At 67.8% G+C, this 56,757-nt stretch carries 54 protein-coding genes (1 of these 54 cut by a window edge); 41 read left to right on the forward strand and 13 right to left on the reverse strand.

The window, feature by feature from the left end:
- The 5 genes in view from F9288_RS18865 to F9288_RS18885 are tightly spaced (at most 5 nt apart) and all read left to right on the forward strand, a layout consistent with a single transcriptional unit that may run on beyond the window.
- On the forward strand, positions 1-832 hold the 3' portion of the coding sequence (locus tag F9288_RS18865) for an acyl-CoA dehydrogenase family protein (RefSeq protein WP_174838199.1). It extends 227 nt beyond the left edge of the window; only the last 832 of its 1,059 coding nucleotides appear in the window; the start codon falls outside the window, past its left edge; its stop codon occupies positions 830-832.
- Complete coding sequence (locus F9288_RS18870) at positions 829-2,013, forward strand: acyl-CoA dehydrogenase family protein (RefSeq protein WP_174838200.1); 1,185 nt, start codon at positions 829-831, stop codon at positions 2,011-2,013. The genes F9288_RS18865 and F9288_RS18870 overlap by 4 nt, the downstream gene beginning before the upstream one ends.
- Complete coding sequence (locus F9288_RS18875; RefSeq protein ID WP_174838201.1) at positions 2,010-2,789, forward strand: SDR family oxidoreductase; 780 nt, start codon at positions 2,010-2,012, stop codon at positions 2,787-2,789. Before F9288_RS18870 ends, F9288_RS18875 begins: the two co-directional genes overlap by 4 nt.
- A complete protein-coding gene (locus tag F9288_RS18880) occupies positions 2,786-3,247 on the forward strand; it encodes a MaoC family dehydratase (protein WP_174838202.1) in 462 nt (153 codons plus the stop codon). Before F9288_RS18875 ends, F9288_RS18880 begins: the two co-directional genes overlap by 4 nt.
- A 5-nt stretch (positions 3,248-3,252) precedes the next feature.
- Positions 3,253-4,794, forward strand: coding sequence for a FadD3 family acyl-CoA ligase (locus tag F9288_RS18885; RefSeq protein WP_217482556.1), 1,542 nt, complete (start codon positions 3,253-3,255; stop codon positions 4,792-4,794).
- Positions 4,795-4,849: 55 nt separating this feature from the next.
- On the opposite strand, the gene F9288_RS18890 is transcribed toward F9288_RS18885, so the two are convergent.
- The 3 genes from F9288_RS18890 to F9288_RS18900 are packed head-to-tail and all read right to left on the reverse strand — an operon-like array spanning position 4,850 to position 7,063.
- A complete protein-coding gene (locus F9288_RS18890; RefSeq protein WP_174838204.1) occupies positions 4,850-5,023 on the reverse strand; it encodes a DUF1508 domain-containing protein in 174 nt (57 codons plus the stop codon).
- A 25-nt stretch (positions 5,024-5,048) separates the two neighbouring features.
- Entirely contained in the window at positions 5,049-6,134 is a 1,086-nt protein-coding gene (locus tag F9288_RS18895) for an FAD-binding oxidoreductase (protein ID WP_174838205.1), read from the reverse strand.
- Positions 6,131-7,063: an alpha/beta fold hydrolase gene (locus F9288_RS18900; RefSeq protein WP_174838206.1), complete on the reverse strand. Its 933-nt coding sequence runs from the start codon at positions 7,061-7,063 to the stop codon at positions 6,131-6,133. Before F9288_RS18900 ends, F9288_RS18895 begins: the two co-directional genes overlap by 4 nt.
- Positions 7,064-7,110: 47 nt before the next feature.
- Here F9288_RS18900 and F9288_RS18905 point away from each other — a divergent pair, with 47 nt between their 5' ends.
- The 13 genes from F9288_RS18905 to lptG all read left to right on the forward strand — a co-directional run bounded on the left by F9288_RS18905 (position 7,111) and on the right by lptG (position 20,680).
- On the forward strand, positions 7,111-7,584 hold the full coding sequence (locus F9288_RS18905) for a prepilin peptidase (RefSeq protein WP_174838207.1): 474 nt from the start codon (positions 7,111-7,113) through the stop codon (positions 7,582-7,584).
- Positions 7,585-7,636: 52 nt separating this feature from the next.
- Complete coding sequence (cpaB, locus tag F9288_RS18910) at positions 7,637-8,665, forward strand: Flp pilus assembly protein CpaB (protein ID WP_174838208.1); 1,029 nt, start codon at positions 7,637-7,639, stop codon at positions 8,663-8,665.
- Positions 8,666-8,667: 2 nt separating this feature from the next.
- The gene (locus tag F9288_RS18915) at positions 8,668-10,329 is read left to right on the forward strand and encodes a type II and III secretion system protein family protein (RefSeq protein ID WP_174838209.1); all 1,662 of its coding nucleotides are present in this window, start codon (positions 8,668-8,670) and stop codon (positions 10,327-10,329) included.
- A gap of 20 nt (positions 10,330-10,349) precedes the next feature.
- A complete protein-coding gene (locus tag F9288_RS18920) occupies positions 10,350-10,988 on the forward strand; it encodes a CpaD family pilus assembly protein (RefSeq protein WP_254620964.1) in 639 nt (212 codons plus the stop codon).
- Position 10,989: 1 nt separating this feature from the next.
- The gene (locus F9288_RS18925) at positions 10,990-12,282 is read left to right on the forward strand and encodes a pilus assembly protein CpaE (RefSeq protein WP_174838211.1); all 1,293 of its coding nucleotides are present in this window, start codon (positions 10,990-10,992) and stop codon (positions 12,280-12,282) included.
- 55 nt (positions 12,283-12,337) lie between these two features.
- Positions 12,338-13,312 (forward strand): type II secretion system F family protein, encoded by a 975-nt coding sequence (locus F9288_RS18930; RefSeq protein WP_174838212.1) that lies wholly within the window; start codon positions 12,338-12,340, stop codon positions 13,310-13,312.
- Between the two features lie 4 nt (positions 13,313-13,316).
- Positions 13,317-14,318 carry a type II secretion system F family protein gene (locus tag F9288_RS18935; protein ID WP_174838213.1) on the forward strand — a complete coding sequence of 334 codons (1,002 nt, stop codon included), beginning with the start codon at positions 13,317-13,319 and terminating at the stop codon, positions 14,316-14,318.
- Positions 14,319-14,419: 101 nt separating this feature from the next.
- On the forward strand, positions 14,420-14,719 hold the full coding sequence (locus tag F9288_RS18940) for a hypothetical protein (RefSeq protein ID WP_174838214.1): 300 nt from the start codon (positions 14,420-14,422) through the stop codon (positions 14,717-14,719).
- 67 nt (positions 14,720-14,786) lie between these two features.
- Positions 14,787-15,029 carry an acyl carrier protein gene (locus tag F9288_RS18945; RefSeq protein ID WP_174838215.1) on the forward strand — a complete coding sequence of 81 codons (243 nt, stop codon included), beginning with the start codon at positions 14,787-14,789 and terminating at the stop codon, positions 15,027-15,029.
- Between the two features lies 1 nt (position 15,030).
- Positions 15,031-16,290: an aminotransferase class I/II-fold pyridoxal phosphate-dependent enzyme gene (locus F9288_RS18950; protein WP_174838216.1), complete on the forward strand. Its 1,260-nt coding sequence runs from the start codon at positions 15,031-15,033 to the stop codon at positions 16,288-16,290.
- 51 nt (positions 16,291-16,341) lie between these two features.
- The gene (locus tag F9288_RS18955) at positions 16,342-18,291 is read left to right on the forward strand and encodes an ATP-binding protein (protein ID WP_254620965.1); all 1,950 of its coding nucleotides are present in this window, start codon (positions 16,342-16,344) and stop codon (positions 18,289-18,291) included.
- A 101-nt stretch (positions 18,292-18,392) separates the two neighbouring features.
- Positions 18,393-19,592, forward strand: a complete 1,200-nt coding sequence (gene lptF / locus F9288_RS18960; RefSeq protein ID WP_174838218.1) for an LPS export ABC transporter permease LptF — start codon at positions 18,393-18,395, stop codon at positions 19,590-19,592.
- Positions 19,589-20,680, forward strand: a complete 1,092-nt coding sequence (gene lptG / locus F9288_RS18965) for an LPS export ABC transporter permease LptG (protein WP_174838219.1) — start codon at positions 19,589-19,591, stop codon at positions 20,678-20,680. Before lptF ends, lptG begins: the two co-directional genes overlap by 4 nt.
- A 6-nt stretch (positions 20,681-20,686) precedes the next feature.
- Here the strand turns inward: lptG and F9288_RS18970 are convergent, their stop codons facing one another.
- Positions 20,687-21,760, reverse strand: coding sequence for a fatty acid desaturase (locus F9288_RS18970; RefSeq protein WP_254620966.1), 1,074 nt, complete (start codon positions 21,758-21,760; stop codon positions 20,687-20,689).
- Positions 21,761-21,880: 120 nt separating this feature from the next.
- On the opposite strand from F9288_RS18970, the gene F9288_RS18975 reads away from it, so the two are divergent.
- Positions 21,881-23,035 carry an N-acetyltransferase gene (locus F9288_RS18975; protein WP_174838221.1) on the forward strand — a complete coding sequence of 385 codons (1,155 nt, stop codon included), beginning with the start codon at positions 21,881-21,883 and terminating at the stop codon, positions 23,033-23,035.
- A gap of 57 nt (positions 23,036-23,092) precedes the next feature.
- On the opposite strand, the gene F9288_RS18980 is transcribed toward F9288_RS18975, so the two are convergent.
- Positions 23,093-23,332 (reverse strand): hypothetical protein, encoded by a 240-nt coding sequence (locus F9288_RS18980; protein WP_174838222.1) that lies wholly within the window; start codon positions 23,330-23,332, stop codon positions 23,093-23,095.
- Positions 23,333-23,641: 309 nt separating this feature from the next.
- Here F9288_RS18980 and F9288_RS18985 point away from each other — a divergent pair, with 309 nt between their 5' ends.
- The 11 genes from F9288_RS18985 to F9288_RS19035 all read left to right on the forward strand — a co-directional run bounded on the left by F9288_RS18985 (position 23,642) and on the right by F9288_RS19035 (position 38,293).
- Entirely contained in the window at positions 23,642-24,715 is a 1,074-nt protein-coding gene (locus F9288_RS18985; RefSeq protein WP_174838223.1) for a PLP-dependent cysteine synthase family protein, read from the forward strand.
- Positions 24,706-24,915 (forward strand): hypothetical protein, encoded by a 210-nt coding sequence (locus tag F9288_RS18990; protein WP_217482675.1) that lies wholly within the window; start codon positions 24,706-24,708, stop codon positions 24,913-24,915. Before F9288_RS18985 ends, F9288_RS18990 begins: the two co-directional genes overlap by 10 nt.
- Positions 24,916-24,947: 32 nt before the next feature.
- Positions 24,948-25,283, forward strand: a complete 336-nt coding sequence (locus tag F9288_RS18995) for a phosphoribosyl-ATP diphosphatase (RefSeq protein ID WP_174839192.1) — start codon at positions 24,948-24,950, stop codon at positions 25,281-25,283.
- Between the two features lie 10 nt (positions 25,284-25,293).
- On the forward strand, positions 25,294-25,686 hold the full coding sequence (locus F9288_RS19000; protein WP_174838225.1) for an HIT domain-containing protein: 393 nt from the start codon (positions 25,294-25,296) through the stop codon (positions 25,684-25,686).
- A gap of 109 nt (positions 25,687-25,795) precedes the next feature.
- Positions 25,796-27,364 carry an amino acid permease gene (locus F9288_RS19005; protein ID WP_254620967.1) on the forward strand — a complete coding sequence of 523 codons (1,569 nt, stop codon included), beginning with the start codon at positions 25,796-25,798 and terminating at the stop codon, positions 27,362-27,364.
- A 62-nt stretch (positions 27,365-27,426) separates the two neighbouring features.
- Complete coding sequence (ligA, locus tag F9288_RS19010) at positions 27,427-29,553, forward strand: NAD-dependent DNA ligase LigA (RefSeq protein ID WP_174838226.1); 2,127 nt, start codon at positions 27,427-27,429, stop codon at positions 29,551-29,553.
- Positions 29,554-29,725: 172 nt separating this feature from the next.
- Positions 29,726-33,178, forward strand: a complete 3,453-nt coding sequence (locus F9288_RS19015; RefSeq protein WP_174838227.1) for a TonB-dependent receptor — start codon at positions 29,726-29,728, stop codon at positions 33,176-33,178.
- A gap of 202 nt (positions 33,179-33,380) precedes the next feature.
- Positions 33,381-34,442 carry a sensor histidine kinase gene (locus F9288_RS19020; RefSeq protein ID WP_174839194.1) on the forward strand — a complete coding sequence of 354 codons (1,062 nt, stop codon included), beginning with the start codon at positions 33,381-33,383 and terminating at the stop codon, positions 34,440-34,442.
- Between the two features lie 84 nt (positions 34,443-34,526).
- Positions 34,527-35,330 (forward strand): LytTR family DNA-binding domain-containing protein, encoded by an 804-nt coding sequence (locus F9288_RS19025; RefSeq protein ID WP_174838228.1) that lies wholly within the window; start codon positions 34,527-34,529, stop codon positions 35,328-35,330.
- Between the two features lie 70 nt (positions 35,331-35,400).
- Positions 35,401-37,257 (forward strand): ABC-F family ATP-binding cassette domain-containing protein, encoded by a 1,857-nt coding sequence (locus tag F9288_RS19030; RefSeq protein WP_174838229.1) that lies wholly within the window; start codon positions 35,401-35,403, stop codon positions 37,255-37,257.
- A gap of 136 nt (positions 37,258-37,393) precedes the next feature.
- On the forward strand, positions 37,394-38,293 hold the full coding sequence (locus F9288_RS19035; RefSeq protein ID WP_174838230.1) for an intradiol ring-cleavage dioxygenase: 900 nt from the start codon (positions 37,394-37,396) through the stop codon (positions 38,291-38,293).
- On the opposite strand, the gene F9288_RS19040 is transcribed toward F9288_RS19035, so the two are convergent.
- Both F9288_RS19040 and F9288_RS19045 read right to left on the reverse strand, forming a co-directional pair.
- Positions 38,290-38,559 carry a DUF3297 family protein gene (locus F9288_RS19040; RefSeq protein ID WP_174838231.1) on the reverse strand — a complete coding sequence of 90 codons (270 nt, stop codon included), beginning with the start codon at positions 38,557-38,559 and terminating at the stop codon, positions 38,290-38,292. The genes F9288_RS19035 and F9288_RS19040 overlap by 4 nt on opposite strands.
- 99 nt (positions 38,560-38,658) lie before the next feature.
- Entirely contained in the window at positions 38,659-39,003 is a 345-nt protein-coding gene (locus tag F9288_RS19045; protein WP_174838232.1) for a hypothetical protein, read from the reverse strand.
- Between the two features lie 133 nt (positions 39,004-39,136).
- On the opposite strand from F9288_RS19045, the gene F9288_RS19050 reads away from it, so the two are divergent.
- Both F9288_RS19050 and F9288_RS19055 read left to right on the forward strand, forming a co-directional pair.
- A complete protein-coding gene (locus F9288_RS19050) occupies positions 39,137-39,538 on the forward strand; it encodes an EVE domain-containing protein (RefSeq protein ID WP_174838233.1) in 402 nt (133 codons plus the stop codon).
- A gap of 171 nt (positions 39,539-39,709) precedes the next feature.
- Complete coding sequence (locus F9288_RS19055) at positions 39,710-42,058, forward strand: TonB-dependent receptor (protein ID WP_174839195.1); 2,349 nt, start codon at positions 39,710-39,712, stop codon at positions 42,056-42,058.
- A gap of 181 nt (positions 42,059-42,239) precedes the next feature.
- On the opposite strand, the gene typA is transcribed toward F9288_RS19055, so the two are convergent.
- Positions 42,240-44,060 carry a translational GTPase TypA gene (gene typA / locus F9288_RS19060; protein ID WP_174838234.1) on the reverse strand — a complete coding sequence of 607 codons (1,821 nt, stop codon included), beginning with the start codon at positions 44,058-44,060 and terminating at the stop codon, positions 42,240-42,242.
- A gap of 192 nt (positions 44,061-44,252) precedes the next feature.
- Here typA and F9288_RS19065 point away from each other — a divergent pair, with 192 nt between their 5' ends.
- Both F9288_RS19065 and F9288_RS19070 read left to right on the forward strand, forming a co-directional pair.
- Positions 44,253-45,461, forward strand: a complete 1,209-nt coding sequence (locus F9288_RS19065) for a toxic anion resistance protein (RefSeq protein ID WP_174838235.1) — start codon at positions 44,253-44,255, stop codon at positions 45,459-45,461.
- The gene (locus F9288_RS19070) at positions 45,458-46,177 is read left to right on the forward strand and encodes a hypothetical protein (RefSeq protein ID WP_174838236.1); all 720 of its coding nucleotides are present in this window, start codon (positions 45,458-45,460) and stop codon (positions 46,175-46,177) included. The genes F9288_RS19065 and F9288_RS19070 overlap by 4 nt, the downstream gene beginning before the upstream one ends.
- Here F9288_RS19070 and pgk read toward each other — a convergent pair whose 3' ends face one another.
- Positions 46,178-47,368, reverse strand: a complete 1,191-nt coding sequence (gene pgk, locus F9288_RS19075) for a phosphoglycerate kinase (RefSeq protein ID WP_174838237.1) — start codon at positions 47,366-47,368, stop codon at positions 46,178-46,180.
- A gap of 64 nt (positions 47,369-47,432) precedes the next feature.
- Positions 47,433-48,437, reverse strand: coding sequence for a type I glyceraldehyde-3-phosphate dehydrogenase (gene gap / locus F9288_RS19080; RefSeq protein WP_174838238.1), 1,005 nt, complete (start codon positions 48,435-48,437; stop codon positions 47,433-47,435).
- Between the two features lie 159 nt (positions 48,438-48,596).
- Between gap and F9288_RS19085 the strand changes: the two genes are divergently transcribed.
- The 6 genes from F9288_RS19085 to F9288_RS19110 all read left to right on the forward strand — a co-directional run bounded on the left by F9288_RS19085 (position 48,597) and on the right by F9288_RS19110 (position 52,425).
- Complete coding sequence (locus F9288_RS19085; RefSeq protein WP_174838239.1) at positions 48,597-48,773, forward strand: hypothetical protein; 177 nt, start codon at positions 48,597-48,599, stop codon at positions 48,771-48,773.
- Positions 48,773-49,075, forward strand: coding sequence for a cell division protein ZapA (zapA, locus tag F9288_RS19090; protein ID WP_174838240.1), 303 nt, complete (start codon positions 48,773-48,775; stop codon positions 49,073-49,075). The genes F9288_RS19085 and zapA overlap by 1 nt, the downstream gene beginning before the upstream one ends.
- A gap of 193 nt (positions 49,076-49,268) precedes the next feature.
- On the forward strand, positions 49,269-49,820 hold the full coding sequence (locus tag F9288_RS19095; RefSeq protein ID WP_174838241.1) for a 5-formyltetrahydrofolate cyclo-ligase: 552 nt from the start codon (positions 49,269-49,271) through the stop codon (positions 49,818-49,820).
- Positions 49,817-50,023: a DUF2842 domain-containing protein gene (locus F9288_RS19100; RefSeq protein ID WP_174838242.1), complete on the forward strand. Its 207-nt coding sequence runs from the start codon at positions 49,817-49,819 to the stop codon at positions 50,021-50,023. The genes F9288_RS19095 and F9288_RS19100 overlap by 4 nt, the downstream gene beginning before the upstream one ends.
- Positions 50,024-50,054: 31 nt before the next feature.
- Positions 50,055-51,143, forward strand: a complete 1,089-nt coding sequence (locus F9288_RS19105; protein WP_174838243.1) for a PA0069 family radical SAM protein — start codon at positions 50,055-50,057, stop codon at positions 51,141-51,143.
- Between the two features lie 52 nt (positions 51,144-51,195).
- Positions 51,196-52,425 carry a M20 family metallopeptidase gene (locus tag F9288_RS19110; RefSeq protein WP_174838244.1) on the forward strand — a complete coding sequence of 410 codons (1,230 nt, stop codon included), beginning with the start codon at positions 51,196-51,198 and terminating at the stop codon, positions 52,423-52,425.
- A 31-nt stretch (positions 52,426-52,456) separates the two neighbouring features.
- On the opposite strand, the gene F9288_RS19115 is transcribed toward F9288_RS19110, so the two are convergent.
- Together F9288_RS19115 and F9288_RS19120 are read right to left on the reverse strand one after the other, a co-directional pair.
- A complete protein-coding gene (locus tag F9288_RS19115) occupies positions 52,457-53,302 on the reverse strand; it encodes a CoA ester lyase (protein WP_302675339.1) in 846 nt (281 codons plus the stop codon).
- Positions 53,302-54,441 (reverse strand): aromatic ring-hydroxylating dioxygenase subunit alpha, encoded by a 1,140-nt coding sequence (locus tag F9288_RS19120; RefSeq protein ID WP_174838246.1) that lies wholly within the window; start codon positions 54,439-54,441, stop codon positions 53,302-53,304. Before F9288_RS19120 ends, F9288_RS19115 begins: the two co-directional genes overlap by 1 nt.
- A 64-nt stretch (positions 54,442-54,505) precedes the next feature.
- Between F9288_RS19120 and F9288_RS19125 the strand changes: the two genes are divergently transcribed.
- Positions 54,506-55,837 (forward strand): MFS transporter, encoded by a 1,332-nt coding sequence (locus F9288_RS19125; protein ID WP_174838247.1) that lies wholly within the window; start codon positions 54,506-54,508, stop codon positions 55,835-55,837.
- Positions 55,838-55,934: 97 nt separating this feature from the next.
- On the opposite strand, the gene F9288_RS19130 is transcribed toward F9288_RS19125, so the two are convergent.
- Positions 55,935-56,657, reverse strand: a complete 723-nt coding sequence (locus F9288_RS19130; protein WP_368076171.1) for a M23 family metallopeptidase — start codon at positions 56,655-56,657, stop codon at positions 55,935-55,937.
- Positions 56,658-56,757 lie beyond the last annotated feature (100 nt).

Genomic DNA, 56,757 nt, shown 5'->3' on the forward strand with positions numbered 1-56,757 from the left:
GGCGGCCGGCGCGCAGGTCGCCGCCCTCCCCCTGCTCGGCCTCGCCATGCCCGCCCGCGCGATCGCCGCCGGGGGCAGCGAGGCGCAGAAGCGGGAATGGCTGCCGAAGCTCGCGTCCGGCGAGGTGATCGCCGCGCCGGGCGGAAGCCATGACCAGCGCGTCGGGGACGGCAAATTGACCGGCACGGTCGATTTCGTGCCCCACGGCGGGATCGCGGATATGTTCGTCCTCGCATCGCCCGAAGGCGCATGGATCGTCCGCGCCGACGCGCCGGGCCTCGCGATCGAGCGCCCGGTGACGATGGACCAGACGCGCCCCCTCGCCCGCGTCACGCTCACCGACACGCCCGGCGATCCGCTGCCCGACTGGCAGGCAGGGCTGGAAGCGGCGCGCGCGGGCGGCTGGATTTGCGTAGCGGCGGAGGCGCTGGGCGGCGCGCAGGCAACGCTCGACCGCACCGTCGGCTATGCGCAGGAACGCGTGCAATTCGGCCGCCCGATCGGCAGCTTCCAGGCGTACAAGCATCGCCTCGCCGACATGATGGTGGAGATCGAGCAGGCGCGCTCGGCGGTCTATTGGGCAGCCTGCGCGGTGGACGAGGACTCGGCGGAAGCCCCGCTCGCGCTGCACAGCGCCAAGAGCTTCGCGGCCGACACCTATTGCCGCTGCGCGGGCGACATGATCCAGCTCCACGGCGGGATCGGCTTCACCTGGGAGCATGACGCGCACCTGTTCTTCAAGCGCGCCCGCGCGATCCGTTCGATGCTGGGCGACAGCGACTGGCACCGCGAGCAGGTCGCCAACATCATCGGATTGGGAGAAGCGGCATGAGGCTCGGATTCTCGGCCGGGGACGAGGCGTTCCGCGCTGAGGCGGCGGACTGGCTCGCCGACCAGATGTCCGGCGAGTTCCGCGACATCAAGGACGTGCTGGGCCTGACGGTGATGGCCGAACGCCGCAAGGAATGGGAGCAGCAGCTCGGCCGCCATCGCTGGAGCTGCATCGGTTGGCCCAGCAAATGGGGCGGCCGCGACGCGACGCTGGAACAGCAGGTGATCTTCGCGGAGGAATATGCGCGTTCCGGCGCGCCCGGCCGCGTCGGGCATATGGGAATCGAGCTGGCCGGGCCGACCATCCTCGCCTTCGGCACCGAGGAGCAGAAGGCGCGCTTCCTGCCCGGCATCGCCTCGGGCGAAGTCTTGTGGTGCCAGGGCTATTCGGAGCCGAACGCCGGGTCAGACCTCGCCTCGGTGCGCACCCGCGCGCGGGTCGATGAAGCGACCGGCGAATGGGTGGTGGACGGGCAGAAGATCTGGACCAGCCTCGCGCAGATCTGCGACTGGATCTTCGTCGTCACCCGCAGCGAGGAAGGGTCGAAGGGGCCGAAGGGCCTCACCTTCCTGCTTATGCCGATCGACCAGCCGGGGATCACCATCCGCCCGATCAGGCAGATCAACGGCGACGCCGAGTTCAACGAGACCTTCTTCGACGGCGCGCGCACGGCGGCGGAGAACCTCGTCTCCACGCCGGGCAACGGCTGGCAGGTGGCGATGGGGCTGCTCGCGTTCGAGCGCGGCGTCTCCACGCTCGGCCAGCAGATGGGCTTCCGGCACGAGCTGGACGCGATCATCGCGGCGGCGAAGGCCAACGGCTCAGCGAGCAACCCGCTGATCCGCCAGCGTATCGCCAAGGCGGAGATCGGGTTGCGCCTGATGCGCTACGGCGCGCTGCGCGTGCTGAGCAACACCGATCACGCCCGGCCGGACGGCGCGGCGCTGACGTACAAGCTGCAATGGGCGACGTGGCGGCGCAATCTCGGCGAGCTGGCGATGGACGTGCTGGGTCAGGCGGGTGAAGTGACGGCCGGGCCGGATTACGACTTCCCGATGCTCCCCAGCCTGTTCCTCTCGTCGCGCGCCGACACGATCTACGGCGGCACTAACCAGATCCAGCGCAACATCGTCGCCGAGCGCGCGCTCGGCCTGCCGCGCGAACCGCGAGGCAACGCATGACCCCTGCCCCCGCCTATCCCGCCCCGCGCGGGCTGCTGAAAGACCGCACTATCGTGGTCACCGCCGCCGCCGGGACCGGCATCGGCTTCGCGGTCGCCAGGCGCGCCGCCGAGGAAGGCGCGCGCGTGCTCATCAGCGATTTCCACGAGCGCCGGCTGGGCGAAGCGGCGGACGCGATCGCGGAAGCGGTCGGCACCCGCCCCGAAACCTGCCTGTGCGACGTGACCAGCGAGGCGCAGGTGCGGGCGCTACGCGACGCGGCTCTGGCTAAGCTCGGCCATGTCGACGTGCTCATCAACAATGCCGGGCTGGGCGGCGAGGTGCCGGTGGTCGACATGACCGACGAGCAATGGTCGCGCGTGATCGACGTGACGCTCACCAGCGTGTTCCGCATGACCCGCGCCTTCCTGCCCGCGATGACCGCGCGCGGCACCGGCGCGATCGTCAACAACGCCTCCGTGCTCGGCTGGCGCGCGCAGAAGGGGCAGGCGCATTATGCCGCCGCCAAGGCGGGCGTGATGGCCTTCACCCGCTGCGCGGCGGTGGAGGCGGCGGAACAGGGCGTGCGGATCAACGCGGTCGCGCCGTCGATCGCGATGCATCCCTTCCTCGCCAAGGTGACGACCGAGGACATGCTGGCGAAGCTCTCCGCGCAGGAGGCGTTCGGCCGCCCCGCCGAGGTGTGGGAAGTGGCGAACGTGATGATCTTCCTCGCTTCCGACCTGTCGTCGTACATGACGGGTGAGATCGTCTCGGTATCGAGCCAGCGGGCGTGAGCGCGCGGGTCTATCAGCACCCGCGCGGCCTGATCGGGCAGGAAGGCACCGCGCTCGGCCCGACCGGCTGGCTCGCGATCGATCAGGCGCGCGTCGACGGCTTCGCGCAGGTGACGGGCGATCACCAGTGGATCCACGTCGATGTCGAGCGCGCCAGGGTCGGCCCGTTCGGCGGCACGATCGCGCACGGCTATCTGACGATGAGCCTCGTCAACCTGTTCCTCCCCGACCTGATCGAGGTGCGCGGCTTCGCCCATGCGGTGAACGTCGGCGCGGATCGGCTGCGCTTCCTCGCGCCGGTGAAGGTGGGCGCGCGGATTCGCGGCACGGGCGAGATCGTCGCGGTGGAGGAGGTAAAGGGCGCGATCCAGTCCACCGTCCGCGTCACCGTGGAAATCGAGGGCGGCGACAAGCCCGCCTGCGTCGTCGACACGATCAGCCGCTATTTCCCGGAGTGACGGCCGTGGCCCTCCCCCCGACGATCCCGCACCTCGCCGCCTCCGCCGCCGAACGCTTCGGGGATCGCCCGGCGCTGCTGGAAAATGGCGAGACGTGGAGCTTCGCGGAACTTTGGCGGCGCGCCCGCGCGGCGGCCTCCGCCTTCCTCGCCAACGGAATCGGGGCGGGCGACCGCATCGCGATCTGGGCGCCCAACCGCGCGGAGTGGATCATCGCGGCGATCGGCGCGCAGACGGCAGGGGCGGCGATCGTACCGCTCAACACCCGGCTGAAGGGGCGCGAGGCGGGCGATATCCTGCGGCGGACGGGCGCGCGGATGCTGTTTACGGTCGGCGACTTCCTCGGCACCGATTACCCCGCCCTGCTCGAGGATGAGGCGCTGCCCGCGCTGGAACGGACGATTCTGCTGGACGATGATTGGAACTCCTTCCTCGCCGAAGGCGCAGGAGCGGACGCCCCCCGCGTCGCCGCTGCCCTCGCCGCGCTCGGCCCCGATGCGCTGAGCGACATCATGTTCACCTCCGGCACCACCGGTGCGCCCAAGGGCGTGCTGACCACGCACGGCCGCATCGTCCCGATGTTCGAGGCATGGGGCGACGCGGTGGGGCTTCGTGAAGGCGACGTCTACCTCATCGTCAACCCGTTCTTCCACAGTTTCGGCTTCAAGGCGGGCTGGGTCGCGGCGCTGATCAAGGGCGCGACGGTCGTGCCGATGGCGACCTTCGACGTGGCGAGAGCGATCGCGCATATCGAGCGCGACCGCGTCTCCTTCCTCCCCGGGCCGCCGACGATCTTCCAGTCGCTGCTCGCCGAGCCGCGCTTCGACTCATCCTCGCTGCGCTGCGCGGTTACGGGCGCCGCGACGGTGCCGCCGATCCTCATCGAGCGGATGCGGAACGAACTCGGCTTCCGCACCATCGTCACCGCTTACGGCATGACCGAATGCAGCGCGATCACCTCCTGCCGGCAGGGCGATTCGGCCGAGCTGGTCGCGTCGAGCTGCGGCAAGGCGCTGCCGGGGCTGGAGGTGAAGTGCGCCGACGATGCCGGGCGCGAGGTGCCTCGCGGCCAGGAGGGCGAGGTGCTGGTGCGCGGCTATGGCGTGATGCTCGGCTATCTCGACGACCCCGCCGCCACCGCCGAGGCGATCGATGCCGGCGGCTGGCTCCATACCGGCGACGTGGGGGTGATGGACGCGGCGGGCTATCTGCGCATCACCGATCGCAAGAAGGACATGTACATCTCCGGCGGGTTCAACTGCTATCCGGCGGAGATCGAGAAATTGCTCTCCGCCCATCCTGCCATCGCCGCCGCCGCCGTGATCGGCGTGCCGGACGAGCGGATGGGCGAGATCGGCCACGCCTTCATCGTGCTCCGCCCCGACGCGCCACGCGCGGACGAAGCGGCGCTGATCGGCTGGTCGCGCGCGAATATGGCGAATTACAAGGCCCCGCGCCGCGTGACCCTGCTCGACGCACTGCCGCTCAACGCTTCCGGCAAGGTGGTGAAGCCCGAGCTGCGCGCATTGGCGGAACGGGAAGGCTGAGCCGCCGTCTGGGTGACGATTGCTCCGAGGAACGCCGGCGAATGCGGCCCGCTGCCTATTCTTCCTCGGTGGGCGCGCCCGGTCCGTTCTTCTTGATCGATTCGATCGCGTTCACCGCGCCCGCCTTGTTGGCATAGCCCTCGGTCCAGAAGATCGTTTCGCTATTGTATTTGAAATACGCCACGAACTCACCGGCCTTGTTCTTCTTGATCGTGAACTTGTGCGCCATCGAACACTCTCCCCTAAGCCATGGGTCAGGCGAGCTTATCCACGAAACGCGCGGGCGTATAGCGGGAGATGTCGATGCCCGCAGGAGGCGCATCGCCCAGCAGCAGCGCGGCGCCGACCCGCGCGGCGGCCGGCGCGGTCTGGATGCCGAACCCGCCCTGCCCCGCGAACCAGAAGAAGCCCGGCGCATCGGCGGCGAAGCCATAGACCGGCAGCCGATCCGGCGCGAAGCTGCGCAGCCCGGCCCATTTCCGCTCGACCTGCTCGACCCGCCAGTCGACCGCCTGCTCCATCCGGTCGATCGCGATCGCGACATCCAGTTCCTCAGGCTGCACATCGCCCGGCGCGACCGGCGTCTCGTCATGCGGCGACAGCCACAGCCGCCCGCCCGCCTCCGGCTTGAAGTAGAAGCTGCCGCCGAGATGCGCGACATGCGGCACCGCCGCCGGCACCGGCGGATCGACGCGAAGCTGGATCAGCGTGCGGCGATAGGGCTGGATGCCGATCGGCGCCGCGCCGGCTCCGCGCGCCACTTCGTCCACCCACGCGCCGGCGGCATTGACCAGCACCGCCGCGTCGCGCACGCCGCCGCTCGTCTCGATCCGCCAGCGGCCGTCCACGCGCGTCGCGGATCGCAATGCGCGGCCCAGCTCGATCACCGCGCCCGCCCGCCGCGCGGCGGCCAGCGCATCGCCGTGCAGCGCCGCGACGTCGATATAGGCGCAGCTCGGTTCGATCACGCCCACCGTCCAGCCCGGACGCAGGCCGGGGACGAAGCGCGCGGGATCGACCCGCGCCAGCTCCACGCCCGATCCGTCGAAGCCGGCGATGAACGCATCGGCCAAAGCCTCGTCCCCCGCCCTGCCGATGTGCAGCGAGCCGAGCGGCTGGAGATACCCCCCGCCCCGCAGCGCATCGCCGGAAAGCGTCGTCAGCGGCTGGATCGCCGGCCCGCCATAGGTTTCGGACCAGAAAGCGGCGGAGCGGCCGGTCGCGTGATAACCGGCGACCTCCTCCGCCTCCAGGATCAGCACCCGCGCGCGATCGCCGATCGCGGCGGCAAGGGTGGCGCCAGCGATCCCGGCGCCGACGATCGCGATATCGTAGCTCATCGCGCGTGCGTTTCGAGGAAAGCGTCGATCGCCGCAAGCGCGCGATCGCGCACCGGATCGGCCTCGCGCAGGATCTCATGCGCGGATTCGGGACCGAAGCGCACTGCCTCGGCCGCTGGCAGCTTGCCGGCGACACGCAGCGCCGCGCGCGCATCGACCAGCCCGTCCGCCTCCGCGACGAGCAGCATCACCGGCGTCGTCATCGCCGCGAGGCGCGGATCGGCCTCCAGCGCGCGCGTACCGGCAAACGCCCGCGCCAGCCACGCCCAGCTCGGCGGGCCGAGCTGTATCTCGGGCTTCTCGGCATACCAGAAGCCCTCGTCCTCATAACGCGAGGCGTCGTGAGTCAGGAGCTTCTGCCGGTCGAGCCGCGCGCCGGGGCGCTCATGCCCCTGCCACGCGGCGCGCGCGGGATCGCCGAGCAGGCACATCAGCCGCGCCACCTGCTCCCCCAGCCACGGCCCGACCGGCGCCTTCAGCCCCAGCATCGGCGCGACCAGCACGGCGGCGGCGGGGTCCACCGCCCGTTCCACCAATGCGCGCAGCACGAGGTAGCCGCCCATCGAATGTCCCATGATGACACGCGGGCCAGCCGCCTCCCATGATCGCCAGAAGGCGGCGAGATCGGCGATCCACGGCGCGAAATCCGCCGCATGGCCGACCCGAGGGTTCGCCGATAGCCGCCCCGACCCGCCCTGCCCGCGCCAGTCGAACGAGGCGATCATCCAGCCGGCATCATGCCAATGGCCGAATGTTTCCAGATACTTCTCGAACACATCGCCGCGCCCGCCCTGGAACAGGATCGCGCCGCGCGGCACGCCCTCCGCCGGCCAGTCGAAGCGGCGGATCGACCACCCGTCGGGCGCCGCCCATTGCGTGATCGACGCGCCGGCCGGAATCGCGCGGCGGATGGGCGATGCGATGGTCATCGGGCATGGTTACGGTTTGGAAAGCCATTCCGTCTAGTGCGTGGGGAATGGCATGGTCCGTTCTCCACTGGCTGCTCCCCGCGATCCTCCTGCTGCTGTTGCTGTCGGCGGGGATCGAGGATGCGCGCAGGCGGGAGATCGCCAACTGGAAGAACGCCGCCATCGCGCTGCTCGCGCCGCTGTGGTGGGTGACGAGCGGGCTGGCGCCGTGGCCGGACATGGCGATCCAGTTCGGCATGGCGCTGATCGTGTTCGCGTTGTTCTGCGTGGCGTTCCACTTCGGCCAGATGGGCGGCGGCGACGTGAAGCTGATCGGCGCGCTCGCCCTGTGGCTGCCGCTGACGCCGCTGCTCCAGATGCTGCTGGTGATGTCGCTTGCCGGCGGCGTGCTGACATTGGTCATGCTGGCCGATCATCACATCAGAAAAAGTCAACGAATTCTTGAGGTTCCCTATGGAGTCGCGATCGTCTTCGGCGGCCTCGCGGTTCTTCACGAACTTCTTCTTAACCAGTTTGCGTAATCATGACCGGAATAACCCCGGCGTGACGGACGCTTGAAAGGCACGTTGAGTCATGGACACTCGCAAGGTTGTATTGCTGGTCGGCGCGCTGTTCGTCGCGGCCATCACCGCATTCTTCGCGCGCACCCTGATTACGGGAAGCGCCGCGCCTCAGGCGACCGCGATGGTCGGCGCGCCGGCGCCGGTCGACGGGCCGAAGGTGCTGGTCGCGATCCGCGCGCTGCCCGTCGGCACGATCATCGATCCGACGGCGGTGAAGTTCCAGCCGTGGCCGAAGGAACTGGTCGAAGGGGCCTATTTCCAGGAAGGCGCGGGCTTCGACATGAAGAATGTCGTCGGCACGGTGGTGCGCAACGCGATCACCGCCGGGCAGCCGATCACGCAGGGCGCACTGGTCAAGCCGGGCGACCGCGGCTTCCTCGCCGCCGCGCTCGGGCCGGGGATGCGCGCCGTGACGGTGCCGGTCTCCGCCCAGACCTCGGTCGCGGGCTTCATCTTTCCAGGCGATCGCGTCGACCTGCTGCTGAGCCAGTCGGTCACGGGCGGCGGCGATGGCCCGCCGCTCAAGACCGCCGAGACGATCCTGCGCAACCTGCGCGTGCTGGCCACCGATCAGCGCACCGCCGACGAGAAGGACGAGAAGGGCAACACCGTCGTCCACACCTTCTCCACGGTCACGCTGGAGACGACGCCGAAGATCGCCGAGCAGATCGCGGTGGCGGAATCCGCCGGCACGCTGTCGCTGTCGCTGCGCTCGATCGCCGACAATCAGGCCGAGTTCGAGCAGGCGATCGCCGCCGGCGCGGTGAAGGCGCCGGCCAACGGCGATCCGAAGGCGGAGCGCGCGCTGATGCTCCAGGTCGCCAGCCAACCGCAAGCCGGCGATTCGAGCGTCACCGTCGGCGCCGACGTGTCGCGCTTCCAGCGCCGCACCGTGCCGGGCAAGTCGTCCGACGCGCCGCAGCAGGGCGCGCAGGTGGCAGGCGGCAATTTTCCGGGAGGGGCGCCGGTGCTCGGCCCCGTGGTGCGGGTGGCGCGGGGCAATACTGTGACCGATGTTCCGGTCGGGGGGAAGCACTGAAGATGCGTATTCGTTCGACATCGATCGGGCTGCCGCTGGCAGTCGCGCTCGCAGCGGCCGCAGTCGCCGCAACGCCCGCCGCGGCGCCGGCGCAGTCCGCGCCGGGGGCCGGCGGACCGGTTGTCCAGCTCGCCACCAATCGTGGCCGGCTGGTGACGCTGGCGCGGCCGATGAGCGACCTGTTCGTCGCCAACTCGGAAATCGCCGACGTCCAGGTCCGCTCGCCGACCCAGCTCTACATCTTCGGCAAGAAGACCGGCGAGACGACCGTCTCCGCCACGTCCAAGAGCGGGCAGGTCGTCTATTCCGCGACGATCCGCGTCGGCAACAACTTCGACTCGATCGGCCAGATGCTCAAGCTGGCGATGCCGGAGGCGCAGATCACCGCCACGACGATGAACGGCGTGGTGCTGCTGACCGGCACCGTCGCGCAGCCCGACGACGGCGCGGAGGCTGAACGCCTCGCCACCGCCTTCGTCGGCGAGGGCACGAAGGTCATCAGCCGCCTGCGCACGGCAACGCCGTTGCAGGTGAACCTGCAGGTAAAGTTCGCCGAAGTGAGCCGCAGCTTCATCAAGAACATCGGCTCGAACATCATGACGCGGGACACGACGAACGGCTTCAACTTCGGCGTGCTTTCCGGCCGGGCCGGCGGGACGATCGGCAGTTTCAACACGTCCAACCTGCCCGTGCTCGACGCCTCGTCAAAGTTCGGTCTGCCGGCCGGCTCGATCTCGCTGCCGTTCAATCCGGCGACCGGCACGTTCGTCTATCCCAATTCGGGCAGCCAATACGGGTTCACGCAGAGCACCACCGAGCGCACGACGCTCGGCCTCGCGGGCAAATTGTTCGGCCTCGACGTGCTCCAGGCGCTCGACCTTGGCGAGCGCATCGGGCAGGTGACGAGCCTCGCCAACCCGAACCTGACGGCGCTGTCGGGCGAGACCGGCACGTTCCTGGCGGGCGGCGAGATCCCGATCCCGGTGGCGCAGGGCCTCGGCGCGGTGTCGATCGAATACAAACAATATGGCGTCAGCCTGGCCTATACGCCGACGGTGCTGGCGGACGGCCGGATCAGCCTGCGCGTCCGCCCGGAAGTGTCGCAGCTTTCATCGGATGGCGCGGTCACCTTCCAGGGCACGACGATCCCCGCCATCACCACGCGGCGCGCGGAAACGACGGTGGAGCTGGGCTCCGGCCAGAGCTTCATGATCGCCGGGTTGCTCCAGAACTCGCACAACAACTCGATCGACAAGACACCGGGTATCGGCGACCTGCCGGTGCTGGGCGCGCTGTTCCGCTCCAACGGCTTCCAGCGCAACGAGACGGAACTGGTGATCGTCATCACCCCGTATCTGGTGAAGCCGGTGAACGCCAACGACATCGCCCTGCCGACCGACGGCTACAAGGCGCCGACCGATCTCGATCGCGTGCTGTTCGGCCAGCTCGGCGGCGGCACCAGCGGCGGCCAGCGGCCCAAGCCGACGATGGAGGCCGGTCCGCCCGCGCAGCCGGCGGTCGGCGCGGCGGCGCCGGTCACTCCGGTCCCCGCGCCCGAGCCACGCCGCGACGATGCGGATCGCAAGGCGGCCGCGAAGCCAAAGGACAAGGCTTCGTCCGCCACACCCGCCGCGACGCCGGCTCCCGGCTTCTCGTTCAATTGACCCGCATCGAGGACATGAACATGGTCAAGCGCACCCTGCTCCTCGCCGCCCTCCCCGCGATATTGCTCGGCGGATGCAGCGGCACGAAGAATCGCGGGCTCGAATCCGTCCATCAGCCGGTCGTCAGCCGCACCGACTACAGCTTCGACGTCGGCACCGGCCCCGCCGGGCTGGCGCCGGGTGAGGAGCAGCGGCTCGCTGGCTGGATGGGCTCGCTCCGCCTCGGCTACGGCGACAGCATCGCGATCGACGATCCGGCCGGCGCAAGCCCCGCGGCGCGCGGCGCGGTGTCGCGCGCCGCGGCCCGTTTCGGCCTGCTCGTATCCGGCGACGCGCCGGTGACGGGCGCGCCGGTCACGCCGGGCACGTTGCGCGTGGTGGTCAGCCGGACGCGCGCGCGCGTCCCGAACTGCCCGGATTTCTCGCGCACGCGCCAGCCGGAGTTCGAGAGCAACACCTCCTCGAACCAGGGCTGCGCGGTCAATTCGAACCTTGCCGCGATGGTCGCCAATCCGCTCGATCTGGTGCGCGGCGAGCCGGGCGCGCAGGTCTATGACGCGGCGACCGGCACGCGCGCGATCACCGAATATCGCAAGGCGACGCCCACCGGAGCCGGCGGCACGGTGCTGAAGACCGAAAAAATGACGGGGAACAAGTAAGATGAACGCTCCGTGGAAACCGGGCGGCGTGGCCCATCGCGAACCCTTCGTCGCCTATGTCTGCGACGAGACGGCCGCCGAGGCGATCCGCCCCATCGCAACCGAGATGGGCTGGTCGCCCGAGAAGGTGAACAAGGGCGGCCTGCGCAACGCGGTGCAGTCGCTGTCCGTGTCGGCCAGCCCGCAGATCCTGTTCGTCGACCTCGCCGAATCGGGCGATCCGCTCGGCGATATCAATTCGCTCGCCGAGGTATGCGAGCCGGGCACGGTGGTGATCGCCTCCGGGCAAGTCAACGATGTGCGGCTGTACCGCGATCTCGTCGCGAGCGGGATCCAGGATTATCTCCTGAAGCCGCTGTCGCCGGACATGCTGCGCGATGCCTTCTCCCACGCGCAGGCGGTGCTGAACGCGCCCAAGGTGGTCGAGGGCGCGGTGGACCGGCCGCATTATGCGGTGGCGGTGATCGGCACGCGCGGCGGCACCGGCGCCTCCACCATCGCCGCCTCGCTGGCGTGGCTGATGAGCGAGAAGCAGCAGCGCACCACCGCGATGCTCGATCTCGACGTGCATTTCGGCACCGGCGCGCTGGCGCTCGATCTGGAACCGGGACGCGGCCTCACCGACGCGATCGAGAACCCCAGCCGCATCGACGGCCTGTTCATCGAGCGCGCCATGGTCCGCGCCTCCGACAAGCTGTCGATCCTGTCCGCCGAGGCGCCGATCAACTCGCCGATCGTCACCGACGGCAGCGCCTTCTTCCAGTTGCAGGAGGAGATGCGCGCCGCGTTCGAGTGCACCGTGGTCGATCTGCCGCGCAACATGCTGGTCGCGCACCCGCATCTGGTGAGCGACATGCAGTGCGCGCTGATCGTCACCGAGCTGACGCTGGCGGCGGCGCGCGACACGATCCGCATCCTCTCATGGATCAAAGCCAATGCGCCGCACCTGATGGTGCTGGTGCTGGCCAACCGCGTCCATCCGGGGCAGCAACTCGAAATCACGCGCAAGGATTTCGAGAATTCGATCGAGCGCAAGATCGATTTCATCGTCCCGTTCGACCAGAAGCTCGCCGCGCAGGCCGCGAAGCTCGGCAAGCCGCTCGCGGAAGCCGGCAAGGGTTCCAAGACGGTTGCGCCGATCGCGCAGCTCGCGAGCCGGCTTTGTACCGTGAGCGACGAGAGCGGATCGGGCGACGCGGCCGACGCGAAGGCGAAAAGCGGGTCGCTGATGGACCGGTTCGCCGACCTGAAATCCCTCCTGCCCAGGAAACCGGGCGGAGCGAAGGCGAAATGATCGCGCGCCCGCGCTTTTCCGCGCGGGGCCGCGCCCAAGGACGTGTGAGGCCGCGATGCCCCTGATGCCGATTGTCATGCTTGCGCTGGGCGCGCTGACCGTGATCGCGATGATCGGGTTCGCGTTCGCCGGCCCGTCCGCAGCGCGCGCCGGCAGCCGGCGGCTCGGCGCCCTGCGCGAGCGTCATTCCGCCTCGCCGACGATGGCGGTGGAGGCGCAGATGCGCCGCATCACCGGCAAGAACGCCACCAGGGCGGATCAGGCGGCGATGCGCTTCCTGCCGAAGCCGGCCGAACTGAAGAAGCGGCTGACCCGCACCGGCAAGAACTGGACGGTCGGTCAATACGGTATGGTGACGGTGGCGCTGCTGGTGATCGTCACCCTGCTGCTGACGCTGCAGGGCCTGCCGCTGCTGCTGGCGCTGCTGGTCGGGCTGGGCGTCGGCGCGGGCCTGCCGCATTATGTCGTCGGCTTCTTCATCAAGCGCCGCATCGCGAAGTTCAATGCGAAATTTCCCGACGCGATCGAATTGCTCGTGCGCGGCTTGCGCTCGGGCCTGCCGATCACAGAAACCATGTCGGTCGTCGCCAGCGAGGTGCCGGGTCCTGTGGGCGAGGAATTCCGCATCGTCTCGGACAAGATGAAGATCGGCCGCTCGATGGACGTGGCGCTCCAGGAAACCGCCGAGCGGATTCCGACGCCCGAGTTCCAGTTCTTCTGCATCACCATCGCGATCCAGCGCGAGACCGGCGGCAATCTGGCGGAAACGCTCCAGAACCTCGCCACCGTGTTGCGTCAGCGCGGGCAGATGAAGCTGAAGATCAAGGCGATGTCGTCGGAATCGAAGGCGTCGGCCTATATCATCGGCGCGCTGCCGTTCATCGTTTTCGGCCTGATCTGGTTCATCAACGGCAGCTACATGCAGAAATTCTTCGTCGATGAACGGCTTATCATGGTCGGCGGCGGCGGGCTGGTATGGATGGCGATCGGCGGCTTCATCATGGCCAAGATGATCAACTTCGAGATCTGACGCGATGGAACCCACATCCAATCCGACGCTGCTTGGCATCGACGTCTATCTGGCCGCGACGATCCTGTCCGGCGTGGCGGCGTTCGCCGTGCTGGTGGCGATCTACGCCGCGCTCAGCGTGCGCGACCCGATGGCCCGGCGCGTCAAGGCGCTGAACGAGCGTCGCGAGCAGCTCAAGGCCGGCATCACCGCCTCCAGCGGCAAGCGCCGCGCGAAGCTGGTGCGCCGCAGCGAGGGCGCCGACCGCATCCGCGCCTTCCTCGCCTCGCTGAAGGTGCTGCAGGACAGCCAGCTCAAGGACGCGCAGGTCAAGCTGCTCCAGGCCGGCATCCGATCGAAGGAATGGGCGGTGGGGGTGATCTTCGGCCGGCTGGTGCTGCCGGTGGTGATCGGCGGCATCATGGTGTTCGTCGTCTATGGCACGAACAGCTTCGCCGAATGGTCCGCGCTCAAGCGCTATGGGCTGGTCGCCTTCACCTTCATCGCCTGCTACAAGGCGCCGGACATCTTCCTCAAGAACCAGATCACCAAGCGCTCGCAGGCGATCCGCAAGGGCCTGCCCGACGCGCTCGATCTGCTGGTGATCTGCGCCGAGGCCGGCCTGACTGTGGACGCCGCGTTCCACCGCGTCGCGAAGGAGCTGGGCAAGGCCTATCCCGAGCTGGGCGACGAATTCGCGCTCACCGCGATCGAGCTGGGCTTCCTCACCGATCGCCGCCAGGCGTTCGAGAATTTTTCCAACCGCATCGCGCTGGACGAGGTGAAGGGCATCGTCACCACGATGATCCAGACCGAGAAATACGGCACCCCCCTCGCCTCCGCGCTGCGCGTGCTGTCCGCCGAGTTCCGCAACGAGCGCATGATGCGCGCGGAGGAAAAGGCCGCCCGCCTGCCGGCGATCATGACGGTGCCGCTGATCCTGTTCATCCTGCCGGTGCTGTTCATCGTCATCCTCGGCCCGGCGGCCTGCTCGATCAACGACGCCTTCATCCACGGCACCCCCTGACCGGCCCGCCGTTCCGGCCGCGCGCAAGCGGCCGGAACGGCGCGGCGCGGTGAATCGTTGAGGCTCCCGTAAGAGGAGGCCGCACGAGGAGGTCCGCCGCCATGCCGTTCACCACGCCGACACAATATCTCGCGCTAGCGCTCGCCCTGATCGCGGGCTGGCTGCTCGGCCTCGCCAGCCATCCCGGCGGCCGCAAGTGGCGCGATCGCTACATCGCCGAGCGCGACGCCCATGCCGCCACCCGCAACGAGGCGGAAGCGCGCATCCGCGAGTTGGAGGCGGAGAACGCCCGGCTCGGCCGCGCCGCGCCCTTCACCGCCGCGACGATCGCGCCCAACGCGCATCGCGCCAACGAAGGCGATCATCCGCCGGACGTCGACCATATCGGAACGAACGGCTGACGCCTTTGGGCCAAGCTTCGGCCGCAATCGCTTGGCAAGGCCAAGGTCAAGCGATTAAGGCCGGGACATGAGCGACCGCGACACCATCCTCACCGCCATCAAGGCGCAGATCGAACCTTTCAACAAGAAGGGCGTCGCCGTCACCGACGCCACCACCTTCCAGGGCGACCTGGAGTGGGACAGCCTGACGGTGATGGATTTCGTCGCCGCGATCGAGGACGAGTTCGACATCATCATCACGATGAACATGCAGGCCGAAATCGAAACTGTCGGCCAGCTCGCCGACGCCGTCGCCAGGCTGAAGGCGTGAAATGAGCGACAGCGGCCTGCAATCCGATCTCCCGCCGGCGGCCACCCCGGCGCCGGCCGAACGCGACCTGTTCGACAAGTTCGCCCCCCTGATCGCCGAGCGCGAGGCGCTGCTGTCGAGCGGCCTGCGCGATCCGTTCGGCATCGTGATGGAGGAGGTGAAATCCCCCACCGTCGCGGTCATCAAGGGCAGGGAAACGATCCTGCTCGGTACCTATAATTACATGGGGATGACCTTCGACCCGGACGTGATCGCCGCCGGCAAGCAGGCGTTCGACAAGTTCGGCACCGGCACCAACGGCAGCCGCGCGCTCAACGGCACGTTCCACGACCATATGGAGGTGGAGCAGGCGCTGCGCGAATTCTACGGCATGTCGGGCGCGATCGTCTTCTCCACCGGCTATCAGGCCAATCTCGGCGTGATCTCCGCGATCGCGGGCAAGGGCGAATATATCATCCTCGACGCCGACAGCCACGCCTCGATCTACGATGGCTGCGCGATGGGCAATGCCGAGGTCGTCCGCTTCCGCCACAATTCGGTCGAGGACCTCGACAAGCGCCTCGGCCGGCTGCCGAAGGAGCCGGGCAAGCTCGTCGTGCTCGAAGGCGTCTATTCGATGCTCGGCGACGTCGCCCCGCTCAGGGAAATGGTGGCCGTCGCCAAAAAGCACGGCGCGATGGTGCTGGTGGACGAGGCGCATTCGATGGGCTTCTTCGGCCCCAACGGGCGCGGCGTCTATGAGGAGCAGGGGCTGGAGGATCAGGTCGATTTCGTGATCGGCACCTTCTCCAAGTCGGTCGGCACGGTCGGCGGCTTCTGCGTCTCGAACCATCCGAAGTTCGAGATCCTGCGCTTCGTCTGCCGCCCGTATATCTTCACCGCCAGCCTGCCGCCGGCGGTGATGGCGAGCGCGGCCGTCTCGATCCGCAAGCTGATGCACGCCCATAACAAGCGCGCGCATCTGTGGGAAAATACCAGGGCATTGCACGGCGGCCTCAAGGCGCTGGGTTTCCGCCTGCCGACCGATGAGCCGCAATCGGCGGTCGTCGCGGTGCTGCTCGACGATCAGGATCAGGCGGTGGCGATGTGGCATGCGCTGCTGGAGGCGGGGCTGTACGTCAACGTCGCGCGCCCGCCGGCTACACCCGCGGGCACCTTCCTGCTGCGCTGCTCGGTCTGCGCCGAGCATACGAGCGAACAGATCGCCCGCGTGATCGCGATGTTCGAGGCGGCGGGCCGCTCGACCGGCGCGATCGCCTGAGCAACCGGCACACGCTTTTCCCGCATCGCCCGGTCTGATACTATGTCGGTCGTGAGCGCGATCGACGGGGGAAAAACGCGAGAGCGGGCGATTTCGAAGCTCCGCACCATCGCGCTGGCGCTGATGGGCGTGCTCGGCGTCGCCGTGCTGTTCGCGCTGATCCTGACGCTCGGCGAGGCCAACCGCCAGCGCGACCGCGCGATCCAGCTCCAGTCGCACAGCTATGACATCATGGTGCTGGCGCGCACGCTGGACGGGACGATCGCGGAATCCGAAGCGTCGCTCGGCCGCTTCGTCATCTCCGGCGACAAGCAGCTCGGCCGCCTCTATTACGACAACTGGCAGCTCGCGGGGAAGCAGATCGACCGGCTGGCCGATCTCGCCCGCCAGAACGGCAGCCAGATCCCGCGCCTCGCGCAATTGCGGCTCGCCTATCAGCAGCGCGGCAAGGAATTGTCGCTGATCGCGCTCAGCACCAATTACGGCAAGAACAGCCAGGCGCTGTCGCTCTATTATCGCGCGCGCGAGGCGCCCTCGCTGACGGCGATCGACCGCATCCTCGAGGAGGTAATCCGCAGCGAGCGGAACCTGCTCGACCAGCGCACGCAGGAAACCCGCGTCGCGATCGCCCGCTCGACGCGGCTGGCGCGAATCCTCTCCGCCTTCGGCATCCTGATCCTGGTCGGCGCGATCACGCTGGGCGCGCTCACCGCGCGCGCGCTGACCGAGCGCGGCGTCGCCCGCGCCGAGGCCGCCGCCGAGCGCGAGCGCGCCGACCAGTTCGCCGCCGCCGTGACGGTCGCCACCGCCGAGCTGCGCCAGCAGGAAGCCCGGCTGCGGCAGGTGCAGAAGATGGAGGCGGTGGGCCAGCTCACCGGCGGCATCGCGCACGATTTCAACAATATGCTGGCGGTCGTGATCGGCGGGCTGGAGCTTGCCCAGCGCGGACTGGCGGGCACGACTTCGCGCAAGGAGATCGGCCGCCATGTCGACAGCGCGATGGAGGGGGCGAAGCGCGCCGCGGCGCTGACGGGCCGCCTGCTTTCCTTCACCCGCGAGGCCGCGATCAATCCCGTGGCGATGGGCGCGGCCGATCTGCTGCGCGGGATGTCCGACCTGCTCGACCGGACGCTGGGCGACGCCATCACCGTCGTCATCCGCGACGAGAGCGTCGGATGGCGGCTGCGCGCCGATCGCGTCCAGATCGAGAACAGCATCCTCAACCTGGCGGTCAACGCGCGCGACGCGATGGACGGGCGCGGCAGGCTGACCATAACCGCCGCCACGGCGACGCTGGCGGAGAACGAGCGCGAATGCGCCGCTGGCGATTATCTCACCATCGCGGTGACGGACACCGGCTGCGGCATGGCGCCGGAAGTCGCCGAGCGCGTGTTCGAGCCGTTCTTCACCACCAAGCCGGTGGGCAAGGGCACCGGACTGGGGTTGAGCCAGATCTTCGCCTTCGTCCGGCAGCAGGGTGGCGCGATCACGGTCGACACCGCGCCCGGCGAGGGCACGACGATCACGCTATATCTGCCGCGCGAGCATGAGGAGGCGGCCGCGCTTCCCGTTACGAGCGACGAAGAAACGTCCCACGCCTCCCCCGCCGCGCTCGACGTCCTGGTCGTGGAGGACGATCCGCGCGTGCTGGCCGCGACGAGCGGCGCGCTTCGTGAGCTGGGCCATCGCCCCATCCCCTGCAACGACCCGCTCGCCGCGCCGGCGATGCTCGCCACGCACGATGCGATCGGGCTGATCCTTTCCGACGTGCTGATGCCCACCCAGACGGGGCCGGAGATGATCGCCGCGCTCGATCGCCAGCATGCGCACATCCCGGTGCTGTTCGTCACCGGATTCGCCGGCGAGGCGAGCGACGGCGATGCGTTCAGCGGCCATCACGTCCTGCGCAAGCCGTTCACGCTCAACGCGCTCGATCGCGCGATCTCCGCCGCGACCGCCGCCGATCGCGCGGCTGCGCGCTCCGGCATCGCGGCGGAATGACGGGCGGAAACGCGCCGCGCGGATATTTCGGCTGACGCCCGGCTTTCCCCCGCCTATACCGCCCCGATCGACCAGCAGCGCCGAGTGACCGTTTCCCGCCCATGAAATCGATCGACCGCTACATGGCACGGCTGATCGCGCTGCCGCTGTTCTCGACTCTCGTGCTCGCGGCGATGCTGCTGGTGCTGGACCGCATGCTGCGCCTGTTCGACTTCGTCGCGACCGAGGGCGGCCCGGTTTCGGTGGTATGGCGGATGCTGGCGAACCTGCTGCCGGAATATCTTGGCCTCGGCATCCCGATCGGGTTGATGCTGGGTATCCTGCTCGCCTTCCGCCGCCTCGCCACCTCGTCGGAGCTGGACGTGATGCGCGGCGTGGGGATGAGTTACGGGCGACTGCTGCGCGTGCCCTATATGTATGCGATCGCGCTGGCGCTGCTGAACCTCGCGATCGTCGGCTATGTCCAGCCCAAGGCGCGCTACGCCTATGAGCAGCTCGGCTTCGAGCTGCGCACCGGCGCGCTGGGCGCCTCGATCAAGGTCGGCGAATTCACCCATCTCGGCGACCGCACCACGCTGCGCATCGAGCAGAGCCGCGACGACGGGCGCCAGCTTTCGGGCATCTTCGTGCATACCGAGACGCAGAAGGGCGACTGGGTGGGCGTGACGGCGCAGCGCGGCCAGTTCCTCGCGACCGACGACCCGGACGTCATCATCCTGCGCCTGACCAACGGCACCCTCGTCCACAATCGCAAGGATTTCAGCACCCCGCGCGTGCTGACCTTCAGCAGCCACGACCTGCCGATCAACCTGCCGAAGTTCGAGCGATTCCGCGTGCGCAGCGGCGAAAGCCTCGAGGCGACGCTGCCGGAGCTGGCGCGCACCGGCCGCACCGGACAGACCGTCGAGGAGCGCGACAGCAGCCGATCGGAATTCCATTTCCGCCTCGCGGAAGTCGCCTCGATGTTCCTCCTGCCGCTGCTCGCGGTGGCGCTGGGCGTGCCGCCGAAGCGCTCCACCTCGGCGCTCGGCGTGTTCCTGTCGATCGTGATCATCGTGACCTATCACAAGATCAACCAATATGCGGCCTCGGTGGGGCATCTCGGCCGGATCGACCCGTTCTTCGCGCTTTGGATACCGTTCCTCGTCTTCGCCGCGCTGGTGCTTTGGATGTACCGCACGATCGCCTTCGTCCCCGGCGGCCAGCCGATCGGCGCGCTGGAGCGCGTCGCGGGCAAGGCGTGGAAGGCGGTTGCCAGCCGCCTGCCGGGCCGCCGCAAGCGCGCGGAGACCACCGCATGACCTCCTTCTTCCCCTCGCGCACCGTCTCCCTCTACATGGGGCGGATGTTCCTGGTGCGGACGTTCGGCATCCTCGCCGGACTGGTGCTGGTGCTCCAGGCGCTCGACCTGCTGGGCGAATCCGGCAAGATTCTCGCCGCGCAGGGCAACGGCGACGCGCAGGTGTGGTATTACGTCACGCTGCGCGCGCCGCAGATCATCGCGCGCTTCCTGCCCTTCTCGGTGCTGCTCGGCACGATCCTCACGCTCATCACGATGAACCAGAACAGCGAGGTGATCGCGCTGAAGGGCGCGGGCATGTCCGCGCATCAGGTGCTGGCGCCGCTGATCGTCGCCAGCATGGGCGTCGCGGTGCTGAGCTTCGCCTTCAACGACCGCGTCGTGCCGCGCGCCACCGCCACGCTCAACCGCTGGCAGAAGGTCGACTACGGGCCGATGCCGGTCGATCGCGGCGACCGGACGAACGTGTGGGTGCGATCCGGCCCGGACCTGATCGAGGTCGATACGATCAACGGGCGCGGGAACGCGGCGGAACTGGGCGGCATCACCGTCTATGACCGGCAGGGCGGCGCGCTGCGCGCGATCATCACCGCGCCGCGCGGCCGCCGCGCCGGCGATGGCTGGGCGGTGGCCCCGGCGCAACGCTTCGACGTCGCGAGTGGCAAGATATCGCAGATCGGCGAGATGGTGATCGCGCGCGGCGTGACGCCGGACCAGTTCACCCTCGCCTCGGTCGATGCCGACGAGCTGTCGTTCGGCGCGCTCAGGGAAGCGATCGGCGACCTCAAGGCGGCGGGGCGGCCGACCAAGGCGCTCGAAGGCTCGCTGTGGCACAAATTGTCGGGGCCGCTCTCGTCGGTGCTGATGCCGCTGCTCGGCGCGGTGGCGGCGTTCGGCATCGCGCGCTCGGGCAAGCTGTTCGTCCGCGCCGTGATCGGCATGGCGCTGGGTTTCGCCTATTTCGTCGCGGACAATTTCGCGCTGGCGATGGGCAATCTCGGCGCCTACCCGCCGTTCCTGGCGGCGTGGGCGCCGTTCCTACTGTTCCTGTTCATCGGCGAGACGGTGCTGCTGCGCACCGAGGAGTGAGCTGCCTCAGCGCGGCAGCATCGTGCTCCGCGCGATCTTGCCGACCAGATACGGCAGGCTGCGGTAATTGGCGTCGTGATAGGGCGAGGATGCGTCCAGCGCCTTCGACAGCCGCCGGTGCGCCTCGCCCAGCGAGTGATAGGGCAGCCCCGGCAGCAGATGGTGCAAGGCGTGATAGCGTAGCCCGACCGGCGCCCACAGGCCCGGCAGCAGCCCCGGCGGCGGCACGTTGACCGAATCGAGATATTGCGCCGTGACGGTCATCGTCTCGCCCTCGTTCTCCCACAGGTGCGCCACGAGGGTGCGGACCTGGTTGAGCACCGCCACGCCCGAGGCGACCGCCACCATGATGCCGAACGCGCGCAGCGGCAGCACGCCCGTCGCCGCCAGCGCGACCAGCGCGATCGCCCAGACCATGCAGGCGGCTTCGATCCGGTTCCATTGCGCGCGGAACTCGCCCTCCGGCATCCGGCGGCGGAAGGCGGGGTTGATCGACAACGACGAGTAACGCGCCACCACCGCGCGGCGCAGCGGCGGGATGAGCAGCGAGAGCGGCGTCAGCACGGCGTAGCGGATGATCAGCCCCACCGGCGCCAGCGCCGCGACGATGATGAACACGGGCAAGGTCCACGGCTTCATCAACGCTAGCGGCAGATATTCCGGATCGTCGACCGTGCCGTAGCGGGTGCGCGCATGGTGCAGGTTGTGGACGCCCTCGTACATGAACGACGGCACCAGCATCGGCACGCCAATCACCAGATTATAGGCGAAGCGGAACCCCGGCAGCGCAGCGTGGCGCACATGGGTCAGTTCGTGGATGAACAGCAGCGCGCGATAGAGCGCCAGCACCGATACCACCCCCGCCGCGATCGTCACGGCGGTCGAATGCGACAGGATCGCCGCCGCCAGCGCGGCATAGCCGAGCACCGCCGATCCGAGGAAATCCGCCCAATAGATACCCGGACGCGGCGCATTGATATCGCGCGTCAGCTCGGCGGCGGCCTTCAGCATCTCGCGATCGTCGGCGATCGGCAGGCGCGCGGGCGCCGCGGACGCGCGGTCGAGGGTAATGGTCGTCATGGCGTGGTCCATTGGCCGAAGATAGTGGCGAGACGGTGGCGTTTACAGGCCGCCGGCGGCGCGATGATGACGGAAAGGTCACTCGCCATGATCGCCCCGTGCGATTATTGCGCCTGTCCCATGGCATCACCGATCACCATCCGCCCCGTCCTGACGAAGCGCGACCGCAAGACCTTCGTCGACCTTCCCTTCCGCCTCTATCGCGACGATCCGAACTGGGTGCCGCCGCTGAAGGGCGAGGCTCTGGGCCTCATCACGCCGGAGAAGAACGGCTGGTACAGCCATGCGAAGGCGCAGCTTTTCCTCGCCGAGCAGGACGGCCGGGTGGCCGGGCGCATCTCCGCGCATATCGACACGCTGGCGCTGGAAATGCCACCCGAGCGCGGCTTCGGCCCCGGCACCGGCTTCTGGGGGCTGATGGACGCGGAGAACGAGGAGCAATTCGCCGCGCTGATCGCGGCGGCGGAAGGCTGGCTGCGCGATCAGGGCATGACGCGGGCGATCGGCCCCGTCTCGCAATCGGTGTGGGAGGAGCCGGGGCTGCTGATCGAGGGTTTCGATCATCCGCCGACGGTGATGATGGGTCATGCCAGGCCCGAATATCGCGGCTGGGTGGAGCGCGCGGGCTACCTCCCGGCGAAGCAGCTCTTCACCTATGACCTGCCGATCTCGGACGGCTTTCCGCCGATCGTCAACCGCATCGTCGCGTCCGGCGAGAAGAACCCGCGCATCCGCATCCGGCACGTCGACAAGTCGAGGTTCCAGCAGGAGGCCGCGATCATCCTGGGCATCCTCAACGATGCCTGGTCCGACAACTGGGGCTTCATCCCGCTGACCCAGCCGGAGATCGACGATATCGGCGTGAAGCTGAAGCCGATCGTATTCAACGACCTGATCCGCATCGCCGAGCTGGACGGCCGGCCGGTCGCCTTCATGATAACGCTGCCGGACCTCAACGAGGCGATCAAGCCGCTCAATGGCAACCTGCTGCCGTTCGGCTGGGCGAAGCTGTTGCTGTGGTTGCGGCGGCCGAAGGTGCGGACGATGCGCGTGCCGCTGATGGGCGTGCTGAAGGAGCTTCAGGCGTCGCGGCTGGCGAGCCAGCTCGCCTTCATGATGATCGAGTTCATCCGCCGCGACGCGGTGGGGCGTTATGGCGCAAGCCGCGCAGAGATCGGCTGGGTGCTCGACGACAATCAGGGCATGAATTCGATCGCCAGCGCGATCGATAGCAAAGTCAACAAGGTCTATCAGATCTACGCGCGCGATCTGTAGCGGCAAGTCGGACGGCTCGCGACATGAGGGAGGGTCGCGAGCCGTCCGTGCCCGCCGTCACTTCTTGGCGAGCGGGTCCACACCCATCTTCTGCCACTCGGCGCGGGTATGGCATTCCTTCGTGGGGATGCGCGAGCCGGTGACCGTATCGACCCAGCAGATACGCTGCGTGGGCGATGGCGTGTCGGTCGGCGCGGGGACGGGCGCGGGCGGCGGGAGCGTGCGCGCCGCGGCGGGGACGGCGATCGCGGCGGTGAAGGCGATGGTCGCGGCGGCAATCAGGGAACGGGTGTTCATGGCTTTCCTCCTCCGAAAATTTCGCAGCCTGGGGAGCGCTGCGACCATCGAAGTGCATTAGTCGTGCCAAACACTTGAATCTTTTATTTTCAAATACTTATGAAAACATCACCCTGAAAGACGCACCGGAGATTGGTGAAAATCACGCCTTGTCGGCGCATTACGCCAACCCTCGCAGTGATAAGCGCCATCCTGCAATCCGGCGCGCGCGCTAACTGAATCGTGGCCGAGCGTTCGCCTTTATCCGTTGGAAAATGCATCCCGCTGGGCCAAACCGCGCCGACGCCATAACGACAGGAAACCCATCCGATGTACGCCTCCTCCCCGCTCGCCTCGCACCGCGCGTGGCTGACCGATGCGATCCGACGGATCGAGGCCGATTTCAATCGCTCGGCGGACACACACCTGATCCGCGTCGACCTGCCGCGCCACCCCGGCATCACGCTGTATCTGAAGGATGAAAGCTCGCATCCCACCGGCAGCCTGAAGCACCGCCTCGCCCGCTCGCTGTTCCTCTATGCGCTGTGCAACGAATGGATCGGCCCGGATACGTGCGTGATCGAGGCGTCGTCAGGCTCGACGGCGGTGAGCGAGGCGTATTTCGCGCGGATGCTGGGGCTGCGCTTCATCGCCGTGGTGCCGGCGACCACCGCCGCGCCGAAGCTCGACGCGATCCGCTTTCAGGGCGGCGAGATCCATACTGTCGACGATCCGCGCACCGTCTATGACGTGGCGCAGCGGCTCGCGGCGGAGACGCGCGGCCATTACCTCGACCAGTTCACCTATGCCGAGCGCGCGACGGACTGGCGCGGCAACAACAATATCGCCGAGAGCATTTTCTCCCAGATGGCGCGCGAGGAGCGGCCGATCCCTGACTGGATCGTGTGTGGCGCGGGCACCGGCGGCACCTCCGCGACGATCGGGCGCTTCATCCGCTACCAGCGCCACGCGACGCGGCTGCTGGTCGCCGATCCGCTCCATTCGGTGTTCCATCGCCATTACGCCGACCGCAGCGTCGACGCGCTGCCGGAGGGCTGCGCCTCGTGCATCGAGGGAATCGGCCGCCCGCGCGTCGAGCCGAGCTTCATCCCCGGCGTGATCGACCGGATGGTGGCGGTGGACGACGCCCAGAGCATCGGCGCGATGCGCGCGCTTTCGGCGCGGCTTGGCCGGCGCGTCGGCGGCTCGACCGGTACGAACCTCTGGGCCTGCGCGCAATTGGTGGAGGAGATGGCGGCGGCGGGCGAGCGCGGCAGCATCGTCACGTTGCTGTGCGACGGCGGCGACCGCTACGGCTGCACCTATTACGACGATGCGTGGCTCGCCGAACGCCGGATCGACTGGCGGAGTGCGGCTGAACGCGTCGCGGCGCTGTGGGATTGATTGTTCCGGCGCGGACGTTCGGCCCGGATGGCATGGAGGCTTCCGCATCCACGCCGGGCGCGCCGCATAGCGGCACCGTCCGCGAACGCAAGATGCCTGAGCTTTCCGACGTCGCGCTGTTCGTCGTCGCCGTGCTCGCGGTGTGGCTGACACGCCGCGCGCTCAGGCGACGGATGCGAAAAGGGCCGCCGGACGGTTGACCGCGCGCGCCACACGCGGCACCGCTGCCGGCATGGCCGACGATACGCTCGATCGCCTCGAGGCGACGATCCGCGCGCGCAAGGACGCGGCGGCGATGAAATCCTATACCGCCAGCCTGTTCTTCCAGGGACGCAGGCGCATCGCGCAGAAGCTGGGCGAGGAAGCGGTGGAAACCGTGATCGCCGCCTGCTCCGGCGACGACGCCAAGATCGTCCCCGAGGCAGCGGACCTGATCTTCCACCTGCTCGTCCTGCTCGCCGACGCGGACCTGACGCTGGACGACGTGCGCCGCGAACTGGAGCGTCGCGAGGGCCAGTCCGGCCATGACGAGAAAGCCGGCCGGCCGCTTTCCTTCCGCCCCGAATAGGAGTCGCATCATGGCCGTCGACGCCACCCAGCCCTATGACGATCAGAACATCTTCGCGAAGATCCTGCACGGCGAGATCCGGTCGCGAAAGGTGTTCGAGGACGAACATACATTGGTGTTCCACGACATCGCGCCATGGGCGCCGACGCACCTGCTGGTAATCCCGAAGGGCGCCTATGTGAGCTGGGACGATTTTTCCGAAAAGGCGTCCGACGCGGAAATCGCCAGCTTCGTCCGCGTCACCGGCAAGGTCGCGCGCGAGGCCGGGCTGGTCGAAAGCGGCTATCGCCTGATCGCCAACACCGGGCTGGATTCCCATGCCGAGGTGCCGCACCTCCACGTCCATATCCTCGCCGGACGGCAACTCGGGCCGATGCTGGTGCGGAACGACAGCCGCCGCTGATCCATCCTCCCCTCAACCCGCCCCGTTCGGGCTAGGCGAGCCGCGCATTCGCCGCTAGGTTCCGGCGCTTAACGTATTCGGGCCGTCCGGGGGCGGCCGAGGGAGGATTATGGCAACCAGACCCGCAGAAGGTCTTCTCGCGCGGATGACGCTCCGCAAGACGGTGGAGCAGGTTCAGCGCGAGACGCAGGCCAGCGAGCTGAAACGAACGCTCAGCGCGGCCAATCTCGTTTTTCTCGGCATTGGTTGCATCATCGGCGCGGGCATCTTCGTGCGCACCGGCAACGCGGCGGCGCTCCATGCCGGGCCGGCGGTGCTGATCTCGTTCGTCGTCGCCGGCGTGATCTGCGGGCTTGCGGGCCTGTGCTATGCCGAGCTTTCCTCGACCCTGCCCGTATCGGGGTCGGCCTATACCTATTCATATACCACGATCGGCGAGTTCGCCGCCTGGGTGATGGGCGCGCTGCTGCTGCTCGAATACGGGCTGGCGGCATCGGTCGTCGCGGTCGGCTGGTCGGGCTATGTCGTGTCGCTACTGCGCGATTACGGCATCATCATACCCGTGGAGCTTACCGGGCCGAGCGGCCATGCGATCATGCAGAACGGCGCGGCGGTGCTCGGTGCCAACGGCGCGCCGCTGACCTACCTGTTCAACCTCCCCGCCTTCATGATCTGCGTGCTGCTCGGCGCGCTGCTGGTCGTCGGCGTGAGCGAGAGCGCGAAGGTCAACAACGCGATCGTAGTGGTCAAGATGGGCGTCATCATCGCGTTCATCCTGATCGTCGGCTGGTTCGTGATCCAGAATTTCGGCACGCTGAAGGCCAATTGGGAGCCGTTCATCCCGCCGCCCTCCGGCGCGAAGGGCGAGTTCGGCTGGGGTGGCATCATGCGCGCGGCCTCGATCGTGTTCTTCGCCTATATCGGCTTCGAGGCGGTCTCCACCGCCGGGCAGGAAGCGAAGAACCCGGCGCGCGACATGCCGATCGGCATCATCGGCAGCCTCGTCGTCTGCACCGTCATCTACATGCTGGTGTCGGTGACGATGACGCTGATCGTGAACTACAAATTGCTCAACGTGCCCGATCCGGTCGCGGTGGCGGTGGACGCGCTCGGCCCGCAATGGGGCTGGTTCGCGAAGATCGTCAAGATCGGCGCGATCGTTGGCCTCACCTCGGTCGTGCTGGTGCTGATGTACGGCCAGACGCGCATCTTCTACACGATGGCACGCGACGGGCTGCTGCCGCGCGTGTTCGCCAACGTGCATCCGCGCTTCAAGACGCCGTGGGTCAACACGATCCTCGTCGCGGCGATCGTCGCGGCGGCGGCGGGCTTCTTCGACATCAACACGCTGGGAGACATGACTTCGGTCGGCACGCTGGCGGCGTTCGGCATCGTCTGCCTCACGGTGGTGTGGCTGCGCCGCACGCACCCGAATCTGCCGCGTGGCTTCAAGGTACCGCTCTATCCGGTGCTGCCGATCCTCGGCATCCTGTTCTGCTTCGGCCTGATCTTCTCGATCGAGACGCGGGTGCTGATGTTCTTCCTGTGGTATTCGATCGGCGCGATCGTGCTGTATTTCGTCTATGGGATGCACAACTCGCGGCTCTACAAGGGACTCGACGAGATCGAGGGCAAGGACATGGGCGAATATGTCGCGCCCGTGGGCGAGCAGCCCTGATCGATCGCCTCCGCCCGTTCACCCCCTTCGCAACGAGGGGGCGGACGGGCTAGAGGGCGGCTATGACCGCTCTCCCCTCCGACGATCCCGCAGCCGCCGCCGAGCTTGAACGGCTCGCGCGCGAGATCGCGCACCACAACCGCCGCTATCACACCGAGGACGCGCCGGAGATTTCCGACGCCGATTACGACGCGCTCGTCCGCTGCAACAACGCGATCGAGGCGGCCTTCCCGCACCTGATCCGCGCCGATTCGCCCTCGCGCCTCGTCGGCGCGGCGCCCGCCTCGCATCTCGCCAAGGTGCGCCACGCGAAGCCGATGACCAGCCTCGACAACGCTTTCTCCGACGAGGAGGTGAAGGAGTTCGTCGCGCGCGTCCGCCGCTTCCTGCGGCTCAGCGACGAGACGCCGGTCACGCTCACCGCCGAGCCGAAGATCGACGGCCTCTCCTGCTCGCTCCGCTACGAGGACCGCCGCCTCGTCCAGGCGCTGACGCGCGGCGACGGCACGACCGGCGAGGACGTCACAGCCAATGTCGCGACGATCGCGGATATCCCGCAAAGCCTGCCCGCCGGCGCACCGGACGTGTTCGAGGTGCGCGGCGAGGTCTATATGGCGAAGGCCGATTTCACCGCGCTCAACGCCCGGCTCGCGGCCGAGGCGGCGGAGACCGGCAAGGAGGCGCGCCAGTTCGCCAACCCGCGCAACGCCGCCGCCGGCTCGCTGCGCCAGAAGGACGCCGCCGTCACCGCCAGCCGCCCGCTGCGCTTCCTCGCGCACGGCTGGGGCGAGGTGTCCGCGCTGCCCGGCGATACGCAGCTCGCGGTGATGGAGGCGATCCGCGGCTGGGGTTTCCCGGTCGCCGACGATCTCGCCCGCGTCGCGGACGCCGCCGCCGCGCTGGCGCGCTATCGCGCGATCGAGGCGGAGCGCGCCGACCTGCCGTTCGACATCGACGGCGTGGTCTACAAGATCGACCGGCTCGACTGGCAGGAGCGGCTCGGCTTCGTCGCGCGCGCGCCGCGCTGGGCAATCGCGCACAAATTCCCCGCCGAGCGCGCGCAGACCACGCTCGAAGCCATCGACATCCAGGTCGGCCGCACCGGCAAGCTCACCCCCGTCGCCCGCCTCAAGCCCGTGACGGTGGGCGGCGTGGTCGTCTCCAATGCGACGCTGCACAATGCCGACGAGATCGCCCGGCTCGACGCGCATCCAGGCGACCGCGTGGTCGTCCAGCGCGCCGGCGACGTGATCCCGCAGATCGTCGAGAACCTGTCGCGCCAGGAGGGCCGCGCGCCATGGCCCTTCCCCACCCATTGCCCCGAATGCCATTCCGAGGCGGTGCGCGAGCCGGGCGAGGTCGACTGGCGCTGTTCGGGCGGCCTCGTCTGCCCGGCGCAGCAGGTCGAGCGGCTGCGGCATTTCGCCTCGCGCCACGCGCTCGATATCGAGGGGCTGGGCATCACCAATGTCGAGAGCTTCTTCGCCGACGGCCTGATCGCGCGGCCCGCCGATATCTTCCGGCTGACCGGGGAGCAGTTGCTCGCCCGCGAGCGCTGGGCGGAGGTGTCGGCGCGCAACCTGATCGCGGCGATCGATGCCAGGCGCAACCCGCCGCTCGACCGGCTGCTGTTCGCGCTCGGCATCCGCCATATCGGCGAGGTGACGGCGCGCGATCTCGCCCGCCGCTGGCAAAGCTGGGCGGCGTTCCGCGCGATGGTGCAAACGGGAATCGAGAAACGCGATTCGATGCTCCAGGCGATCGGCGAGAGCGATGACAAGTTGCTCCAGCGCACCGCCAAGGAACTCGCCGCGATCGCCGATACCAAGCAGGTCGGGCCGGAGGTGGCGCTCGCGCTGATCGACTTCTTCGCCGAGGAGCAGAATGACGAGGCGGTTCGCGACCTCCTGACGCAGGTGACGCCGGCCGACGTGACCCACGAAACCCGCGCCTCGGAGGTGTCGGGCAAGACGGTGGTGTTCACCGGCACGCTGGAGACGATGAGCCGCGACGAGGCCAAGGCGCAGGCCGAATCGCTCGGCGCGCGCGTCGCCGGCTCGGTCTCCGCCAAGACCGACCTCGTCGTCGCCGGCCCCGGCGCGGGATCGAAGGCGAAAAAGGCCGCCGACCTCGGCATCCGCGTGGTGGACGAGGCCGGCTGGCAGGCGATCGTCGCCGCAGCGGGCTGATTTCGCGACGAAAGTGTCGCTTTTTTGCAACGCCTCATGAGTCGAGTCTGAAGCGGGGACGAAATCGACTCGCGGCTGTCATCGTAGCTTAATAATGCGAAGGCACGGGCTCGGCGGACGGTCAGGGAACCGCCGGGAACCTGAGCAGAAGCTCGCAAGGGGAACAGGAACGATGCGTACTAGCCTATTTCTGGGCGTGGCTGCGGCTGCGCTCATCGCGCCGGTTGCAGCCACGGCGCAGGAAACCACTTCGTCGATTCGCGGCTCGGTGACGTCGGGCGGCGCCCCGGTCGCCGGCGCGACCGTGACGATCGTGAACGTGCCGACCGGCACCACCAGCACCACCGTCACCGACGGCAACGGCGGCTTCATCGCCAACGGCCTGCGCCCCGGCGGCCCCTACACCGTCTCCGTAACCGCGACCGGCTTCGCCAAGACGCAGATCACCGACGTCAACACCACGGTCGCGCAGGTCTATGAGCTGCCGATCGAGCTGCAGACCGAAGGCTCCGCGCAGGACGTCGTCGTCACCGCCTCGCGCCTGCCGAACGCCCGCACTGTATCGCAGGGCCCGGCCACCGTGCTGACCGCGGCGGACATCGCCAACGTCCCCACCATCAACCGCGACATCCGCGATCTCGAGCGCCGCGATCCGTTCGCCCGTCTCGACGACAGCCCCACTGGCGGCCGCGCCGTCTCGTTCGCGGGACAGAATGCGCGTTACAACCGCTTCTCGGTGGACGGCGTGCCGATCACCGACAATTTCGGCCTCAACACCGACGGTTTGCCCAGCCGCCGTTCGCCGATCCCGATCGACGCGATCGGCCAGTTCCAGGCGAAGGTCGCGCCCTATGACGTGCGCGAGGGCAATTTCCAGGGCGGCGCGATCAACATCGTGCTGAAGTCCGGCACCAATTCGTTCCACGGCACCGGCTTCTATTCCTATATGGGCGACGGGCTGGTCGGCAAGGACACGAAGCCGGGACCAGGTATCCCGAGCGGCCACACCAGCGTTCCCGATTTCAAGATCCAGAACTTCGGTGCCGAGCTTTCCGGCCCGATCATCAAGGATAAATTGTTCTTCATGGTCGCCGGCGAGCGGCTGCGCGGCGGCCGCCCGATCGCGGAAGGCCCGATCGACAATAATGTCGGCACCGCCATTCCGAACCTGACGCAGGCGCAGGTCGATCAGGTGTCGCAGATCGCCAAGACCGTGTACGGCTACAACACCGGCACCGTGCTGCACGATCTGGGAGACAAGGACGACCGCATCGTGGCGCGCATCGATGCCAACCTGTCGGATCGCCAGCGTCTGTCGTTGACCTACACCTACGCCAATGACGCGATCAACCTGCTCAACAACACCTATTCGTCGATCACCACCGGCAGCCCCGGCCTCGGCCTGGCGTCGAACGCCTATATCCAGGGCAACCGCCTGCACACCGGCGTGGTGCAGTGGAACGCCGACTGGTCGGACAATTTCTCGACCGAGGCGCGCGGTTATTACAAAAACTACACCCGTATCCAGCAGCCGCTGATGGGCAAGGGCTTCGCACAGTTCCGCGTCTGCACCAATCCGACCAACAGCATCGTCAGCGCAATCAACGCCACCGTCTCGCCGACAGGCTGCGAACGCACCAGCGCCGATGAGGTTGGCACCGACGCGGTCGTTTCGTTCGGCCCGGACAACTCGCGCCAGACCAACGAACTGCGCACCACCACCTGGGGCGGCTTGCTGCAGGCGCGCCTGACGATAGACAATCACGACGTTCGCCTCTTCACCGAGGTCGCGGCGGTGAGCGTATTCAACGCCTTCCTTCAGAACAGTGCCGGAAATTATTATTTCGACTCGATTGAGGATTTCCAGAACCAGCGCGCCAGTTCGATCACCTATGCCAACGCGATCCCGTCGCTGAACCCGGACGACGCGGCCGCCAACTTCCATTACCAGAGCTATACCTTTGGCCTGATGGATCAGTGGCGCATTTCCGACACGTTCAACGTCAGCTTCGGCGCGCGCTACGACCTTTTCGCGCAGCATGACCGGCCGGCGCTCAGCCAGGCCTACGTCAATCGCTACATCGGCGGCGCCTATGTCAACGGCCGGACCATCCTGGTTGGGCCGAACTCGGTCAACATTGGCGGTCTCGGCCTGTTCCAGCCGCGCTTCGGCTTCGATTGGAAGCCCGCGCCGCGCCTGAGCTTCCGTGGCGGCGGCGGCATCTTCGGCGGCGGCGCGCCGGACGTGTACGTGTCGAACAGCTTCTCGAACACGGGCGTACTGACCAACTCGATCTCGATCAGCCGCACGGCTACCGGCTACACCGGCACGCCGGTCGACCCGACGGACGCCAACGCGATTCTGACGAACGTGACGGGCAAGAGCATCCCGTCGCTCGCCAATCAGGTGCTGACCAACGCCACGGTGAACACGCTTGCGCCGATCAATGCCATCGACCGCAACTTCAAGACGCCGTCGCAATGGCGCGCCACGCTGACGGGCGAGTATAACGCCAACCTTGGCCCGCTTGGCGACAACTGGCTGTTCGGCGCCGACCTGCTCTACTCGAAGGTCCGCAACCAGGTGTTCTTCACCGACATCCGCTCGACCCCGGTGACGAACCCGGCCAATGCGCTGACGCCGGACGGCCGCATCCGCTATCAGAACGTGGCTCTCGACTCCAAGACCGGCCTACCATCAAGCGACACCAACACCGATATCCTGATGACCAATACGGACAAGGGCCGGTCGTGGGTCGCGGTCGCGCGCGTCGACAAGTCGTGGGATATGGGGCTGAGCATCTACGGCAGCTACACGTTCCAGAACATCAAGGATCAGTCGCCCGCGACCTCCTCGACCGCCGGCTCGAACTATTCGAACGGCGCGTTCGTCGATCCGAACAACGTGGCCTACGGCACGTCGAACGACGAGGTGCGCCACATGTTCAAATATGGCGTGACGTTCGATCACGCCTTCTTCGGCGACAACAAGACCTCGATCGCGCTGTTCGGGGAGACCCGTATCGGCCGCCCGTTCAGCTATACGTTCCAGGACTTCGGCTCCGGCCGCTCGGCGGTGTTCGGCGTCACCGGGCGCAGCACGGCCACCAGCACGGCAGGCCAACGCTATCTGATGTACGTGCCGTTGGTGAACGATCCGCTCGTTTCGTACAGCTCGACCGATTACCAGAACAAGCTGAACGCGTTCATCGACGCCTCGGGCCTTGGCAAGTACCGTGGCAAGGTCGCGCCACGTAACGGCTTCAACTCGCCGTGGTTCACCCGCATCGACCTGCACGTCGCGCAGGAGCTGCCGACCGGCCTGTTCGGTTCCAAGGTGCAGGTGTTCGCCGACATCGAAAACTTCACCAACTTCCTCAACAAGAAGTGGGGGCAGCTCCGCGAATATGTCTTCCCGTATAACGCGGCGGTTACCCAGGTGCAGTGCTTGACGGCACCGGCCGGTCAGCCGGGCAGCGCCGTGGCGACCAGCACCGGGCAGCCTTGCGCACAGTATAAATACTCGCCGCTGGGCGGCACCAACGACTTCGTGAAGCCGACGGATCAGATCTACGTGAACCAGTCGCTCTACACGATCCGCATCGGCGCGCGCTTCAGCTTCTGAGCGCCCGCCTTTCGGCAAACCCTTACGGGCCGTCGCTCCCTTCGCGGGAGCGGCGGCCCGCTTGTTTTTGCACCGTTGCGCCGGGGCGTGTAAGGCGGCGGCGATGGCGACCTCGTTCACGGCCCCCAACACCAGCCCGACACCTGCGGCGGACGCTCCTCCGCCGCTGCCCTTTCCGGCGACGCCGATCCGCGCGCCCACGATGTTCGCCCGCCCGTTCTTCGAGGACAAGGCGCGCGCCTTCTGGTTCCTCCAGGCGGCGGGCTGGTCCGGCTATCTGATCCTGCGCACCGTATCGAGCATCTCGAACGGCTTCACGCTGCAAGGCATCACCACCAACATCATCGAGACGATCGTCGGCTATTGCATCACGCTGCTGCTCTCGACGCTCTACGGCTATTACCGCAGCTTCCCGCGCATCGCCGGGATCATGCTGACGCTGCTGACGCTCGGCGCGGCGACGTTCCTCTACGCGCTGCTCGACACTTTCTCGTTCAGCTTCATCAAGTTCGCCGCGCCCGGCATCGACGTGAAGCTGCTGATCGGCGCGCTGTTCCTCAATTTCACCGTGCTGGCGGGCTGGTCGGCGCTCTATTTCGGGATCAACTTCTACCTTATCATCGAGGAACAGATCGACCAGATGCAGCATCTGGAGACGCAGGCTTCCTCCGCGCAGCTCGCGATGCTACGCTATCAGCTCAATCCGCATTTCCTGTTCAACACGCTGAACTCGATCTCGACATTGGTGCTGCTGAAGCAGACGGAGCGCGCCAATGCGATGCTCTCCCGCCTCGCCTCCTTCCTGCGCTACACGCTGATCAACGAGCCGACCGCGCACGTCACGATGGCGCAGGAGATAGAGACGCTGAAGCTCTATCTGGAGATCGAGAAGATGCGTTTCGAGGAACGGCTGCGCCCGCAATTCGATATCGATCCGGCGGTGGAGAAGGCGCACCTGCCGTCGCTGCTGCTCCAGCCGCTGGTCGAGAATGCGATCAAATATGCTGTCACGCCGCAGGAGGAAGGGGCCGAAATCCACATCAGCGCGCGGCTCGCCGGGGATCGCGTGCAGATCGGCGTATCTGACACCGGACCGGGCTTGCAGGGAACGAAAAACCGGCCGAGTCTTTCAACCGGCGTCGGCATCGCCAATATCAGGGAGCGCCTGGCGCAGGCCTACGGGGCGGATCATCGTTTCGAGATCCAGGCCATGCCGGCGGGCGGGTTCGGGGTCGAGATAGAGATCCCGTTCCAGCTCGAGTGAGTCAACAGGGGTGTGGAGTAAATGAAGCCGTCGCGCTGGACGGATGAATTGGGCGCGGCGGATGTATTGGAGAATACCCAGGCAATGACCATCCGCACCATTCTGGTCGACGATGAACCGTTGGCGATACAGGGCCTCGAACTGCGGCTCCAGACCCATGAGGATGTCGAGATCATCGCCAAGTGCCAGAACGGGCGCGAGGCGATCAGCGCGATCAAGACGCATAAGCCCGATCTAGTGTTCCTCGATATCCAGATGCCCGGCTTCGACGGTTTCTCCGTCGTGCAGGGGCTGATGGAAGTGGAACCGCCGCTGTTCGTGTTCGTGACCGCATATTCGGACCACGCGCTGCGCGCCTTCGAGGCGCAGGCGGTCGATTATCTGATGAAGCCGGTCGAGGAAGCGCGCCTCGCCGATACGCTGGACCGCGTGCGCCAGCGCCTCGCGGAGCGCAAGGGCGCCGAGGAGACCGAGAAGCTCAAGGAGGCGCTGGCCGAGCACGCGCCGGAAGCGGCGGCGGAAATGGCCGGCGGCGACGGCGACCATGTCAACGCCAACCGCTTCGAGAAGCTCATCAACATCAAGGATCGCGGCCAGATCTTCCGCGTCGATGTCGACACGATCGAGCTGATCGAGGCGGCGGGCGATTACATGGTCATCAAGACCGGCGACAATTCGCTCGTCCTGCGCGAGACGATGAAGGACCTGGAAAAGCGCCTGGACCCGCGCCGCTTCCAGCGCGTCCATCGCTCGACGATCGTCAACCTCGATCTCGTCAAGCAGGTGAAGCCGCACACCAACGGCGAATGCTTCCTGGTGCTCGATTCGGGCGCGCAGGTGAAGGTCAGCCGCTCCTATCGCGACGTTGTGGCGCGGTTCGTCCACTGACGCGCGCCGGGCCGGAGAGAGCCGCGCCGCCTCGCTGGCGGCGCGCGCTCCGCTCTGCTAGGCGCGCGCCATGCTTACCCTCAATGCCATCACCGTCCGCCTCGGCGGGCGCGCGATCCTCGACGGCGCGAGCGCCTCGCTGCCGCCGGGGAGCCGCGTCGGGCTGATCGGCCGCAACGGCGCCGGCAAGTCGACGCTGGTGAAGGCGATCGCCGGGATGATCGAGCCGGATGCCGGCGCGATCGAGATGCCGCGCGGCGCGCGCATCGGCTATATCGCGCAGGAGGCCCCGGCCGGCGAGACGACGCCGTTCGAGGCGGTGCTCGCGGCGGACGTCGAGCGCGCGCACCTGATGGCGGAGGCCGAGACCGCCACCGATCCGCACCGGATCAGCGACATCCACGAGCGGCTGATCGCGATCGACGCCCACGCCGCCCCTGCCCGCGCGGCGCGCATCCTTGTCGGCCTCGGCTTCGACGAGGAGGCGCAGCAGCGCCCGCTCGACAGCTTTTCCGGCGGCTGGCGGATGCGCGTGGCGCTGGCCGCATTGCTGTTCTCCCAGCCCGACCTGCTGCTGCTCGACGAGCCGTCGAACCACCTCGATCTGGAGGCGGTGATGTGGCTGGAGGATTTCCTCAAATCCTATCGCGCGACGATCGTGGTGGTCAGCCACGAGCGTGATTTCCTCAACAATGTGGTCGATCACATCCTGCACCTGCAAGGCGGCAAGACCACGCTATATGCCGGCGGCTATGATTCCTTCGAGCGCCAGCGCGCCGAGCGGATGGCGCAGCTCGCCGCCGCGCGTGCCAACCAGGATGCCCAGCGCGCGAAATTGCAGGATTATATCGCCCGCAACTCCGCCCGCGCCTCCACCGCCAAGCAGGCGCAGAGCCGCGCGAAGATGCTCGCGAGGCTCCAGCCGATCGCCGAGCTGGCGGACGATCCCAGCCTGTCGTTCGACTTCCCCGATCCCGATCCGCTGCGCCCGCCGCTCATCACGCTCGATCATGCGGCGGTCGGCTATGGCGAGACGCCGGTGCTCAGGCGTCTCAACCTGCGGCTCGACCCGGACGACCGCATCGCGCTGCTCGGCCGCAACGGCAACGGCAAGACCACCCTCGCCCGCCTGATCGCCGCCCAGCTCGCGCCGATGGAGGGGGATATGGCCGCCTCCAACCGGATGAAGGTAGGCTATTTCACGCAATATCAGGTCGAGGAGTTGGACGCCGACGACACACCGCTCGCGCATATGACGCGCGTGATGCGCGGCGCGACCCCGGCGGCGGTGCGCGCGCAGCTCGGCCGCTTCGGCTTCTCCGGCGATCGCGCGACCGGGCAGGTCGGCAAGATGTCCGGCGGGGAGAAGGCGCGGCTCGCGCTGGCGCTCATCACCCGCGACGCGCCGCACCTCCTCATCCTCGACGAGCCAACCAACCACCTCGACGTCGATGCGCGCGAGGCGCTGGTGCAGGCGCTGGCGGGCTACAAGGGCGCGGTGCTGATCGTCAGCCACGACCGGCATATGGTGGAGCTTACCGCCGACCGGCTGGTGCTGGTCGACGGCGGCACGGCGCACGAGTTCGACGGCAGCCTCGACGATTATGTCGCGCTGGTGCTGGCGAAGGAGCCGAAGGCCGAAGGCGCGAAGGCCAACCGCAAGGACGAGCGCCGCGCCGCCGCCGAACGGCGCGAGGCGGCGAAGGAATGGCGCAAGACCGCGCGCGAGGCGGAGACGGAGCTGGCGAAGCTCACCGCCCAGCGCTCCGCGATCGATCACGCGATGTTCGATCCCGCCGCCGCGGATCAGGCGCTCGCCAGGCTGACGATGACCGAGCTGATGAAGCGCCGCGCCGACCTGACCGACCGCATCGAGGCGGCCGAGGCGCGCTGGCTGGAAGCGAGCGAGGCGCTGGAGGAAGCGTAACACGCTGCAACATTGCCGCCGCCGCGTGAAACATCGCGACGGCGGCGCAACGATCGCGAAATATCCCGGCGCGCCGCGATGATTACAGCTTCCTTACAGGATGCCGGATGCCCCGGCTTCCTGCGGGAGCGGCGCAATGAACCATCATCACGGACTGGACGATCACGATCGCGGCCTGTCGCACGACCTGGCCGTCATGGAGCGGCTGGTGCGCCGCCGGCAGATGCTGCGCTGGGCGGCGGGCGCGGGCGCGATGGCGCTGCTCGCCGGATGCGGCGACGACGGTACCAGCGGCGGTTCCGACACGACGACCAGTTCGTCCACCGCAACGCCCACGCCCACGCCGACCCCGACGGCGACCTCCACCGCCTCCCCGTCGGCCTGCATCGCCGATCCGACCGAGACCAACGGCCCTTATCCCGCCGACGGCACCAACGCATCGAGCGGCAGCACCTCGAACGTGCTCACCGCCAGCGGCGTGGTGCGCGGCGACATCCGCGCCAGCTTCATCGGCTCGACCAGCAGCGCGCCGGGCGTCACGCTCACGCTGACGCTCACCCTCGTCAACGCCAACGCCTCATGCGCGCCGCTGTCGGGCTATGCGATCTACATCTGGTGCTGCGACGCCAACGGGCAATATTCGCTCTATTCGGCGCCCGCCGAGAGCTGGCTGCGCGGCGTGCAGGTGACGGACGGCAACGGGCAGGTGACGTTCACGATGGTCTTCCCCGGCTGCTACAGCGGGCGCTGGCCGCACATCCATTTCGAGGTCTATTCGAGCATCTCGGCCGCGACGAGCGGGCGCAACGCCGCGCTCATCTCGCAGATCGCGATGCCGCAGGCGGTGTGCGACACCGTCTATGCCGACACCGCAACCTATCCCGCCAGCGCCACCAACCTCGCGCGGATCACCATCGCCAGCGACAATGTGTTCGGCGACAATACGTCGGCCCAGATCGCCCGGATGACGGCATCCGTCACCGGCAGCAATGCCGCCGGCTATGTCGCCACCAACACGATCGGGATCGCGGTCTAGGCTTCCTGGTCCTCGCCTTCGCTCCCGGCCGGGCGCTCGAACCATGCCTCGACCGGGCCGGAGAGCTTGATCGTCAGCGGTCGGCCGTGGCGATCGACCTTCTTGCCGAGCGCGACGCGGATCCAGCCTTCGCTGATCGAATATTCCTCGACGTCCTTGCGCTCCACGCCCTTGAAGCGAATGCCGACGCCGCGTTCCAGCGCCTCCTGGGCGAAATGCGGGCTGCGGGGGTCGATCGACAGATGGTCTGGAGGAGTATCGCTCATGGCGGCGCGCTTAGCGGATCATCGCCGCCGAACCAACGCAAAAACGGCGCGGGGGATACCCGCGCCGCTCCTGCGTGACCTCGTTGAAGCCTGCTGCGATCAGCGGCAGACGCGCACCGGCACATCGCGGCCCCAATAGGGGTCCCAGCGCCAGCTCGTCCAGCAGCGCGGGTAATAGGGGCGCTCGTAATAATAAGCCGGCGGCGGCCCGTAATAGCCGCGATCATAATAGCCATAGGGGCGATTGTTCGACGCGATCGCCGCGCCGATGCCGAGGCCCACGATCCCGCCGACCAGCGCCGCCGCACCCGCGTCACCGCCACGATAGCCGTGGCCATAGTGACGATATCCACCCCAGCGCTGCGCATCGGCCGGGGCGGCGGAAACGAGCGCGGTCGCGGCCAGCGCCGCGCCAAGGCCCACCTTTTTCAGAAAGCCATTCATCTCGAACCTCCACAACTCTCAACACCGGTTCGCATGACCAACGCACGATGGTGCGACCGTGTTGCCTTTGCTAGCCGAGTCGGGCTGAATAAGGCCGGAATACGGCATTCACCCCCTGTTTAGGTGAGACATCATGTCACATTGGCTGCTGAAATCCGAGCCCGAAAGCTATTCGTGGGACGATCTGGTGCGCGACGGCGGCACCGAGTGGGACGGCGTGCGCAACAATGCCGCCGCCGCGCACCTGCGCGCGATGCGCCCCGGCGACCGCGCGCTGATCTATCACAGCGGCAAGGAGAAGGCCGCCGTGGGTGTCGCCGAGGTAACGCGTGGCCCGCGCAAGGACGGCGACGAAGGCAATTGGGTATCGGTGGCGATCAAGCCGATCGCGCAATTGCCTCACCCCGTTACGCTCGCCGCGATGAAGGCCGAACCAGCGCTCGCGGCCCTGCCGATGCTGCGACAATCGCGGCTCTCGGTCTCCCCGGTCGGCGATGCGGAATGGGCGGCGATCGAGCGGATGGCCGCGCGCTGACGGCCTCATACCTTTCATTATTCGGACACAAATTGCCCCTAGCGGCCATCGCCAGCGGGTGGAGCACCAGCACGAGTCGGGAGAGCGCGAGCCGGTCGGCGCCATTGGGGCCGCACGTTCGCGGACCTCGGACTGAGCGTCATCCTCGCCGAACATAAGCCAAAAGAGGGTATCATCGTGTCGATCAATCGCATCCGCCCCGCGCTGCTCGCGGGCGTGGCCATCGGCCTCGCCGTTTCCGCAGTCTCCGCACAGGCCCAGTCCACGGACAACGCCGCTCCCGCCGCCGCTTCCGACAGCGCCGGGCTGGGCGATATCGTCGTCACCGCCGAACGCCGCAGCGAGAACATGCAGCGCGTGCCGGTGTCGGTCGCGGCGGTCGGCGGCGCCGATCTGCGCAACTTCCAGGCGGCGGGCGAGGACATCCTCGCGCTCTCCGGCCGTGTGCCCAGCCTTTACGTCGAGACGACCACCGGCCGCATCTTCCCGCGCTTCTACATTCGCGGCCTCGGCAACGTGGACTTCTATCTCGGCGCGTCGCAGCCGGTGTCGATCATCCAGGACGACGTCGTGCTCGAGCATGTCGTGCTGAAGTCGAACCCGGTCTATGACGTGGCGCAGGTCGAAGTGCTGCGCGGCCCGCAGGGTTCGCTGTTCGGCCGCAACACCACGGCCGGCATCATCAAGTTCGACACCAACAAGCCGACGATGGACTGGGAAGGCCGTGGCTCCGCCTCGTGGGGCAGCTACAACACGGTGTCGGCGGACGTCGGCCTCGGCGGCCCGATCGTCGCCGACAAGCTGGCGTTCCGCGTCTCCGGCCTGTGGCAGCATCGCGACAACTGGGTCAGCAACAGCTACACCGGCCCGAGCTTCGACGGCACCAGGGGCGGCAAGGACGTGATGGGCGGCTTCAACGACCGCAACGCCCGCCTCCAGCTGCTGTTCACCCCGACCGACAATTTCTCGATCGACCTGTCGGGCCATGTCCGCGACTATGACGGCACCTCGACGCTGTTCCATCGCGGCGCGCTGACGAAGGGCTCGAACAACGCCCAGAGCACACCGCGTGACGTCGTCTCCTATGACGAGGCGGACAATAATGTGCAGGCCTATAACACGCAGGGCGCCTCGCTGCGCGCGGCATGGAATTTCAGCGGCGCGACGCTGACCTCGATCACCGCCTATGAGCATTCCTCGGGCTACAGCCGTGGCGACACGGACGGCGGCGCGGCGGTGAACTTCCCGTATCTCGGCAACCCGAACGGCTATGGCGAGAGCGAGGGCTATCTGCGCGGGCTGGACCAGTGGACGCAGGAACTGCGCCTCGCCTCGAACGGCGACGGTGCGTTCAAGTGGCAGTTCGGCGGCTTCTATTTCGACAGCCGCGACATCACGGACTTCTACCAGCGCCGCTATTTCCTGACGGCCCCGTTCGTCGCCTCCAACCCCAACACCAACAACCCGGACAATTGGGTGCGGCTGCATGACGTGAACACGTCCTGGGCGGTGTTCGGCCAGGCGAGCTACACGATCGGCAAGCTGACGCTGACCGGCGGCGCGCGCTATACCGAGGATCGCAAGCGCACCACGCTGCTGAAGCCGGCGATGACCGGCGCGACGGTGAATTTCCCCGCGTCGGCGCCGAGCGACGTGCGCCTCGTCGGCAAGGAGCCGAGCTGGGACGTGTCGGCGCTGTACGAAGTGAATCCGGACCTGAATCTCTATGCCCGTGTCGCGCGCGGCTTCCGTGGCCCGACCATCCAGGGCCGCTCGGCGGTGTTCGGCGCGCCGTTCACCATGGCGGATTCGGAAACGATCATGTCGTATGAGGCGGGCTTCAAGTCGCAGCCGGCTTCGAACCTGCGGTTCAACGCCACCGCCTTCACCTATACGGTGAAGAACATCCAGCTCAACGGCAACGATTCGAACGGCAACGGCGTCCTGTTCAACGCCGACCACGCCAACGCCTACGGCATCGAGGCGGAAGCGGAGTGGCGGCCGATCCGCAACATCACCTTCACGCTGGGCGCGAGCGCGCTGCACAGCGAGATCAAGGACCGCAACGCCTATGCGCAGGTGTGCAGCCTGAACGGGGTGATGGTCTGCACCGTGCTCAACCCGATCGCCTTCACGAAGGGCAGCGGGACCAGCGAGAGCTATTTCGTGTCGGTGAACGGCAACCCGCTGCCCAACGCGCCGACCTTCAACGTCGACGCGGCGGTGCGTTATGACATCCCGCTGGGCAACGGCGGCGCCTTCTTCGTCAACAGCGACGTGAACGTGCAGGGCTACACCAATTTCGTGCTCTATCGCACGAAGGAGTTCTACGCGGACGGCAATCTCGAACTGGGCCTGAAGGTCGGCTACACCACGCCGGACAAGAAGTATGAGATCGCGGCGTTCGCCCGGAACCTCACCAACGAGCAGAATCTCAAGGGCGTGATCGAGAACTATATGGCGGCGGTCTATAACGAACCGCGCGTCATCGGCGTCTCGGTGTCCGGCAAGTTCAACTGATCGGAAGCCGGGGCGGCGCGATCCACCCCGGCCATTCTGGCCAGAAAAAGGGCGGCGTGGTCGATGCCACGCCGCCCTTTTTTCTTGTTTCACGTCGCTCCGACGGAAGCCGGGATCTCAGCGACATTTCTCCCCTGCCGCGCGTGACCCCGGCTTTCGCCGGGGCGACGGCAAGGCTGCGTCAGGCCGCTTCCTTCGCCCGCGCCGCGCGCTTGCGCTCGTGCGGATCAAGGTAGCGCTTGCGCAGACGGATCGACTTGGGCGTCACCTCCACCATCTCGTCGTCGTCGATGTACGCGATCGCCTGCTCCAGCGTCATCTTCTTGGGCGGGGTGAGGCGGATCGCATCGTCCTTGCCGCCGGAGGCGCGGAAGTTGGTGAGCTGCTTCGCCTTCATCGGATTGACCTCAAGGTCGTCCGTCTTGGCGTTCTCGCCGATAATCATGCCTTCGTAGAGCGGGTCGCCCGGCGCGACCATCAGGATGCCGCGATCCTCCAGCGCGTTCAGCGCATAGGCATTGGCCTCGCCCGAGCCGTTCGAGATCAGCACGCCGTTCTTCCGGCCGTCGATCTGGCCCTTGTACGGGCCGTACTTCTCGAACAGCCGGTTCATGATGCCGGTGCCGCGCGTGTCGGACAGGAACTCGCCGTGATAGCCGATCAGGCCGCGCGACGGGGCGGAGAAGGTGATGCGCGTCTTGCCGCCGCCGGACGGGCGCATGTCGGTCATCTCCGCCTTGCGCTGGTTCATCTTGTCGACGACCGTGCCACTGAACTCCTCGTCCACGTCGATGACGACCGTCTCATACGGCTCCTCGCGACCGCCGGGGCCATCGCGGAACAGCACGCGCGGGCGGCTGATGCCCAGCTCGAAGCCCTCGCGGCGCATCGTCTCGATCAGCACGCCGAGCTGAAGCTCGCCGCGCCCGGCGACCTCGAACGAATCCTTGTCCGCCGCTTCGGTGATCTTGATCGCGACGTTCGATTCCGCCTCGCGCATCAGGCGGTCGCGGATCATGCGGCTGGTGACCTTGCTGCCTTCGCGCCCGGCCATCGGGCTGTCGTTCACGGCGAAGCGCATCGAGAGCGTCGGCGGGTCGATCGGCTGCGCGCGGATCGGGGTCTCGATGCTGGTGTCGGCGATCGTGTTCGCCACCGTCGCGACCGTCAGGCCGGCGAGGCTGATGATGTCGCCCGCCCGCGCTTCCTCCACCGGCACGCGCTCCAGCCCGCGGAAGCTCATCAGCTTCGAGGCGCGGCCCGTCTCGATCACATTGCCCTCCTGATCGAGCGCATGGATCGGCTGGTTGAGCTTCACCACGCCAGACTGCACGCGCCCGGTGAGGATACGGCCAAGGAAATTGTCACGGTCAAGCAAGGTGACGAGGAACGAGAACGGCGCCTCCTGATCCAGCGCGGGCGGCGGGACGTGATCGACGATCTTCTCGAACAGCGGGCGCAGCGTGCCTTCGCGCACGTCCGGGTTGTCGCCGGCATAGCCGTTGCGGCCGGAGGCGAACAGCACCGGAAAGTCGAGCTGCTCGTCGCTCGCGTCGAGCGTGACGAACAGATCGAACACCTCGTCCAGCACTTCCTGCGCGCGGGCGTCGGCGCGGTCGATCTTGTTGACCACGACGATCGGGCGCAGGCCCAGCGCCAGCGCCTTGCCGGTGACGAACTTGGTCTGCGGCATCGCTCCTTCGGCCGAATCGACCAGCAGGATCACGCCGTCGACCATCGACAGGATGCGCTCCACCTCGCCGCCGAAATCGGCGTGGCCGGGCGTGTCGACGATGTTGATGCGTGTGCCTTCCCACTCGATCGAGGTCGGCTTGGCGAGGATGGTGATGCCACGCTCGCGCTCCAGATCGTTCGAGTCCATCGCGCGCTCCTCGACGCGCTGATTGTCGCGGAACGTGCCGGACTGGCGGAAAAGCTGGTCCACAAGGGTGGTCTTGCCATGATCGACGTGCGCGATGATGGCGATATTGCGCAGATTCATCTGAATTCCTGGAATGGCCGCAGGGCGCGGCGCTTCGCGCGCGCCGATAGCCTATTTGCTGCATTGCGGCTAGATGCCCTGATTATGGCACATGCCTTTGTCGGTTGAACCGGCGCGCCAGCGTGTTACATACGCAACACAGTTGAACGCGAGGCGCAGGCGGGTCATGCTCGCGCATCGCTGGAGGAAAAGATGGCGACCACCCCCGAGACGACCACCGACGAGTTCGCGCTGAAGCTGACGCCGCCCGATCCGGTGCCGCCCGTCCCGGCGGAAAAAGCCGCCGGGCTGGTGCCCGTCGACGACGGAACCAGGAGCAAGCTGGAGGAGCGGGTCGACCATTTCGTCGCGCAGCTCGTGGCGCAGGACGCGAACTCGCCCGAGTTCGGCAAGCGCGTCGATGCGATCACCGCGATGGGCGCGAAGGAGATCCGCGACGCCGCCGGCCAGTCCAACCGCTTCCTCGATCGCCCGGTGCGGGCGATGGACCAGGAAACCGGCGTGGGGAAAGACCTCGCCCAGCTCCGCCGCGTGGTGGAGGATCTCGATCCGGGCCGGAAGGGCAATCTCACCGCGCCGCAGAAGCTGTTCGGGATCATCCCGTTCGGCAACAAGATGCGGAATTATTTCGACAGCTACAAATCCAGCCAGACGCATATCGCCTCGATCCTGCGCAGCCTCGCCTCCGGCAAGGACGAGCTGCTGATGGACAATGCCGCGATCGACACCGAGCGCGCGAACCTGTGGTCGGCGATGGGCCGGCTGGAGCAGATGATCCACCTCTCGCGCCTGATGGACGGCAAGCTGGAGGACAAGGCGAACGAGCTGGACGCGACCGATCCGGCCAAGGCCAAGGCGATCCGCGAGAGCGCGCTGTTCTACGCCCGCCAGCGCACGCAGGACCTGCTGACGCAGATGGCGGTGACGGTGCAGGGCTATCTCGCGCTCGATCTGGTCAAGAAGAACAATGTCGAGCTGATAAAGGGCGTCGATCGCGCTTCCACCACCACCGTATCGGCGCTGCGCACCGCCGTCACCGTCGCGCAGGCGATGACCAACCAGAAACTGGTGCTGGAGCAGATCACCCAGCTCAACACCACCACCGCCAACATCATCGATTCGACCGGCAAGCTGCTGCGCTCGAACACCGCGCGCATCCATGAGCAGGCGGCCTCGTCGGCGATCCCGCTGGAGACACTGCAACGCGCCTTCCAGAACATCTACGACACGATGGACGCGATCGACACCTTCAAGATGAAGGCGCTCGATTCGATGAAGGCGACCGTCGACACGCTGGGCCGCGAGGTGGAGAAATCGCGCGGCTATATCGCTCGCGCCGAGGGCGCCGCGCAGAACCAGGTCGCCGCGCCGCAGGATAATTTCAGGCTGGAGTCGATGTGAGCGACACGTCGGACCAGACGATCGCCGCCGCCCGCGCGGCCTATGAGCGGATCACCGGCGCGCATTACGACGCCGGCTACATGCTCCGCCGCCGGCGCAGCGCGGGCGCGAAACGGCTCGGCCGGCGGCTGGCGCGGATCGCGATCGCCGATGCGGTGATCCTGATCGCGGCGGTGGCGGCCGGGCTGGTCATGCCGCTCGGCATCATGGGCGCGACCGCCGTGATGGCGATCCTGATCGCCGCCACGGTGACGCTGGCGATATGGCCGCCCGACGCGCCGGTCGCGCCGGAGCGGCTGCGGCAGGCGGACATCCGCGCCCTCCCCACGCAGACGGCGCGCTGGCTCGACGCGCAACGGCTCGCGCTGCCGGCCCCGGCCGTGCCGATCGCCGACCGGATCGGGGTGCGGCTCGACACGCTCGCGGCGCAGCTTGCCGCGATCCATGAGGAGACGCCCGCCACGGCCGAAATCCGCCGGCTTGTCGGGGAGCAGCTCCCCGAATTCGTGCGCGATTATCAACGTGTGCCGCGCGAACTGCGCGCCACTCCGCGCAACGGCAAGACCCCGGACCGCCAGCTTGTCGAGGGTCTGGAACTGATCGAGCGCGAGATCGGCCAGATGTCGGAGGAGTTGGCGCAGGGCGATCTCGATTCGCTCGCGACGCGCGGGCGCTATCTCGAAATCAAATATCGCGGCGAGGGCGGGGCCGCGTAGCTAGCGCGCCAGCGCCTTCACGCCGGGCAGTTCCTTGCCTTCCATCCATTCGAGGAAGGCCCCGCCGGCGGTCGAGACGAAGGTGAACTTGTCCGCCACGCCCGCGTGGTTGAGCGCCGCGACCGTGTCGCCGCCGCCGGCGACCGAGACGAGGCTGCCGTCCTGCGTCAGCGCCGCCGCCGTGCGGGCGAGCGCGACCGTCGCAGCATCGAACGGCGGCGTCTCGAACGCGCCCAGCGGGCCGTTCCATACCAGCGTCCGGCACGTCTTGAGCACGTCGCCGAGCGCCTCCACCGCCGCCGGGCCGACATCGAGGATCATCTCGTCGGCGGCCACTTCATGCACGTTGACGGTGCGCGTCGGCGGGTTGGCGCGGAATTCCTTTGCCACCACCACGTCATAGGGCAGATGGACGGTGCAGCCGGCGCGGTCGGCGGCTTCGAGGATTTCTTCGGCGGTGCCCGTAAGGTCATGCTCGCAAAGGCTTTTGCCGACATTCACCCCGCGCGCGGCGAGGAAGGTGTTGGCCATGCCGCCGCCGATGATGAGGTGATCGACCTTCACCACCAGATGCTTGAGCACGTCGAGCTTGGTCGAGACCTTCGCCCCGCCGACCACCGCCGCGACCGGATGCTCCGGCTTGCCCAGCGCCTTTTCCAGCGCGTCGAGTTCCGCCTCCATCGCGCGCCCGGCGAAGGCGGGGAGGACATGCGCGACGCCCTCGGTCGAGGCGTGCGCGCGATGCGCGGCGGAGAAGGCGTCGTTGACGTATAGATCGCCGAGAGCGGCAACCCGTTCAACCACTTCCGGCGCGTTCTTCTCCTCTCCCGCGAAAAAGCGCGTATTCTCCAGCACCGCGATATCGCCGGGCTGGAGCATGGCGATCGCCGCCTCCGCGCCGTCCCAGTCGACGAACCGCACCGGACGGCCGAGGACGGCCGAATAAGGCTGGACGATCCGCGCCAGTGACATCTCCGGGTTGGGCTGCCCCTTCGGCCGTCCGAAATGCGCGAGAACCAGCACCGCCGCGCCCTTGTCGGCGAGTTCCGCGACGGTCGCGACGGTCGCGCGCAGCCGGGTGTCGTCGGTGACACGGCCATCGGCCAGCGGCACGTTCAGGTCCTCGCGGACGAGCACCCTCTTGCCACGGACATCGCCGATATCGTCGAGCGTTCGGAATGGCCTGGACATGATTCCTCGCGTGAAATGTTAACCGGCCGCCGCCCTGGCGTTCACCGGGGCGGTGCCTGTCGGATCAACCCAGCTTCGCCATCCGCGTGGCGGTGTCGACCATGCGGTTCGAGAAGCCCCATTCGTTGTCGTACCAGCTCACGACGCGCACCAGCTTGCCGTCGATCACCGCCGTCTCGAGGCTGTCGACGGTGGAGGACGCGGGCGTGTGCTGGAGATCGATCGAGACGAGCGGCTCGTCCGAGAAATCGAGCACGCCCTTGAGCCGCGCGGTTTCGGACGCGGCCTTGAGTATCTGGTTGATCTCCTCGACGCTGGTGTCGCGCTTCGGCGTGAAGGTCAGGTCGACGAGACTGACGTCCGGCGTCGGCACGCGGATCGCCGAACCGTCCAGCTTGCCCTTCAGCTCCGGCAGCACCTCGCCCACCGCGCGCGCCGCGCCGGTGGTGGTCGGGATCATCGACATCCCGGCGGCGCGGGCGCGGCGCAGGTCCGGGTGGATCTGGTCGAGGATCTTCTGGTCGTTGGTATAGGCGTGGACGGTGGTCATCAGCCCGCGCTCGATGCCGACCGTGTCGTTCAGCACCTTCGCCACCGGCGCGAGGCAGTTGGTGGTGCACGACGCGTTCGAGACGATCGTGTGCCCGGCCTCCAGCTTGTCCTCGTTGACGCCGAAGACCACGGTCAGGTCGACGCCCTTGCCCGGCGCGGAGATCAGCACCTTCTTCGCGCCCGCCGCGATATGCTTCTCGCACGAGGCGCGGTCGGTGAAGAAGCCGGTGCATTCCAGCACCAGCTCGACGCCCAGTTCCTTGTGCGGCAGGTTGGCCGGATCGCGCTCGGCGGTGACGCGGATGCGCTTGCCGTCGACCATCAGGTCGTTGCCCTCGGCGGTGACGGTGCCCGGCCAGCGGCCATGCACGCTGTCGCGCGCGAACAGCCATGCGTTCGACCTGGCATCGGCGAGATCGTTGATCGCGACCAGCTCCAGGTCCCCGCCCCGCTCCAGCATCGCGCGCGCCACCAGGCGGCCGATGCGCCCGAAACCGTTGATCGCAACCTTGGTCATAAAATCCTCATAGCCTCCCGATAGCGTCGGTCCGGGGCGGCGGCTGCCGCTTTCCCGCTCGCGGGAGCCTTTGCGCGACGGAGGCGCCGCGCGTCAACCGCGCAACGGACCGCCGCGAGCGGGCTTGTCCCGAAACCGGCAGGTTCCTATCGTGAAGCCATGACAGACACCTCGCCGTTGCAACGGATCGAGGCGGCGGTCGCGCGGATCGAGGCCGCCGTCGTCGCCCAGCGCAAGGAAAGCGATTCGCTCGCCCGCCGCCATGAGAAATTGCGCGAGGCGATGGCGAAGGCCGTCGGCGCGCTGGACGAGATCATCGCGCGGGAGGACGGTTGATGGCGACGGTGACGCTGGTGATCGGCGACAATCGCTGGCCGGTCGCCTGCCGCGACGGCGAGGAGGCGCGACTCGAGCAACTCGGCGCGATGATCGACCAGCGCTGGGGAGATGCGCAGCGCGCGTCCGGCAATACCGGCACGTTGCAGGCACTGCTGCTCGCGGCGCTGATGCTGGCGGACGATCTCGCCGATGCGAAGGCCAGCGCCCGCGCGCCTGGCGAGACCGACGCGCTCGCCGCGATCGCCGGCCGGCTGGAATCGCTCGCAAGCAGCCTTGAGAAAAGCGCGGCGAGCGCCTAAATCCCTTCACGGCGGGTTCTGCCCGGTGCGAGCCTTGAACTATCCCTGAGGCTATTCATCATCCATGGGGGCTGTCCCTGCGCAGATCCTGGTCTGACGTACATGGTCCCCACCTGACGTACTGGGCGTCAGTGGATACTCCGGCAAACGGCCATGGCGGTCCCGCCACCGCTTCTCTCGCTCTCCCGCTCTCATGACCGAAGCGCTTTCCAAGTCCACGATCCGCGCCGCCGCCCGCGCCGCACGCGCGCGTTTCGTCGCAACGCATGGCGCCGACGTCCCCTGCCCCGCGCCGTTCCGCGGCCTGCTGTCGCGCGGTCTGACGGTCGCCAGCTACATGCCGCTGGGCAGCGAAGCCGATCCCGCGCAGCTCGCCCGCGCGGCGGTGGAGGCCGGATGCGCGATCGCGCTGCCGCATGTCGTGGACCGCGCGACGCCGCTGCGCTTCCTCGCGTGGGATACCGAGGCGGCGCTGGCTGCCGGCCCCTTCGGCCTCGCCCAGCCGCATGACCATTGGGCGGAGCTTGCACCCGACATCATCCTCACCCCGCTCGTCGCCTTCACCCGCGGGCTCGACCGGCTCGGGCAGGGCGCGGGGCATTACGACCGCGCCTTCGCGCAATTTCCCGACGCGCGACGGATCGGGGTTGCGCTTTCGGCGCAGGAGGTGGAGGCGCTGCCGGTCGACCCGTGGGACATGCCGCTCCACGCGATCGCGACCGAGAAGGAATGGATCACGCCATGACGCCAAGCTGGCGCAAACCCGCCGGGATGCTCATCATCCTCGCGATCATCGCGGTCTGGTGCGTGGCCGTCGTCAGCCTGTCGGGCGTCGTCGGCCAGTGGCATTGGGCGCTGCAACTTCCCTTCTACATCGTCACCGGCATCGTCTGGATCGCGCCGCTCAAGCCGCTGCTGCGCTGGATGGAGACCGGGCACTGGCGTTGATGTTCTTATTTTGTTCTGATATCACGGGACAATGGATCAGGCCCGGCCCAAATCCCGAGCGGTGCGCGGCGCGACGCGGAACGACGAGAGCCGCCGCTTCAACCTGCCGCAGAACGAGGCGGACGGGGACTGGCTCGACGATCGCGGGCTGATCGACGGCGCGCCGCCACCGCTGCGCACCACCGTCACCGTCGAGCGGCCCAGGACGATCATCAACCGCAACAAGTCCCCCGACATCCCGTTCGACCGCTCGATCAACCCCTATCGCGGCTGCGAGCACGGCTGCATCTATTGCTTCGCGCGGCCGAGCCACGCCTTCCACGATCTCTCCCCCGGTCTCGATTTCGAGACGAAATTGTTCGCCAAGCCCGATGCGGCGGAGTTGCTGCGCGCCGAGCTGGCGAAGAGGAATTATGTCTGCCAGCCGATGGCGATGGGGACGAACACCGATCCCTATCAGCCGATTGAGCGCGAATGGCGCGTCACCCGGCAGGTGATCGAGGTGCTGGCGGCATGCGACCATCCCTTGTTCATCACCACCAAGTCCGACCGGGTGACGCGCGATCTCGACCTGCTCGTGCCGATGGCGGCGAAGGGGCTGGCGGCGGTGGCGATATCGGTCACCTCGCTGGTGCCGCGCATCGCGATGACGATCGAGCCGCGCGCACCGCATCCGGTGCGGCGGCTGATGGCGGTGCGGCGGCTCGCTGACGCGGGCGTGCCGGTCTATGTCAACATGGCGCCGGTGATCCCCGCGATCACCGACAGCGAGGTAGAGGCGATCGTCGAGCAGGCCGCAGGGGCCGGGGCGCGCGGCGTCTCCTTCATCCCGGTGCGCCTGCCGTGGGAGGTCGCGCCGCTGTTCCGCGCGTGGCTGGACGAGCATTTCCCCGATCGCGCGGGCAAGGTGATGTCGATCATCCGCTCGCTGCGCGGGGGGAGGGACAACGATCCCGATTTCCACAGCCGGATGCGCGGACAGGGGCCGTGGGCCGAATTGCTGCGCACCCGCTTCCTGCTCGCGCGCCGCCGCTACGGCATCGACCGCAACGGCGAGAAGATGCGGCTCCGCACCGATCTGTTCCGTCCGCCGGCCGGCCCGCAGGGGGAATTGTTCTAGCTGGACCGACTCCCACCGGCGGGCCTAGGATCGCCCGCAAAGGAGCATTCCCATGACCACCACGATCGATCGCCGCACCGACTGGACCGCCATCGGCGCGGAAGAACTGGCGGACGTCGTCGCGCTGCGCCGCGCGATCCATGCCGAGCCGGAGATCGGCAACCACTGCCCGCGCACCACCGGGAAACTCAAGGCCGCGCTGGTCGGCCTGCCGCTGGAGATCCACGACAGCAAGACGACCACCGGCTTCGTCGCGATCCTGCGCGGCGGGCGCGCCGGCCAGGGCAGCAACACGCGCACCGTGCTGCTGCGCGGCGACATGGACGCGCTGCCGATGAGCGAGGAGACGGGGCTGGACTTCGCCTCCACCGTCCCCGGCGCGATGCACGCCTGCGGCCATGACGCGCATTGCGCGATGCTGGCCGGCGCGGCCAAGGCGCTCTGCGCGCGCAAGGAGCAATTGTCGGGCACGGTCGTGTTCATGTTCCAGCCCGGCGAGGAGGGGCAGCACGGCGCGCGCCACATGATCGAGGACGGGCTGCTGAACATCGTCCGCCCCGACGCCGCCTTCGCGTTGCACATCTCCCCCAACGCCCCCGCCGGCCTGTTCATCGGCCGCGAGGGGCCGCTGCTCGCCTCCACCGACACCGTCAAGGCGACGATCCGCGGCAAGGGCGGGCACGCCGCGATGCCGCACGACTGCCTCGATCCGATCCCGGTCGCCTGCGAGATCGTCGGCGCGGTGCAGACCTTCATCGCGCGCCGCGTGCCCGTGTCCGATCCGGCGGTGCTGACCATCACGCAGATCCACGCCGGCTCCGCGCACAACATCATCCCCGACGAGGTGAAGCTGGCCGGCACGCTGCGCACCCTGTCCGAAACGACGCGCGGCACGATGCGCGCCGCCTTCCGCCAGATCGCGACCGATATCGCCGCCGCGCACGGCTGCACCGCCGAGGTGGAGATCGACGAAGGCTATCCGGTGACGATGTGCGATCCGCGCGCCACCGGACTGGTGCGCGCGCTGGCCGGCGAGATTTCCGGCGAGGACGGCTGGTCCACCATGCCCGCGCCGATGATGGGCGGCGAGGATTTCTCCTATGTGCTGCGCGAGGTGCCGGGGGCGATGGCCTTCATCGGCGTCGCGCCGCAGGGCAGCGATCCGCGCACCAATCCGCCGCTGCACAATACGAAGATGACGATCGACGAGGCGACGATGGCGAAGGGCATCGCGATGCACTGCGCCGCCGCCGAGCGCTATCTCGCCAACGGCTTCGACTGAGTAACGGCCGCCGAGGCGGTGGGGCGGCCGTTCAGCCCGCCACCGCCTCCGCGATCGCCAGCGTGCGCCGCGCCTCGTCGCGGTGGAGCAGTTCGACCATCCTGCCCTCCACGCGGATCGCGCCTTTCCCGGCATTGGCCGGGTCGTCGAACGCCGTGACCACCGCGCGCGCCCATGCCACTTCATCGTCGCTCGGGGAAAAGACCGCATTGGCCGGCGCGATCTGCGACGGGTGGATCAGCGTCTTGCCCTCGAAGCCCCAAGCCAGACCCTGCCGGCATTCCGCCTCGACCCGCGCGGGATCGTCGATCGCGTTGCACACGCCGTCGAGCGCCGCGATCCCCGCCATCCGCGCGCAAAGCACCAGATTCGTCATCGCCGGCAGCAGCGGCGCGCGGTCGACGCCGGGGCGGCAGCGCATCTCCTTGGCGAGATCGTTCGGCCCCAGCACCAGCGCGGCAAGCCCGGTCTCTTCCGCCGCCGCGACGATCGCGGGAAGGTCGACGATCCCCCGGCACGTCTCGATCATCGCCCACAGCGCCGGTCCCGCGCCGAGCGCCGCCCGCGCCCCGCGCAACGTATCGGGCGAGGAGACCTTCGGCAGCAGAACCGCATCGGGCGCGACGCCGGCGATCGCCGCAAGGTCGTCCGCGCCCCATTCGCTGTCCAGCCCGTTGGCGCGCACCACCAGCTCACGCCGGCCGAAGCCGCCCGCGCGCACCGCCGCCACCGCCTGATCGCGGGCCAGCGCCTTCTGGTCGGGCGAGACGGCATCCTCCAGATCGAGGATCACCACGTCGCACTCCAGCCCGCGCGCCTTCTCGATCGCCCGTGCGTTGGATGCGGGCATGAACAATGCGCTGCGCCTCGGTCGTATCAAAGCCTTGCCTCCACCTGATCGTGGAAGTGGCGAATCCCCACCTCCAGCGCGCCGAGCGTTATCCGCTCCACCGCGCCGGATTCCAGCCCCTCCTGGCCCAATGCGGCGGCGCGGAAATCCTCGCTGCCGAACACGCCGCCGTCGAGCAGCGCCCAGCTTTTCTCCCAATGCCTCAGCGCCTTGCCGGTCGCCGGCGCTTCGGGGATCAGCATGAAATCCTCGACCAGCACGCGGTCATGTGCCTGCGGCATCATCACCATCAGGTTCACGTAATCGGGGCTGACGATCAGCACGGTGCCGGGGAACATCTGATAGGTATAGGTGATCGCCGAGCGCAACGTCGGCCAGTCGCCCGCGCGCACCGCCGCCTCGTCCACGTCGCGCCCCACCGCGGAGCGCTGGTGCGGCCCGATCGTGTCGGCGGTGGATACGCCGTCCTTGAAGAACGAGCCGATCGTGCTCGCGTGGAGCCGCAGCACGTGATAGCTCTCCAGGAACGCATCCATGATGAGCTTCCAGTTCGCCGGCACGTCATGCGTCCGGCGGCGGAACAGGTGCAGCCCGGCCAGCCCGAAGGCGTCGAAGTCATGGCCCAGCGCATCGGCTTCGGCGAACCCGGCCTGCTCGTCGAACGAGAACCAGATCAGCCCGCCCGCCTCGCGCGTCGGCAGGCGCTTCAGGCCATAGTCAGCCTTGTCCAGCCCCGGAAAGGTCTCGCCGCGCGGCAGACCGACCAGCTTTCCGTCGAGCGCATAGCTCCATGCGTGATAGGGGCAGACGAGGCGCGGCCCGCACGCCACCTCCCGGCCCTCCACCAGCCGCGTGCCGCGATGGCGGCAGACGTTGAGGAAGACATGCGCCTCCCTCGCCCTGTCGCGCGTGACGAGCAGCGGCTTGCCGAAGCCGTCGTGCGGCACCGCCATGTTCGGCTCCGGCAGCAGCGCGGAGGGCGCGATCACCAGCGGCGCGCGCGAGAAGATGCGCGCCTGTTCGGCGACATGCCGCGCCGGATCGGTATAGGCCGCCGCGTCGACATAGGTGATGCGCGGTTCGCGCGCGGTGCCGCCATCGGCCAGCGCCGCCGCGAGCGCGAGTTGACCGGGCGTTGGCTGGAGGCGGCCGGCGGGTGCGTTCATGGCTGTCCTCTCGATCTTTTCCCGCTAAGTGTCGCGGAAGCGGATACGGGGAGCAAGGTCGGCAATGAATATAGGCGTCGAGCGCACATGGGTCGATGGCGTGAAGCCCTATATCGAGAAAGCGCCGCTCGCTGCGCTGGCGCTCGGCATCTCCTCCGGCTTCCCCTATGCGATGATCGGCGCGACGCTCACCACCCGGCTGGCGCAGAGCGGCATCGACAAAAAGACGGTGACGGCGTTCAGCCTCGCCTTCCTTGTCTACAACCTCAAATTCCTGTGGGCGTGGATCGTCGACGGCGTGCGGCTGCCGGTGATCGCTCACCTCGGGCAGCGCGTGTCGTGGCTGCTCGTCGCCGGGGTGCTGGTGATCGCGGCGGTGGCCAATCTCGCGCTGGTCGATCCGCAGGCGGATATCGCGCGGACCGCGCTGGCGGCGATCCTCGTCGGCGCGGCCGGGGCGACCTTCGACATCGTGATCGACGCCTATCGCATCGAGATACTGGAGCCGCGCCAGCTCGGCGTCGGCGCGGGGATGAGCCAGTACGGCTGGCGCATCGGGTCGGCCGGCGCGGGCGCACTGGCGCTGGTGATCGCGGGGCGCGGCGGGTGGCATCTCGCCTATCTCGCCTGCGCCTGCTTCGCGCTGCCCGCGATGCTCGCCGGGCTGCTGGTCGGCGAGCCGGAGCGGCGGCGCGACCCGATCGAGCGCAAGGGCGCCTCCGCCGCGCTGGAGGCGATCTGGCGGCCGTTCGTGCAATTCTTCACCCGCCCCGGCGCGGTGGTGATCCTCGCCTTCATCCTGATCCACAAGATCGGCGACACGCTCGCCAACCTCACCTTCCGCCTGCTGTTCGACGACCTGAAGTTCAGCAATGACGAGATCGCCTTCTATGACGTGGGCCTCGGCTTCTGGGCCTATCTGGTCGGGATTTTCGTCGGCGGCATCCTCTACGCGCGGATGGGGATGAAGCGTTCGGTGCTGCTCGCGCTGATCCTGATGATGGTGTCGAACCTCAGCTTCGCCGGCCTCGCCGCCGCCGGTCATTCGAACGCCGGCATGGCGGGCGCGATCGGATTCGAGAATTTCGCCAGCGGCTTCGGCGGCGTGGCGGTGGTCGCCTATTTCTCGGCGCTGTGCGACCTGCGCTTCACGGCGGCGCAATATGCGCTGATCTCCGCCGCCGCGAGCATCCTCGGCCGGATCGTCACCGGCACGACGGCGGGCGCGCTGATCGAGGCAATGGGCTATGTGAACTTCTACCTGCTCACCACCGTCATCGCGCTGCCCGGCGTGCTGCTGTTCTGGTGGATGAGCCACACCGGCATGATCGACCGCTCGATCGGCAGCGCCGGCACCACCGGCGAGGGCGATGTGCGGGAGGAAGAGGCGCTTTAGGCGGACAGGGCAAAGCCGGCCGCGCGGACGCGCGCGGCCGGATCGATCGTCAGGAAATCGGAAAACCGGGCAGCCGGTCGGGCCGCCCGCGTGGACGTCAATCCACGGTGTCCAGCGGCGCGGGGCCGCTGGTCACGACCGGAATCTGCTTCACCGAGCTGTCCCGCGCGGCGAGCAGGTAATCCGCGGTGGTGAGGAACGGCACGGGGTTCACCGCGTGTCCGTCGATGCGCACCTCATAGTGGAGGTGCGGCCCGGTGGAGCGACCCGTCGAGCCCATCAGCGCGATCAGCTGCCCGCGCTTCACGCGCATATTGTCAGCGACCAGGATCTTGGAAAGGTGGCCATAGCGGGTCGCGATGCCCTTGCCGTGGTTGATCTCCACCATGTTGCCATAGCCGCCGAGGCGATCGGCGTGGCTGACGATGCCGTCGGCTGTGGCGTAGATCGGGGTGCCGACCGGGCCGGGGATGTCCACGCCCGCGTGCATCGCGGCGGTGCCCCGGAAGGGGTCGCTGCGGACGCCGAAATTGCTGGAGAAATTGAGGTGCTGCACCGGCTGCACGGAGGGAATGGAGATCACCCCCTGCTCCATCCGGTCCATCTTCTTCCACGTCATGAACAGCGAGCGGAACTGCGCCTCGCCGGTCAGTTCGACCGATGCGTCGGCGCTGCTCGCCGCGAGGATCGGGCCGCCGACGGCGGGCTTCTGCCCCTCTTCCGGCGCCGCGTTGGCAGCGGTGCCGACCCCGGCGAGCGCCAGCGAGGCGGCGGCGATCGAAGCGACCCGGACGAGTTGCGTAAGAGAAAAGTGCGACATCAGACCCCGACGAGCGTGCATGGAACCACTACCGCCGAGCGACCCGGCGTTACTTGTCTATCTGTCTGGATCGCACCCCCGCGCCCCGGACGACGCTTTC

This window comes from Sphingomonas sp. CL5.1 (assembly GCF_013344685.1).
GTDB lineage: Bacteria > Pseudomonadota > Alphaproteobacteria > Sphingomonadales > Sphingomonadaceae > Sphingomonas.

Excerpts from the sequence above, each read along its gene's own strand:
- F9288_RS18870 (WP_174838200.1), top strand. The coding sequence starts at position 829 with ATGAGGCTCGGATTCTCGGCCGGGGACGAGGCGTTCCGCGCTGAGGCG.
- F9288_RS18875 (WP_174838201.1), top strand. The coding sequence starts at position 2,010 with ATGACCCCTGCCCCCGCCTATCCCGCCCCGCGCGGGCTGCTGAAAGAC.
- F9288_RS18890 (WP_174838204.1), bottom strand. The coding sequence starts at position 5,023 with ATGGCGCACAAGTTCACGATCAAGAAGAACAAGGCCGGTGAGTTCGTG.
- F9288_RS18895 (WP_174838205.1), bottom strand. The coding sequence starts at position 6,134 with ATGAGCTACGATATCGCGATCGTCGGCGCCGGGATCGCTGGCGCCACC.
- F9288_RS18900 (WP_174838206.1), bottom strand. The coding sequence starts at position 7,063 with ATGACCATCGCATCGCCCATCCGCCGCGCGATTCCGGCCGGCGCGTCG.
- F9288_RS18905 (WP_174838207.1), top strand. The coding sequence starts at position 7,111 with ATGGCATGGTCCGTTCTCCACTGGCTGCTCCCCGCGATCCTCCTGCTG.
- cpaB (WP_174838208.1), top strand. The coding sequence starts at position 7,637 with ATGGACACTCGCAAGGTTGTATTGCTGGTCGGCGCGCTGTTCGTCGCG.
- F9288_RS18915 (WP_174838209.1), top strand. The coding sequence starts at position 8,668 with ATGCGTATTCGTTCGACATCGATCGGGCTGCCGCTGGCAGTCGCGCTC.
- F9288_RS18920 (WP_254620964.1), top strand. The coding sequence starts at position 10,350 with ATGGTCAAGCGCACCCTGCTCCTCGCCGCCCTCCCCGCGATATTGCTC.
- F9288_RS18925 (WP_174838211.1), top strand. The coding sequence starts at position 10,990 with ATGAACGCTCCGTGGAAACCGGGCGGCGTGGCCCATCGCGAACCCTTC.
- F9288_RS18930 (WP_174838212.1), top strand. The coding sequence starts at position 12,338 with ATGCCCCTGATGCCGATTGTCATGCTTGCGCTGGGCGCGCTGACCGTG.
- F9288_RS18935 (WP_174838213.1), top strand. The coding sequence starts at position 13,317 with ATGGAACCCACATCCAATCCGACGCTGCTTGGCATCGACGTCTATCTG.
- F9288_RS18940 (WP_174838214.1), top strand. The coding sequence starts at position 14,420 with ATGCCGTTCACCACGCCGACACAATATCTCGCGCTAGCGCTCGCCCTG.
- F9288_RS18945 (WP_174838215.1), top strand. The coding sequence starts at position 14,787 with ATGAGCGACCGCGACACCATCCTCACCGCCATCAAGGCGCAGATCGAA.
- F9288_RS18950 (WP_174838216.1), top strand. The coding sequence starts at position 15,031 with ATGAGCGACAGCGGCCTGCAATCCGATCTCCCGCCGGCGGCCACCCCG.
- lptF (WP_174838218.1), top strand. The coding sequence starts at position 18,393 with ATGAAATCGATCGACCGCTACATGGCACGGCTGATCGCGCTGCCGCTG.
- lptG (WP_174838219.1), top strand. The coding sequence starts at position 19,589 with ATGACCTCCTTCTTCCCCTCGCGCACCGTCTCCCTCTACATGGGGCGG.
- F9288_RS18970 (WP_254620966.1), bottom strand. The coding sequence starts at position 21,760 with ATGACGACCATTACCCTCGACCGCGCGTCCGCGGCGCCCGCGCGCCTG.
- F9288_RS18975 (WP_174838221.1), top strand. The coding sequence starts at position 21,881 with ATGGCATCACCGATCACCATCCGCCCCGTCCTGACGAAGCGCGACCGC.
- F9288_RS18980 (WP_174838222.1), bottom strand. The coding sequence starts at position 23,332 with ATGAACACCCGTTCCCTGATTGCCGCCGCGACCATCGCCTTCACCGCC.
- F9288_RS18985 (WP_174838223.1), top strand. The coding sequence starts at position 23,642 with ATGTACGCCTCCTCCCCGCTCGCCTCGCACCGCGCGTGGCTGACCGAT.
- F9288_RS18995 (WP_174839192.1), top strand. The coding sequence starts at position 24,948 with ATGGCCGACGATACGCTCGATCGCCTCGAGGCGACGATCCGCGCGCGC.
- F9288_RS19000 (WP_174838225.1), top strand. The coding sequence starts at position 25,294 with ATGGCCGTCGACGCCACCCAGCCCTATGACGATCAGAACATCTTCGCG.
- F9288_RS19005 (WP_254620967.1), top strand. The coding sequence starts at position 25,796 with ATGGCAACCAGACCCGCAGAAGGTCTTCTCGCGCGGATGACGCTCCGC.
- ligA (WP_174838226.1), top strand. The coding sequence starts at position 27,427 with ATGACCGCTCTCCCCTCCGACGATCCCGCAGCCGCCGCCGAGCTTGAA.
- F9288_RS19015 (WP_174838227.1), top strand. The coding sequence starts at position 29,726 with ATGCGTACTAGCCTATTTCTGGGCGTGGCTGCGGCTGCGCTCATCGCG.
- F9288_RS19020 (WP_174839194.1), top strand. The coding sequence starts at position 33,381 with ATGTTCGCCCGCCCGTTCTTCGAGGACAAGGCGCGCGCCTTCTGGTTC.
- F9288_RS19025 (WP_174838228.1), top strand. The coding sequence starts at position 34,527 with ATGACCATCCGCACCATTCTGGTCGACGATGAACCGTTGGCGATACAG.
- F9288_RS19030 (WP_174838229.1), top strand. The coding sequence starts at position 35,401 with ATGCTTACCCTCAATGCCATCACCGTCCGCCTCGGCGGGCGCGCGATC.
- F9288_RS19035 (WP_174838230.1), top strand. The coding sequence starts at position 37,394 with ATGAACCATCATCACGGACTGGACGATCACGATCGCGGCCTGTCGCAC.
- F9288_RS19040 (WP_174838231.1), bottom strand. The coding sequence starts at position 38,559 with ATGAGCGATACTCCTCCAGACCATCTGTCGATCGACCCCCGCAGCCCG.
- F9288_RS19045 (WP_174838232.1), bottom strand. The coding sequence starts at position 39,003 with ATGAATGGCTTTCTGAAAAAGGTGGGCCTTGGCGCGGCGCTGGCCGCG.
- F9288_RS19050 (WP_174838233.1), top strand. The coding sequence starts at position 39,137 with ATGTCACATTGGCTGCTGAAATCCGAGCCCGAAAGCTATTCGTGGGAC.
- typA (WP_174838234.1), bottom strand. The coding sequence starts at position 44,060 with ATGAATCTGCGCAATATCGCCATCATCGCGCACGTCGATCATGGCAAG.
- F9288_RS19065 (WP_174838235.1), top strand. The coding sequence starts at position 44,253 with ATGGCGACCACCCCCGAGACGACCACCGACGAGTTCGCGCTGAAGCTG.
- pgk (WP_174838237.1), bottom strand. The coding sequence starts at position 47,368 with ATGTCCAGGCCATTCCGAACGCTCGACGATATCGGCGATGTCCGTGGC.
- gap (WP_174838238.1), bottom strand. The coding sequence starts at position 48,437 with ATGACCAAGGTTGCGATCAACGGTTTCGGGCGCATCGGCCGCCTGGTG.
- F9288_RS19085 (WP_174838239.1), top strand. The coding sequence starts at position 48,597 with ATGACAGACACCTCGCCGTTGCAACGGATCGAGGCGGCGGTCGCGCGG.
- zapA (WP_174838240.1), top strand. The coding sequence starts at position 48,773 with ATGGCGACGGTGACGCTGGTGATCGGCGACAATCGCTGGCCGGTCGCC.
- F9288_RS19095 (WP_174838241.1), top strand. The coding sequence starts at position 49,269 with ATGACCGAAGCGCTTTCCAAGTCCACGATCCGCGCCGCCGCCCGCGCC.
- F9288_RS19100 (WP_174838242.1), top strand. The coding sequence starts at position 49,817 with ATGACGCCAAGCTGGCGCAAACCCGCCGGGATGCTCATCATCCTCGCG.
- F9288_RS19105 (WP_174838243.1), top strand. The coding sequence starts at position 50,055 with ATGGATCAGGCCCGGCCCAAATCCCGAGCGGTGCGCGGCGCGACGCGG.
- F9288_RS19110 (WP_174838244.1), top strand. The coding sequence starts at position 51,196 with ATGACCACCACGATCGATCGCCGCACCGACTGGACCGCCATCGGCGCG.
- F9288_RS19120 (WP_174838246.1), bottom strand. The coding sequence starts at position 54,441 with ATGAACGCACCCGCCGGCCGCCTCCAGCCAACGCCCGGTCAACTCGCG.
- F9288_RS19125 (WP_174838247.1), top strand. The coding sequence starts at position 54,506 with ATGAATATAGGCGTCGAGCGCACATGGGTCGATGGCGTGAAGCCCTAT.
- F9288_RS19130 (WP_368076171.1), bottom strand. The coding sequence starts at position 56,657 with ATGTCGCACTTTTCTCTTACGCAACTCGTCCGGGTCGCTTCGATCGCC.